At 62.2% G+C, this 53,013-nt stretch carries 67 protein-coding genes and 1 tRNA gene (2 of these 68 only partly in view); 49 read left to right on the forward strand and 19 right to left on the reverse strand.

The genetic code is table 11. The annotated features are described in order from the left end of the window. On the forward strand, nucleotides 1-213 hold the 3' end of the coding sequence (locus tag AKG11_RS03370) for a GGDEF domain-containing protein (RefSeq protein ID WP_050742928.1). Its footprint begins 924 nt before the window's first position; 213 of the gene's 1,137 nt are visible here — the last part of the coding sequence; the start codon falls outside the window, past its left edge; the stop codon is at nucleotides 211-213. 7 nt (nucleotides 214-220) lie between these two features. On the opposite strand, the gene AKG11_RS03375 is transcribed toward AKG11_RS03370, so the two are convergent. After that, the gene (locus tag AKG11_RS03375; protein WP_050742929.1) at nucleotides 221-724 is read right to left on the reverse strand and encodes a cupin domain-containing protein; all 504 of its coding nucleotides are present in this window, start codon (nucleotides 722-724) and stop codon (nucleotides 221-223) included. Between the two features lie 198 nt (nucleotides 725-922). On the opposite strand from AKG11_RS03375, the gene ribH reads away from it, so the two are divergent. The 4 genes from ribH (at nucleotide 923) to AKG11_RS03395 (ending at nucleotide 5,430) form a co-directional block, all read left to right on the forward strand. Then, on the forward strand, nucleotides 923-1,384 hold the full coding sequence (gene ribH / locus AKG11_RS03380; RefSeq protein ID WP_023513387.1) for a 6,7-dimethyl-8-ribityllumazine synthase: 462 nt from the start codon (nucleotides 923-925) through the stop codon (nucleotides 1,382-1,384). Beyond that, nucleotides 1,381-1,863: a transcription antitermination factor NusB gene (gene nusB / locus AKG11_RS03385; protein WP_023513388.1), complete on the forward strand. Its 483-nt coding sequence runs from the start codon at nucleotides 1,381-1,383 to the stop codon at nucleotides 1,861-1,863. Before ribH ends, nusB begins: the two co-directional genes overlap by 4 nt. Before the next feature lie 12 nt (nucleotides 1,864-1,875). Next, nucleotides 1,876-3,102, forward strand: coding sequence for an MFS transporter (locus tag AKG11_RS03390; protein WP_023513389.1), 1,227 nt, complete (start codon nucleotides 1,876-1,878; stop codon nucleotides 3,100-3,102). 192 nt (nucleotides 3,103-3,294) lie between these two features. After that, on the forward strand, nucleotides 3,295-5,430 hold the full coding sequence (locus tag AKG11_RS03395; protein ID WP_023513390.1) for a sodium-translocating pyrophosphatase: 2,136 nt from the start codon (nucleotides 3,295-3,297) through the stop codon (nucleotides 5,428-5,430). A gap of 85 nt (nucleotides 5,431-5,515) precedes the next feature. Here the strand turns inward: AKG11_RS03395 and AKG11_RS03400 are convergent, their stop codons facing one another. Next, the gene (locus tag AKG11_RS03400; protein WP_088016390.1) at nucleotides 5,516-5,995 is read right to left on the reverse strand and encodes an outer membrane protein assembly factor BamE; all 480 of its coding nucleotides are present in this window, start codon (nucleotides 5,993-5,995) and stop codon (nucleotides 5,516-5,518) included. A 153-nt stretch (nucleotides 5,996-6,148) separates the two neighbouring features. Here AKG11_RS03400 and AKG11_RS03405 point away from each other — a divergent pair, with 153 nt between their 5' ends. From AKG11_RS03405 to AKG11_RS03430, 6 genes are all read left to right on the forward strand, one after another. Beyond that, nucleotides 6,149-6,703: a ubiquinol-cytochrome C chaperone family protein gene (locus AKG11_RS03405; protein WP_023513392.1), complete on the forward strand. Its 555-nt coding sequence runs from the start codon at nucleotides 6,149-6,151 to the stop codon at nucleotides 6,701-6,703. A 21-nt stretch (nucleotides 6,704-6,724) separates the two neighbouring features. Continuing rightward, nucleotides 6,725-7,279 (forward strand): YceD family protein, encoded by a 555-nt coding sequence (locus AKG11_RS03410; RefSeq protein WP_050742931.1) that lies wholly within the window; start codon nucleotides 6,725-6,727, stop codon nucleotides 7,277-7,279. A 117-nt stretch (nucleotides 7,280-7,396) separates the two neighbouring features. After that, the gene (gene plsX, locus AKG11_RS03415; protein ID WP_023513394.1) at nucleotides 7,397-8,455 is read left to right on the forward strand and encodes a phosphate acyltransferase PlsX; all 1,059 of its coding nucleotides are present in this window, start codon (nucleotides 7,397-7,399) and stop codon (nucleotides 8,453-8,455) included. A 1-nt stretch (nucleotide 8,456) separates the two neighbouring features. Further along, on the forward strand, nucleotides 8,457-9,428 hold the full coding sequence (locus AKG11_RS03420; protein ID WP_050742932.1) for a beta-ketoacyl-ACP synthase III: 972 nt from the start codon (nucleotides 8,457-8,459) through the stop codon (nucleotides 9,426-9,428). Nucleotides 9,429-9,649: 221 nt separating this feature from the next. Beyond that, nucleotides 9,650-9,988: an integration host factor subunit alpha gene (locus tag AKG11_RS03425; RefSeq protein WP_023513396.1), complete on the forward strand. Its 339-nt coding sequence runs from the start codon at nucleotides 9,650-9,652 to the stop codon at nucleotides 9,986-9,988. Nucleotides 9,989-10,115: 127 nt separating this feature from the next. Next, nucleotides 10,116-10,646, forward strand: a complete 531-nt coding sequence (locus AKG11_RS03430) for a MerR family transcriptional regulator (protein ID WP_024270685.1) — start codon at nucleotides 10,116-10,118, stop codon at nucleotides 10,644-10,646. 263 nt (nucleotides 10,647-10,909) lie between these two features. Here the strand turns inward: AKG11_RS03430 and AKG11_RS03435 are convergent, their stop codons facing one another. From AKG11_RS03435 to AKG11_RS34370, 13 genes are all read right to left on the reverse strand, one after another. Next, nucleotides 10,910-11,128: a hypothetical protein gene (locus AKG11_RS03435; RefSeq protein WP_024270684.1), complete on the reverse strand. Its 219-nt coding sequence runs from the start codon at nucleotides 11,126-11,128 to the stop codon at nucleotides 10,910-10,912. A gap of 563 nt (nucleotides 11,129-11,691) precedes the next feature. Beyond that, on the reverse strand, nucleotides 11,692-12,813 hold the full coding sequence (locus AKG11_RS03440; protein ID WP_082342318.1) for a tyrosine-type recombinase/integrase: 1,122 nt from the start codon (nucleotides 12,811-12,813) through the stop codon (nucleotides 11,692-11,694). Between the two features lie 169 nt (nucleotides 12,814-12,982). Then, on the reverse strand, nucleotides 12,983-13,243 hold the full coding sequence (locus AKG11_RS03450) for a hypothetical protein (protein WP_050742935.1): 261 nt from the start codon (nucleotides 13,241-13,243) through the stop codon (nucleotides 12,983-12,985). Beyond that, entirely contained in the window at nucleotides 13,236-14,057 is an 822-nt protein-coding gene (locus AKG11_RS03455; RefSeq protein ID WP_050742936.1) for a hypothetical protein, read from the reverse strand. The genes AKG11_RS03450 and AKG11_RS03455 overlap by 8 nt, the downstream gene beginning before the upstream one ends. A 36-nt stretch (nucleotides 14,058-14,093) precedes the next feature. Next, nucleotides 14,094-14,336: a hypothetical protein gene (locus AKG11_RS03460; RefSeq protein WP_050742937.1), complete on the reverse strand. Its 243-nt coding sequence runs from the start codon at nucleotides 14,334-14,336 to the stop codon at nucleotides 14,094-14,096. Beyond that, complete coding sequence (locus AKG11_RS34360; RefSeq protein ID WP_156334052.1) at nucleotides 14,329-14,499, reverse strand: hypothetical protein; 171 nt, start codon at nucleotides 14,497-14,499, stop codon at nucleotides 14,329-14,331. The genes AKG11_RS03460 and AKG11_RS34360 overlap by 8 nt, the downstream gene beginning before the upstream one ends. Continuing rightward, on the reverse strand, nucleotides 14,496-14,828 hold the full coding sequence (locus AKG11_RS03465; RefSeq protein WP_050742938.1) for a hypothetical protein: 333 nt from the start codon (nucleotides 14,826-14,828) through the stop codon (nucleotides 14,496-14,498). Before AKG11_RS03465 ends, AKG11_RS34360 begins: the two co-directional genes overlap by 4 nt. Continuing rightward, nucleotides 14,828-15,034 carry a hypothetical protein gene (locus AKG11_RS03470; RefSeq protein ID WP_050742939.1) on the reverse strand — a complete coding sequence of 69 codons (207 nt, stop codon included), beginning with the start codon at nucleotides 15,032-15,034 and terminating at the stop codon, nucleotides 14,828-14,830. The genes AKG11_RS03465 and AKG11_RS03470 overlap by 1 nt, the downstream gene beginning before the upstream one ends. Before the next feature lie 63 nt (nucleotides 15,035-15,097). Then, complete coding sequence (locus AKG11_RS03475) at nucleotides 15,098-16,057, reverse strand: DUF2303 family protein (protein ID WP_050742940.1); 960 nt, start codon at nucleotides 16,055-16,057, stop codon at nucleotides 15,098-15,100. Nucleotides 16,058-16,086: 29 nt separating this feature from the next. Beyond that, a complete protein-coding gene (locus AKG11_RS03480) occupies nucleotides 16,087-16,449 on the reverse strand; it encodes a hypothetical protein (protein ID WP_050742941.1) in 363 nt (120 codons plus the stop codon). Between the two features lie 23 nt (nucleotides 16,450-16,472). After that, a complete protein-coding gene (locus tag AKG11_RS34365; protein ID WP_156334053.1) occupies nucleotides 16,473-16,616 on the reverse strand; it encodes a hypothetical protein in 144 nt (47 codons plus the stop codon). Nucleotides 16,617-16,618: 2 nt separating this feature from the next. Then, the gene (locus AKG11_RS35655) at nucleotides 16,619-16,750 is read right to left on the reverse strand and encodes a hypothetical protein (protein ID WP_256364415.1); all 132 of its coding nucleotides are present in this window, start codon (nucleotides 16,748-16,750) and stop codon (nucleotides 16,619-16,621) included. Nucleotides 16,751-16,755: 5 nt separating this feature from the next. Further along, entirely contained in the window at nucleotides 16,756-16,941 is a 186-nt protein-coding gene (locus AKG11_RS34370) for a hypothetical protein (protein WP_050742942.1), read from the reverse strand. Nucleotides 16,942-17,119: 178 nt separating this feature from the next. On the opposite strand from AKG11_RS34370, the gene AKG11_RS03490 reads away from it, so the two are divergent. Then, the gene (locus AKG11_RS03490) at nucleotides 17,120-17,866 is read left to right on the forward strand and encodes a 3'-5' exonuclease (RefSeq protein WP_050742943.1); all 747 of its coding nucleotides are present in this window, start codon (nucleotides 17,120-17,122) and stop codon (nucleotides 17,864-17,866) included. Between the two features lie 16 nt (nucleotides 17,867-17,882). Here the strand turns inward: AKG11_RS03490 and AKG11_RS03495 are convergent, their stop codons facing one another. Continuing rightward, nucleotides 17,883-18,224 (reverse strand): helix-turn-helix domain-containing protein, encoded by a 342-nt coding sequence (locus tag AKG11_RS03495; protein ID WP_050742944.1) that lies wholly within the window; start codon nucleotides 18,222-18,224, stop codon nucleotides 17,883-17,885. Nucleotides 18,225-18,319: 95 nt separating this feature from the next. On the opposite strand from AKG11_RS03495, the gene AKG11_RS03500 reads away from it, so the two are divergent. From AKG11_RS03500 to AKG11_RS03675, 35 genes are all read left to right on the forward strand, one after another. Beyond that, entirely contained in the window at nucleotides 18,320-18,547 is a 228-nt protein-coding gene (locus AKG11_RS03500; RefSeq protein ID WP_050742945.1) for a hypothetical protein, read from the forward strand. Between the two features lie 230 nt (nucleotides 18,548-18,777). Further along, entirely contained in the window at nucleotides 18,778-19,266 is a 489-nt protein-coding gene (locus tag AKG11_RS03505; protein WP_050742946.1) for a phage regulatory CII family protein, read from the forward strand. Continuing rightward, complete coding sequence (locus tag AKG11_RS03510; protein ID WP_050742947.1) at nucleotides 19,266-19,577, forward strand: hypothetical protein; 312 nt, start codon at nucleotides 19,266-19,268, stop codon at nucleotides 19,575-19,577. The genes AKG11_RS03505 and AKG11_RS03510 overlap by 1 nt, the downstream gene beginning before the upstream one ends. Then, entirely contained in the window at nucleotides 19,574-20,908 is a 1,335-nt protein-coding gene (locus tag AKG11_RS03515) for an SAM-dependent methyltransferase (RefSeq protein WP_050742948.1), read from the forward strand. The genes AKG11_RS03510 and AKG11_RS03515 overlap by 4 nt, the downstream gene beginning before the upstream one ends. Next, complete coding sequence (locus tag AKG11_RS03520) at nucleotides 20,905-21,669, forward strand: hypothetical protein (protein ID WP_050742949.1); 765 nt, start codon at nucleotides 20,905-20,907, stop codon at nucleotides 21,667-21,669. Before AKG11_RS03515 ends, AKG11_RS03520 begins: the two co-directional genes overlap by 4 nt. Continuing rightward, a complete protein-coding gene (locus AKG11_RS03525) occupies nucleotides 21,666-21,953 on the forward strand; it encodes a hypothetical protein (protein WP_050742950.1) in 288 nt (95 codons plus the stop codon). Before AKG11_RS03520 ends, AKG11_RS03525 begins: the two co-directional genes overlap by 4 nt. Further along, the gene (locus AKG11_RS03530; RefSeq protein WP_050742951.1) at nucleotides 21,950-23,233 is read left to right on the forward strand and encodes a hypothetical protein; all 1,284 of its coding nucleotides are present in this window, start codon (nucleotides 21,950-21,952) and stop codon (nucleotides 23,231-23,233) included. The genes AKG11_RS03525 and AKG11_RS03530 overlap by 4 nt, the downstream gene beginning before the upstream one ends. Then, on the forward strand, nucleotides 23,217-23,855 hold the full coding sequence (locus tag AKG11_RS03535; protein WP_082342320.1) for a transcription termination/antitermination protein NusG: 639 nt from the start codon (nucleotides 23,217-23,219) through the stop codon (nucleotides 23,853-23,855). The genes AKG11_RS03530 and AKG11_RS03535 overlap by 17 nt, the downstream gene beginning before the upstream one ends. A 715-nt stretch (nucleotides 23,856-24,570) precedes the next feature. Continuing rightward, nucleotides 24,571-25,176 (forward strand): phage terminase small subunit P27 family, encoded by a 606-nt coding sequence (locus tag AKG11_RS03540; RefSeq protein ID WP_050742953.1) that lies wholly within the window; start codon nucleotides 24,571-24,573, stop codon nucleotides 25,174-25,176. Further along, a complete protein-coding gene (locus AKG11_RS03545; RefSeq protein ID WP_082342321.1) occupies nucleotides 25,176-26,882 on the forward strand; it encodes a terminase large subunit in 1,707 nt (568 codons plus the stop codon). The genes AKG11_RS03540 and AKG11_RS03545 overlap by 1 nt, the downstream gene beginning before the upstream one ends. Before the next feature lie 9 nt (nucleotides 26,883-26,891). Further along, a complete protein-coding gene (locus AKG11_RS03550) occupies nucleotides 26,892-28,157 on the forward strand; it encodes a phage portal protein (protein ID WP_050742954.1) in 1,266 nt (421 codons plus the stop codon). Then, nucleotides 28,135-28,992 (forward strand): head maturation protease, ClpP-related, encoded by an 858-nt coding sequence (locus AKG11_RS03555; RefSeq protein ID WP_050742955.1) that lies wholly within the window; start codon nucleotides 28,135-28,137, stop codon nucleotides 28,990-28,992. The genes AKG11_RS03550 and AKG11_RS03555 overlap by 23 nt, the downstream gene beginning before the upstream one ends. 9 nt (nucleotides 28,993-29,001) lie before the next feature. Next, complete coding sequence (locus AKG11_RS03560) at nucleotides 29,002-30,423, forward strand: phage major capsid protein (RefSeq protein ID WP_088016391.1); 1,422 nt, start codon at nucleotides 29,002-29,004, stop codon at nucleotides 30,421-30,423. Nucleotides 30,424-30,487: 64 nt separating this feature from the next. Further along, nucleotides 30,488-30,949, forward strand: a complete 462-nt coding sequence (locus AKG11_RS03565) for a hypothetical protein (protein WP_050743159.1) — start codon at nucleotides 30,488-30,490, stop codon at nucleotides 30,947-30,949. Between the two features lie 56 nt (nucleotides 30,950-31,005). Further along, the gene (locus tag AKG11_RS03570) at nucleotides 31,006-31,296 is read left to right on the forward strand and encodes a hypothetical protein (protein WP_050742956.1); all 291 of its coding nucleotides are present in this window, start codon (nucleotides 31,006-31,008) and stop codon (nucleotides 31,294-31,296) included. 5 nt (nucleotides 31,297-31,301) lie between these two features. Continuing rightward, the gene (locus AKG11_RS03575) at nucleotides 31,302-31,925 is read left to right on the forward strand and encodes a head-tail connector protein (RefSeq protein WP_050742957.1); all 624 of its coding nucleotides are present in this window, start codon (nucleotides 31,302-31,304) and stop codon (nucleotides 31,923-31,925) included. Next, the gene (locus tag AKG11_RS03580; protein ID WP_050742958.1) at nucleotides 31,922-32,242 is read left to right on the forward strand and encodes a hypothetical protein; all 321 of its coding nucleotides are present in this window, start codon (nucleotides 31,922-31,924) and stop codon (nucleotides 32,240-32,242) included. The genes AKG11_RS03575 and AKG11_RS03580 overlap by 4 nt, the downstream gene beginning before the upstream one ends. Nucleotides 32,243-32,346: 104 nt before the next feature. Next, nucleotides 32,347-32,826, forward strand: a complete 480-nt coding sequence (locus tag AKG11_RS03585) for a hypothetical protein (RefSeq protein ID WP_050742959.1) — start codon at nucleotides 32,347-32,349, stop codon at nucleotides 32,824-32,826. Next, nucleotides 32,826-33,326: a hypothetical protein gene (locus AKG11_RS03590; protein ID WP_050742960.1), complete on the forward strand. Its 501-nt coding sequence runs from the start codon at nucleotides 32,826-32,828 to the stop codon at nucleotides 33,324-33,326. Before AKG11_RS03585 ends, AKG11_RS03590 begins: the two co-directional genes overlap by 1 nt. Nucleotides 33,327-33,399: 73 nt before the next feature. After that, nucleotides 33,400-34,599, forward strand: a complete 1,200-nt coding sequence (locus AKG11_RS03595) for a phage tail tube protein (protein WP_050742961.1) — start codon at nucleotides 33,400-33,402, stop codon at nucleotides 34,597-34,599. Next, nucleotides 34,599-34,922: a hypothetical protein gene (locus AKG11_RS03600; RefSeq protein ID WP_050742962.1), complete on the forward strand. Its 324-nt coding sequence runs from the start codon at nucleotides 34,599-34,601 to the stop codon at nucleotides 34,920-34,922. Before AKG11_RS03595 ends, AKG11_RS03600 begins: the two co-directional genes overlap by 1 nt. A gap of 99 nt (nucleotides 34,923-35,021) precedes the next feature. Then, nucleotides 35,022-35,471, forward strand: a complete 450-nt coding sequence (locus AKG11_RS03605; RefSeq protein WP_050742963.1) for a hypothetical protein — start codon at nucleotides 35,022-35,024, stop codon at nucleotides 35,469-35,471. A 383-nt stretch (nucleotides 35,472-35,854) separates the two neighbouring features. After that, nucleotides 35,855-41,017, forward strand: a complete 5,163-nt coding sequence (locus tag AKG11_RS03615; RefSeq protein ID WP_050742965.1) for a phage tail length tape measure family protein — start codon at nucleotides 35,855-35,857, stop codon at nucleotides 41,015-41,017. Nucleotides 41,018-41,019: 2 nt separating this feature from the next. After that, the gene (locus AKG11_RS03620; protein ID WP_050742966.1) at nucleotides 41,020-42,561 is read left to right on the forward strand and encodes a hypothetical protein; all 1,542 of its coding nucleotides are present in this window, start codon (nucleotides 41,020-41,022) and stop codon (nucleotides 42,559-42,561) included. A 1-nt stretch (nucleotide 42,562) separates the two neighbouring features. Beyond that, nucleotides 42,563-43,852, forward strand: a complete 1,290-nt coding sequence (locus tag AKG11_RS03625; protein WP_050742967.1) for a phage tail protein — start codon at nucleotides 42,563-42,565, stop codon at nucleotides 43,850-43,852. A 3-nt stretch (nucleotides 43,853-43,855) separates the two neighbouring features. After that, a complete protein-coding gene (locus AKG11_RS03630) occupies nucleotides 43,856-45,046 on the forward strand; it encodes a hypothetical protein (protein WP_050742968.1) in 1,191 nt (396 codons plus the stop codon). 17 nt (nucleotides 45,047-45,063) lie between these two features. Continuing rightward, nucleotides 45,064-45,504 (forward strand): hypothetical protein, encoded by a 441-nt coding sequence (locus AKG11_RS03635; RefSeq protein ID WP_050742969.1) that lies wholly within the window; start codon nucleotides 45,064-45,066, stop codon nucleotides 45,502-45,504. A 13-nt stretch (nucleotides 45,505-45,517) separates the two neighbouring features. Further along, on the forward strand, nucleotides 45,518-46,051 hold the full coding sequence (locus AKG11_RS03640; protein ID WP_050742970.1) for a hypothetical protein: 534 nt from the start codon (nucleotides 45,518-45,520) through the stop codon (nucleotides 46,049-46,051). Continuing rightward, a complete protein-coding gene (locus tag AKG11_RS34375; RefSeq protein WP_157255809.1) occupies nucleotides 46,051-46,698 on the forward strand; it encodes a hypothetical protein in 648 nt (215 codons plus the stop codon). The genes AKG11_RS03640 and AKG11_RS34375 overlap by 1 nt, the downstream gene beginning before the upstream one ends. 28 nt (nucleotides 46,699-46,726) lie before the next feature. Then, entirely contained in the window at nucleotides 46,727-47,335 is a 609-nt protein-coding gene (locus AKG11_RS03650) for a DUF4376 domain-containing protein (protein WP_050742972.1), read from the forward strand. Between the two features lie 139 nt (nucleotides 47,336-47,474). Then, nucleotides 47,475-47,783, forward strand: a complete 309-nt coding sequence (locus AKG11_RS03655; protein WP_050742973.1) for a hypothetical protein — start codon at nucleotides 47,475-47,477, stop codon at nucleotides 47,781-47,783. Nucleotides 47,784-47,858: 75 nt separating this feature from the next. Then, nucleotides 47,859-48,671, forward strand: a complete 813-nt coding sequence (locus tag AKG11_RS03660; protein ID WP_050742974.1) for a glycoside hydrolase family 108 protein — start codon at nucleotides 47,859-47,861, stop codon at nucleotides 48,669-48,671. Further along, the gene (locus AKG11_RS03665) at nucleotides 48,668-48,925 is read left to right on the forward strand and encodes a hypothetical protein (RefSeq protein ID WP_050742975.1); all 258 of its coding nucleotides are present in this window, start codon (nucleotides 48,668-48,670) and stop codon (nucleotides 48,923-48,925) included. Before AKG11_RS03660 ends, AKG11_RS03665 begins: the two co-directional genes overlap by 4 nt. Nucleotides 48,926-49,054: 129 nt before the next feature. Beyond that, nucleotides 49,055-49,396, forward strand: coding sequence for a DUF1515 family protein (locus AKG11_RS03670; protein WP_050742976.1), 342 nt, complete (start codon nucleotides 49,055-49,057; stop codon nucleotides 49,394-49,396). Nucleotides 49,397-49,700: 304 nt separating this feature from the next. Next, nucleotides 49,701-50,456: a KilA-N domain-containing protein gene (locus AKG11_RS03675; RefSeq protein ID WP_050742977.1), complete on the forward strand. Its 756-nt coding sequence runs from the start codon at nucleotides 49,701-49,703 to the stop codon at nucleotides 50,454-50,456. A gap of 69 nt (nucleotides 50,457-50,525) precedes the next feature. Here the strand turns inward: AKG11_RS03675 and AKG11_RS03680 are convergent, their stop codons facing one another. The 3 genes from AKG11_RS03680 to AKG11_RS03690 are packed head-to-tail and all read right to left on the reverse strand — an operon-like array spanning nucleotide 50,526 to nucleotide 52,059. After that, complete coding sequence (locus tag AKG11_RS03680; RefSeq protein WP_050742978.1) at nucleotides 50,526-50,870, reverse strand: hypothetical protein; 345 nt, start codon at nucleotides 50,868-50,870, stop codon at nucleotides 50,526-50,528. Nucleotides 50,871-50,873: 3 nt separating this feature from the next. After that, a complete protein-coding gene (locus AKG11_RS03685; protein ID WP_050742979.1) occupies nucleotides 50,874-51,116 on the reverse strand; it encodes a hypothetical protein in 243 nt (80 codons plus the stop codon). A 58-nt stretch (nucleotides 51,117-51,174) separates the two neighbouring features. Then, complete coding sequence (locus AKG11_RS03690) at nucleotides 51,175-52,059, reverse strand: tyrosine-type recombinase/integrase (RefSeq protein ID WP_050742980.1); 885 nt, start codon at nucleotides 52,057-52,059, stop codon at nucleotides 51,175-51,177. 316 nt (nucleotides 52,060-52,375) lie between these two features. Between AKG11_RS03690 and AKG11_RS03695 the strand changes: the two genes are divergently transcribed. Then, nucleotides 52,376-52,452, forward strand: a tRNA-Pro gene (locus AKG11_RS03695). A gap of 128 nt (nucleotides 52,453-52,580) precedes the next feature. Then, a protein-coding gene (locus tag AKG11_RS03700) for a hypothetical protein (protein ID WP_050742981.1) crosses the window boundary here: on the forward strand, nucleotides 52,581-53,013 show its 5' portion. The gene runs 11 nt beyond the window's last position; only the first 433 of its 444 coding nucleotides appear in the window; it begins with the start codon at nucleotides 52,581-52,583; the stop codon falls past the right edge of the window.

Raw genomic sequence — 53,013 nt, forward strand, 5'->3', positions numbered from 1 at the left:
GAACGCGCGCAGCGCATCGCCGAACGCGTCCGCGAAGATTTCGCTGCCAAACTCATCCCGATCGGGGGCCGGTCCATCACGTGCACCGTCAGTGCCGGCATCGCTCTTGCCGGAGAAAACGGCACGAGTTTCGATTCCCTCCTCAGCAATGCCGACGAGGCGCTCTACATGTCCAAGCGCAACGGCCGCAACCGTGTGTCGCTCGCCGCCTGAGGGGATGTCAGGCGCCGGGCTCGCCCTCCCAATAGTCGACGGTCTCGCCCGCGCGGCCGATGGTGCGGAACTCCGTCCGCCCGCCCGTGGCAAGGCGCGTCTTGGCGAGGAATTTTCCGGAATCCGGATATTCGCAGATCTCGGTCGCCGCCATGGACGAAATGGACAGGTATTTCAGCGGCACGGTGCCGGTGTTGAGGATCTGGTGCGCCGTCTCCGGTCCGCCGGCCGGCGCGCCCAGCACGTCGCCGGGACCAACGAGATGCCGTTCGCTGCCGTAGCGATAGGTGCCGTGGCCCTCCAGGATGACGAAGAGCTCGTCTTCGACATGGTGGCTGTGGAAGGGACAGCCGGACTTGCCGGGCGGGACCTCGCCATAGCCGATGCCGAGATCCTTCAGGCCGAGGCGGGCGCCGAAGGATGTGTCGCGGGATTCGTAGAGCGTTCCCTGCGTCCAGTGCTCCAGCGCCAGCCTCGCGAGATTGACGATCGGCGGTTTCTGGGCGTCCATTCGCATCTCCTTTATGACTCTTGACATATTGTTCGCACTTTGTTCCATTGTGTCAATCCCGTTCGGTCGAAGCGGCTCCCGCCGGGGCGCCGAAATCGACGCGGGGGGTGGAAAATGCTTGCCAAGCTTCGCCCGTCGTGGTTTGACCGCCGCCTCTGCCCGCTGATGCGTGGCCTGCCTCCAATGTTCAGGTGATTTATGGCCAACACCGATAATCCCCATCTCCTCATCGTCGAGGCGCGCTTCTACGACGACATGGCCGACGCGATGCTCGACGGCGCCAAGCATGCGCTCGATGCCGCGGGCGCAACCTACGACATCGTGACCGTCATGGGCGCGCTCGAAATTCCCGCCGCCATCTCCATGGCCCTCGACGGCATGGAAAATGCCGGCACCTGGTATGACGGCTTCGTCGCCCTCGGCATGGTCATCCGCGGCGAGACCTACCATTTCGATATCGTCGCCAACGAATCGAGCCGTGCGCTGATGGACCTTTCGGTCAGCGAAGGCTTGCCGATCGGCAACGGCATCCTGACCGTCGAGAACGATGCGCAGGGCTGGGCTCGCGCCCGCCGTTCGGAAGGCGACAAGGGCGGCTTTGCGGCCCGCGCGGCGCTCACCATGATTGATCTGAAGAAGAAACTGGGCGGCGAACAGTGACGACGGACAGGGATCAGCAGCCGGTGAAACCGGCCAACCAGCGCGGCGCGGCGCGCCTTGCCGCCGTTCAGGCGCTTTATCAGATGGATATCGGCGGCAGCGGTGTTCTCGAAGTCGTCGCCGAATACGAAGCGCATCGTCTCGGCCAGGAGGTCGACGGCGATACCTATCTCAAGGCGGATGCCTCCTGGTTCCGTTCCATCGTCTCGGGCGTCGTGCGCGACCAGCGCCTGCTCGACCCGATGATCGGCGCGGCGCTGCAGGACGACTGGGCCTTGTCCAGGGTCGATTCCACCGTGCGTGCCATCCTGCGTGCCGGTACCTTCGAGCTGAAGGAGCGCAGGGACGTGCCGGTCGCCGTGATCGTCACGGAATATGTCGAGATCGCCAAGGCGTTCTTCGAGGACGAGGAGCCGAAGCTGGTGAATGCGGTGCTTGACCGCATCGCCAAGCAGCTTCGGCCGGACACACGCAAGTAAACGGTAGGCGACATGAGCACGGGTACGGTCGAAGGTCTTGAACAGGAACTTTCGGCCGCGCGCCGCAATGTCTTCCTCCTGACGATTGCGCAGGCCCTGCTCGCCTCGGCCGGGCCGATCGTCTTCTCTGTCGGTGGCCTTGCCGGCTACAACCTGCTCGGCGCGGACAAGTCGCTCGCCACCGCGCCGCTGACCGGCTTCAATGTCGGCGTGGCGCTCGGCGCCGTGCTCGTCGCCATCGCGGCCCGCATGCTCGGTCGCACCTACGGCTTTATCGTCGGGGCGCTCATTGGCGCCGGGGGCGGCCTTCTGGCTGCCATTGCGCTGTTCCGCGGCGATTTCTGGCTCTTTGCCCTCGGCTTCGTGCTCGTCGGCATTTCCAGCGGCTTTGCCCAGAAGATCCGCTTTGCCGCGGCCGATGCCTCGCCGTCCTTCTACAAGCCGCGCGCCATTTCCTGGATCCTTGCTGGCGGCGTCATTTCCGCCGTGCTCGGCCCCCAGGTGGTCATCCTCACCAAGGACCTGTTCGAGCCGGTGCTGTTTGCCGGTGCCTTCGTGGCGCTCGCGCCGCTTTGCCTTGCCGCCATCGGGCTCTTCCTCTTCCTGCGTCTGCCTGACCACAAGGCGGCGGCTGTCGCGACGGGGGAGGCGGCGCGGCCGCTCCGCGAGATCGTGCTGACCCAGCGGTTCATGACGGGCATGATCTGCGGCATCTCCTCCTACGCCCTGATGACCTTCATGATGACCGGCGCGCCGCTGGCCATGGTCATCGGCTGCGGTTTCTCGCCGGAGATGGCGACGCTCGGCATCCAGTGGCACGTGCTCGCCATGTTCGCGCCGAGCTTCTTCACGGGCATGCTGATCCAGCGCTTCGGCACGGAAAGGGTCGTCGCTGCCGGTCTCCTCATCCTCATGGCCTGCGCCGCGGTCGCCCATGCCGGCATCGCGCTGTGGAATTTCTGGGGCGCGCTGATCCTGCTCGGCGTCGGCTGGAATTTCGGCTTCATCGGAGCAACCGCCATCGTCGCCTCCAGCTACAAGCCGCATGAGGCGGACAAGGTGCAGGGCTTCCACGACATCATCCTGTTCGGCACGGTGGCACTTGCCTCCTTCTCCTCGGGCAAGGTGTTCAACACCTATGGCTGGCAGGCGATCAACCTCCTGTTCTGGCCGATCACCGGGGTGAGCCTCGTTCTCGTTCTCCTCCTGCTTTTGCGCGGCCGCCGACCGGCTGCCTGAGCCCGCCCGCAGACCGACGTCGAAAAATCCAGCGCAGCGCACGGCTTGCCGCAGTGCGGCGGCTTGACGCAACCGATTCGCAAACGCACTCTGGCCCCGCGCCGGCCCCCGTCTTGTGAGGAGGCAAACGGGAGCGGGCGCGTATCGGCTGCGGGGAGAGGACCCCGCGGCCTCCAAGGAGGACAGAGCGAAATGACCATATTGTTGGGCGTTATCGCATGCGGGTTGCTTTCGGTGGTCTATGCCATCTGGGCGACACGGTCGGTGCTTGCCGCCGATCAGGGGAATGCCCGCATGCAGGAAATTGCAGGTTATATCCGGGAAGGGGCGCAGGCCTATCTCACCCGGCAGTACAAGACCATTGCCATCGTTGGGGTCGTCGTCTTCGTCGGCACCTGGCTACTGCTTTCCGCAACGGCTGCCATCGGGTTCCTGATCGGCGCCGTCCTGTCGGGTGCTGCCGGTTTTATCGGCATGTATGTGTCCGTCCGCGCCAATGTGCGCACGGCACAGGCCGCATCCGTCAGCCTGTCCTCCGGCCTCGACATCGCTTTCAAGTCGGGTGCGATCACCGGCATGCTTGTCGCCGGCCTCGCATTGCTCGGCGTCTCGATCTACTACTGGATTCTCACCGGCCTGCTCGGTCAGGAGCCGGCCTCGCGTGAGGTCATCGACGCGCTCGTCGCGCTCGGTTTCGGTGCCTCGCTGATTTCCATCTTTGCCCGCCTCGGCGGCGGCATCTTCACCAAGGGTGCGGATGTCGGCGGCGATCTTGTCGGCAAGGTGGAAGCCGGCATTCCTGAAGACGATCCGCGCAATCCGGCCACCATCGCCGACAATGTCGGCGACAATGTCGGCGACTGCGCCGGCATGGCCGCCGATCTCTTCGAGACCTATGCGGTGACCGTCGTCGCCACCATGGTGCTTGCGGCGATCTTCTTTGCCGGCACGCCGGTTCTCTCCAGCGTGATGATCTATCCGCTCGCGATCTGCGGCGCCTGCATCATCACTTCGATCGTCGGCGCGTTCTTCGTCAAGCTCGGCACGAACGGCTCCATCATGGGCGCCCTCTACAAGGGCCTTATCGTCACGGGCCTGCTGTCGATCGTCGGCCTCGCTGTCGCCACGTCGCTCACCATCGGCTGGGGCGTTGTCGGCACCGTCGCGGGCAGGGAGATCACCGGGACGAACCTGTTCATCTGCGGCCTGCTGGGGCTTGTGGTGACAGCGCTCATCGTGGTGATCACCGAGTATTACACCGGCACCAACAAGCGCCCGGTGAACTCCATCGCCCAGGCATCCGTCACCGGTCACGGCACCAACGTCATCCAGGGCCTTGCGGTCTCGCTGGAATCGACCGCGCTGCCGGCCATCGTCATCGTCGGCGGCATCATCGCGACCTACCAGCTTGCCGGCCTGTTCGGCACCGGTATCGCGGTCACCGCCATGCTCGGCATTGCCGGCATGATCGTGGCGCTTGACGCTTTCGGCCCGGTCACCGACAATGCCGGTGGCATCGCCGAGATGTCGCACCTGCCGCCGGAAGTGCGCAAGTCGACGGACGCGCTCGACGCGGTCGGCAACACGACCAAGGCCGTCACCAAGGGGTATGCGATCGGTTCGGCGGGCCTCGGCGCGCTGGTGCTCTTCGCCGCTTACTCGAACGACCTTGCCTATTTCGCGGCGAACGGGGACAAGTATCCCTATTTCGCCGGCATCGGCACGATCTCCTTCGACCTCTCAAACCCCTATGTCGTGGCCGGCCTCATCTTCGGCGGCCTCATCCCCTATCTCTTCGGCGGCATCGCCATGACGGCCGTCGGCCGTGCAGCGGGCTCCATCGTCGAGGAAGTACGCAAGCAGTTCCGCGACAAGCCGGGCATCATGGCGGGCACCGAGCGACCGGACTACGGGCGCGCGGTGGACATTCTTACCAAGGCGGCAATCCGCGAAATGGTCGTGCCCTCGCTGTTGCCGGTGCTGGCGCCGCTCGTCGTCTATTTCGGCGTGCTGCTCCTCTCCGGCTCCAAGGCCTCGGCCTTTGCGGCGCTCGGCGCCTCGCTGCTCGGCGTCATCGTCAACGGCCTCTTCGTGGCGATTTCCATGACGTCGGGTGGCGGCGCATGGGACAATGCCAAGAAGAGCTTTGAGGATGGCTTCGTCGACAAGGACGGCACGCGCCACCTGAAGGGATCGGAAGCGCACAAGGCCTCCGTCACCGGCGACACGGTCGGCGACCCCTACAAGGATACGGCAGGCCCGGCGGTCAATCCGGCGATCAAGATCACCAACATCGTGGCGCTCCTGCTGCTGGCCGTTCTCGCCTGACCGGCATCGCCGTTCATGCTGCAAAAAAAGAAACCGCGGGGAGCGATCCCCGCGGTTTCTTGATTCCCGGAAGGGCCGAAGCGTCTTACTTCGGGCCGCCGCCGCCAAAGATGTTCTGGATCGCAGCGCCCGGTGCACCGCCGGTGCCGCGCAGCAGCTGGCCGAGGAAGGTGAGCTCGACGCCGCCGGTCGGTGTGACGCGCGAGATCATGTCGAAGACGCGGCCGTCCTTCAGCGTATAGTGGGCAAGGCGCTCGACCACGCCTTCCTTGTCGAAATAGATGGCGAGCACGCTCTGCTCGACGACCTTCGGCTTCATGAAGGCGACGGGCCGGCTGCGCTTCTGCGAAACGTAGTAGAAGACCTCGTTGTCGAAGGTCGCGGTCGCGGAGGGTGAGCCGAGCGAGAGCATGACCTGTTCGCGCGAGGAGCCGACCGGGGCCAACGCCAGCGTCTCCTGGTCGACGACGTAGCCCTGGTGCAGCACTTCGCCGGGACCCTGGCAGCCTGCGAGAACGGACGAGGAAAGCGCGATGGCAATGGCGGCGTTACGCAACAGCTTCATGTTCAGAGCATCTCTCTTCAACAACATCCCCGGGACTGTGATGGCCGCGCAGCCATTGCAATTCATGCCTGCTTCGGTAAACCAGCTTCGACCGTCATGCAACATGACTTGCGACGGCTCCATGGTTTGAATCGGGCAAAACTAGGCTTTATGATGATTTTCGGCCTGTTCGGCAAAAAAAACGGCAACCGGCGTATCGTTGAAAAGCAGTACGCAACGCTGACAAAGGCGGCGCGCCATCCCTATCTCTATGAAGTGCTTGATGTTCCCGACACGGTTATGGGCCGTTTCGAGATGCTCTCGGCCATGCTGATCCTTTACTTCCGGCGCACCCGTGCAAGCGGCACGTCCGGCCAGGAGATCGCCCAGGAGATCGTCGATGCCTTCTTCGAGGATGTCGATCATTCGATTCGCGAGCTCGGAGTCGGCGATGTCGGCGTGCCCAAGCGCATGAAGAAGTTCGCCGGCATGTTCTACGGTCGGCTGGAGTCCTACGCCGGCGCGCTCGATTCCGACGATCATGACGGTCTTGCTGCTGCGCTACGGCGCAACATCCATCCGGAGGCGGGCGAGGGCGCGCCGTCGATGGCGGGGCTCGCCCTCTATCTCTTTGCGGCTGAAAGGGCGATGATGGCCGTCAGCGAGGACGATATCAGGGTCGGTGCGCTCGGCGTTGTGGAGCCGGGCCCGCAAGGACATGCCGCCTGAAGGCGGCCCAAAGGGAATAGAATGAAGACAGACGACGACACGCCGTTCTCCTACCTGGTCAAGGTGGGGCACATTTCCGCCAACCCGGTCGAGGTGACGATCAGCGCCAATGCCGAGGAGTGCGCCGGCCTTGCCGAGCTCTGGTCCGTGCTGGAGGTGAAGGCGCTTTCCGCCACCTTCCAGCTGCAGCGCTGGAAGCGCGACGGCGTGCGCCTCAAGGGCCGCGTCGTGGCGGATGTCGTGCAGGCCTGCGTCGTCACGCTCGACCCCGTCGAGGCGCATATCGACGAGCCGGTCGAGGTGGTCTTCGTGCCCGAGGGCTCGAAGCTGGCGCGGCTTCCGGTTGCAAGCGAGACCGGCGAAATGCTGCTTGATCCCGATGGGCCGGATGCTCCGGAAATCTTCACGGGCGATACGATCGATGCCGGCGTGGTCGCCGCCGAACATGTCGCGCTTGCCATCGATCCTTATCCGCGCAAGTCCGACGTGGACTTTTCCGGCCATATCGAGAGCACGGACAAGGATGACAAAAAACCGTCGCCTTTTGCCGTTCTGAAGGACTGGAAAAAAGACTGAACGGCTCCTGAGGCGCCTGATAATTCAGTTGTGCCCCCGGCGAAAAGCGGTATTTTGACCGAATTCCGCCGCGGCAGCCCTCTGTCCCTGGAAAACAAGAATTAAGGCAAGACACGCGTGGTCAGAATTTCCGTCGACGTCATGGGTGGCGATTTCGGCCCCAAGGTCGCTATCCCGGGCGCAGCCAAGGCTCTCGAGCGTCATCCCGAGATCCGTTTTGTGCTTTTCGGCAATGCCGCCGAATGTGAGCCCCTTCTGGCGCAGCATCCCAAGCTGAAGGCCGCCAGCACCTTCCACCATTGCGACGTCGCCGTTGCCATGGACGAGAAGCCAAGCCAGGCGCTGCGCCGTGGCCGCGGAAAGTCCTCCATGTGGCAGGCGATCGATGCCGTTGCCAAGAACGAGGCCGATGTTGCAGTCTCCGCTGGCAATACCGGCGCGCTGATGGCCATGTCGAAGTTCTGCCTGCGCATGATGGCCAATATCGAGCGCCCGGCGATCGCCGGCATCTGGCCGACCCTGAAGGGTGAGAGCATCGTTCTCGACATCGGCGCGACGATCGGCGCCGATGCGAACCAGCTTTTCGATTTCGCGCTGATGGGCGGCGCCATGGCGCGCGCGCTGTTCGGGATCGACAAGCCGACGCTGGGCCTGCTCAATGTCGGCGTCGAGGAGATCAAGGGACAGGAAGAGGTGAAGGCTGCCGGCCAACTCATCCGCGAGGCCAATTTCGACACGATTGACTATTACGGCTTCGTGGAAGGCGACGATATCGGTCGCGGCACGGTGGACGTGGTGGTCACGGAAGGTTTTGCCGGCAACATTGCGCTGAAGGCGGCCGAGGGCACGGCGCGGCAGATCGCCGAGTATCTGCGCGCGGCCATGTCGCGCACCTGGATGGCCAAACTCGGTTATATCCTCGCCAAGAGCGCCTTCGACCGGGTGCGCGAGAAGATGGACCCGCGCAAGGTGAATGGCGGCGTGTTCCTCGGTCTCAACGGCATCGTCATCAAGAGCCATGGCGGCACGGACGCCGAGGGCTTTGCCGCGGCTGTCGATGTCGGCTACGACATGGCCCGCAACGGCCTGAAGGACAAGATCGAAAAAGATTTGCAGAAGTATCATGCCGGCCGCCCCGTCGAAGGTGCCGCCCAGAGCATGAGCGACGAGGTATAGAATGATTCGTTCAGTGGTCCGCGGTTTCGGAACGGCGCTTCCGAAGCGGGTACTTACCAATGCCGAGCTGGAAAGCATGGTCGACACGTCCGATGACTGGATCGTGCAGCGCACCGGCATTCGCCAGCGCTACATCGCCGGCGAGGGCGAGACGACGGCGTCGCTCGGCGAAGGTGCCGCGCGTGCCGCTCTCGACAAGGCAGGCCTGACAGCGGCCGACATCGACCTCATCATCGTCGCCACCTCGACGCCGGACAACACGTTTCCCGCCACCGCCGTCAACATCCAGAACCGCCTCGGCATGCACCATGGCTTTGCCTTCGACGTGCAGGCCGTCTGTTCCGGCTTCGTCTATGCGGTGACGACCGCCGATGCCTATATCCGCGGCGGCCTTGCAAAACGCGTGCTTGTCATCGGTGCGGAGACCTTCTCGCGCATCCTCGACTGGACAGACCGCACGACCTGCGTGCTCTTCGGCGACGGCGCCGGCGCCATCGTGCTGGAGGCTGCGGAAGGGGCGGGCACCAACCAGGACCGCGGCGTCCTGACGACGCAGCTGCGCTCCGACGGCGCGCACCGTGAGAAGCTTTATGTCGATGGCGGCCCGTCCACCACGGGTACGGTCGGGCATCTGCGCATGGAGGGCCGCGAGGTCTTCAAGCATGCGGTCGGCATGATCACCGACGTGGTCATCTCGTCCTTCGACGCGACGGGCTTCACCGCCGAGGATATCGACTGGCTGGTGCCGCATCAGGCAAACAAGCGCATCATCGACGGTTCGGCCAAGAAACTCGGCATTCCCCTCGAAAAGGTCGTCGTCACCGTCGACCTGCACGGCAACACCTCTGCCGCCTCGATCCCGCTGGCACTGGCTGCAGCGGCGAGCGACGGACGAATCAAGGACGGCGACCTCGTGCTGCTGGAAGCCATGGGCGGCGGCTTTACCTGGGGTGCAGTGCTGCTGCGCTGGTAGCTGTTTCCAGCCGCCTTTCCCATGGAAGGGCGGCTTCCCGGCAAACGGACAGGGGCAATCTGCGGGCTTCGGCCTTCCTTTGTCGTGCCGAAGCGCCGGTTGGTGGCCGGGGAAACAGCCTCTCCCGCATCAGGGCGCAGGGCCGCTTGACCCGCGGGGGCAAGGACAATACTCTTCCGCCACGTAACCATAGGCTTTCAATGGGAAATCGGTGAGGAACGATGAGCGGCAAGACGGTGACACGCGCAGATTTGGCCGAATCGGTTTTCCGGAAGGTCGGCCTTTCCAGGACCGAATCCGCAGAGCTCGTCGAAACCGTGATCGACGAGATCTGCAATGCCATCGTGCGGGGCGAGAGCGTGAAACTCTCCTCCTTCGCGACCTTCCAGGTGCGCGACAAGAACGAGCGCATCGGCCGTAACCCGAAGACCGGCGAGGAAGTGCCGATCTCGCCGCGCCGGGTGATGACCTTCAAGGCATCCAACGTGCTCAAGCAGCGGGTGCTGAAGTCCCATCTCTCGCGCAAGGCGAAACAGAAGCCGGCTTCGCCCGCTTCCTGAGCGATTTTCTGCCGATTGCCGGCGGTTCGGCAATTTGAAACTTGAATATCGTCCGGCAACCCGCTGAAATGCATACGATTCGGCAACGCTTTCGTTTGCCGTGCCACGCGCTTTCATCGAGGGTAGAATGGACAAGAGTCCGGACGCGTTCCGCACCATCAGCGAGGTCGCCGACGATCTCGACCTGCCGCAGCATGTTTTGCGCTTCTGGGAGACGCGGTTCACGCAGATCAAGCCGATGAAGCGCGGCGGCGGGCGGCGCTACTATCGCCCCGAGGACGTTGATCTTCTCAAGGGCATCCGCCATCTCCTCTACGACCACGGCTACACGATCAAGGGCGTCCAGAAGCTCCTGAAGGTCAATGGCAACCGCTTCGTCGCCGCCATTGCCAGCGGGGACCTCGCGACCGTCGAGGCGCTCGCCGCGGCCAGCCACGAAGAGCCCACCCCGCCCAAGGCGGGCAATGACGAGGATCAGATCGTCGGCCGCGCCAAGGCACCGGCCAGCCGCCGCTTCTTCTCCTTCGTCGGCGGCGGGGACGATACGCCGGAAATCTCGATCGGCAAGACCAGCGTCGGCAAGGAAGACCGCGCGCTCCTGCAGGAAGCGCTTTACGATCTTCTGGAGTGCAAGCGCCTGCTCGATCAGGTGCGCTGAGCGCCGTTTCTCTACCGCGGGCCGTTGTAAGGTGGGGCGTTCCGCGTCCTGCTGCTGACAGCAGGCCTGTGTGCACCGAGGCATGCACGCAGCCGAGTCGTCGTCCTTGGAATCCGCTCCTTTCACGTCGGGTTTGTAGCGGCGCCCATAGCCGTATCGAAAGAGGCGTGGCGCGCGGGTATGCATCGGCTTGTCATTGCTACGGGCACGAACCGCGCAGCTCACACGCCTCAGCACCAGTCACTGATCGACGAGAGGCCGCATCAATCCCGCTGCTGCACGGGCTCCCAGCCGCGCACGAAGCCGCGGCCCATCGCCGAACGGGTCAGTGCGAGCTGGCGCCGGAGATGCGCGCAGTCGGCAAGCAGCGTCGCGATCGTCGCATGTGCATCGCCATCATGCCAGGCGAGGGCGGCGCATACGGCGTCATCCCCGCTTTCCGGCGGTTCCATTGGTGCTTCGTACTCGGGAAGCGGTCGCACGTCGGTATTCTCCTGTGGTGACACAGCAAGTCGGGGACTTTTGGGGTCGGGTGAAAGTTCTTCTGTTTGTTCCTATTATGTTCTCATGCGCTGCAGAGTCAAGCGCACAAACACGAGAGGCCGCAAAAGGAAAAGGCCCCGCACAGTGGCGGGGCAAACAAGCGTCACGCTTGGCTCTCAGTGACGCGGGGGAGTGCTCGCAAATGACAAGCGAGCAAGGGCACCATAAGACTTTCGTCTAATGTCGGGGAAGGTCTGATTCGGCGTTTCCGGTACGGTTGTGAAAAAAATTGCACTTTTCGGTGTTTAGGTCGGCGACAAGCCAACAGTGGGAAGGGCGCGGCTGATCGTCTTCGCGGGCCGCCGTCCCGGCATGGTCCGGGAATGCATGGCATTTTCCGCGGAGTTTTCTGACCGTGTGGTTCCTGCTGCGAGACATTTGTCCACTTTCGTCCCTGCCACCTATTTTTTGGCTTGCATCCAAGTGCCCGAGACTATAGGGGTTTCCGCGGTCCGGAATGTAGCGCAGCCCGGTAGCGCACTTGACTGGGGGAAGTTGTCCCTCATTCGGATTTTCTCCCTTTCGCCAATTGGTTAGCAGTGCCATCAGCGCCCTTCGTGGCGTTTTCCGTGGCGTTTTGTACCGCGACGGCATCCAGCGCATTTCGGATGTCGTCGTCGACCGCGTGCGCATATTTCGTCGTGGTGGCGATATCCTTATGGCCTAGCAGGTTTTGCACGACGCGCAGGTTCGAGGCGCGCAGCACGCGTGTCGCCGCCGTATGCCGTGTATCGTGAAACCGAAAGTTGCTGACGCCGGCTCTCGGGACTGCGCGGCGCATGGCCGTTTTCAGGCCAGCCTCGGTGAGGGGATATCGCTCTCCCTTGATCAGTTTCCGCGGCTTCAGCGTACGCTTCGCCACGTAGGTGAAGACTTTCGTCTCGTGATGATTGCGGTTCGACCAAAGCAGGTCGAAGACCGCCTGCGACATCGGGATCGTCCGCGTCTTATTGCCTTTGCCGGTCACGGTGAAACGCTTCGAGAAGAAATCCACGCGTGACCATTCAAGGCCCAGGATCTCCATTCGCCGGCACCCCGTAAGAAATGCAAACCGAACGGCATCGTCGTAGCCGCGCTCCAGCTCATCCATGATGGCTGCCTCTTCACCCACCGAGGCCTCGCGAACGCGCTCCTGATTCTCCTGGAGCAGGTGATCGCCCCATTTTATGCGCTGCACCTTCTGATCCCAAACGTCCGCCGCGCGCTTCAGAACGGCGCGAAGCGGCTGTGTAACGCTGCGATTGACCGTCGCTGCGGAAGGGGACTTACCGTTCTCGTCCGGCAGGCGTCGCCGTGTGATCACGCGCGCCACGTCCGCGCTCCGGATCGATGCGATATATGTGTTCTTGCCCAGGGCGCCTTCGAGCCACGCGAGGTTCTTCAGCGTGGTCTCGTCGTTGACGTGGTGCTGGCCGACCTCTTCCCAGTACTTGCCGATAGCGATGCCGACGGTCATTGGGCCCGCGGCCTGCTCGGCTAGCTTTTTGGCGATCTGGCGCTGTTGCTGCTCGAACTTTTCTGCTTCGCGCTTAGTTTTGCAGCCAGTATTTCCTGAATATCGAGCACCTTTAAGCCGGAAGTCGTAGCTGTACGTTTCGGAGTCGGCTCGCTTGTAGACAGGCATGTCGTGATCCGTCGCTGTGCTTTGAATGTCTCGATATCGATAGGGTCATAGCGCCGGGCAGGGCGGTCGGCCTTCCCGACATTGATGTATGGCAAGCTGCCATCTGCGCTCAGCGCGTGCAACTGCTTGGTCGAAATGCCAAGCTCGGCCGCAGCGTCAACGGGCTTCATCAGGGGCATGGTTCCCTCCCGTTCGTGCTTGGGGTGGGGTTCTCGACAATCGAGATGACGTACGGATCAAACGCGCCGCCGCCGGGGGTGCTGTCCGGTATTTTGACGGTAACCAGCGCTCGCTTACCGAACTCGCGAGCCTTCGCGTCATCTTCGCGGCTGGTGCCGTAGGCTCGGATGATCCGCCCGTCTGGATGACGAACGTCGATATTCCTGCACATGGTGATCCAGACCAGCGGACCGGTGAAGGTTTCAGCCATGGTCGGCGCCCTTTGTTGCTGGGGCGTCCACCATGCGGGCGATGTCATCGATCGCGTCCGCCGCGGTTCTGAGGCGCGTAGCTAGGGGCGTATAGCCGTGTGACCCGCATTCGCTGAGAACGCGTGCGGCGCGGCCAAGAGCGGCGTGGTGAATGCCCCAGCTCGCTAAACTGTCCGCGCCGAAAGCCGCCTCGAATTCAGCTATGCTCTCCGCCTTCTTTTCGAGATGGGCCGTGCGCCTCTTGGCGGCTTCCTCGATGTCACGCGAGCGGCTTTCACGGAACTTCTCGATTTCCTGATGGGCGGTGTCGCGTGCCTGGCGCGTGGCCTCATTCACCATGAGGCGCATCATATCGTCAGCGCGGCGCAGGAGCGCGGCAAGGAATGGCCGGGTGATGGGCTCCGGGTCGTTCTTGGCAGCTTCGCGGATCGTCTTCCACGACTTGCCGTCATACTCCCTAAGACCCCATGCCGGCGGCAGGTCTGAGAGATCGTCGACCACGCCGGGCGTTGTGTGGATATACCAACGGTCGCAGTAGCGAGCGATCGCCTCGGCTTTTTTCGGGTCTGCTGCTTCGCGTTTCCAGTCGGATCGGCTGACCTTGATCTCGACGCCATGAAGTTCGAGGCCGCGCGACGGCCACAGCGACATGATGACGGCGTCGGCATAGCGCTTCGCAGAGGCGCCGGTGACATTGGAGACTTCCCACATGATCGCATATTCTGGCTCGGTCCACCGCTTGGACATGCCGAGCCGGATATCTGACGATGTAAGACGAACCGGCTTTGCCGGCGGCGTGAGGAGGTCAGCCATCGGCGCGGTCCTTCGATTTTGTTTTGGAGCCAGGCATCATCGCGCAGCCTCCAGAAGCCCGGCCCGGCCGGCCTCGACCAGCGCGAAGATCTGCTCGCCGATGAGGCCGGCAACTTCGAGGGCTTCTTCGCGGGTCGGGGCGCCGTCGTTGATCGAGCAGGCCATGATGCTCACCATCGCGGGGAATGCGTCGGCGTATTCGCAGCCCTGCAGGACGGCCGACAGGGCGCGGGCGATATCGGCCTGGTGGTCGGTGAGGATCCGGTGCTTCTCAGGCATCGCGTTTTTCCTCGCGTACCAGCTTGATCTTTTTCACGAAGCTGCCGGGGCGGCCTTTGCGGGCGTCACGCTCGGCGATGAGGCTGTTTGCCGCGCTGATATCGACGCTGGTGCCGTCGTGGAAATGGACGCGGAAGATGGGCGTTGCGGCGGTATCGCTCATCGCGCAGCCTCCGCCAGCATGTTGCGCTGCATGGTCGTGCCGGGCAGCGTGATCGGGCGGAGATTGCTGCCGCCGGTCTTGTGCGAATAATTCTTCCAGACGACGATATAGCCGCGCGCGGTCGCCCGGCGCTGGAAATCATTGTCTCTCAGCCAGCCTTCACGTCGGGGTGCGACGAAATGATAGATATCGGCCTCGTCTTCACCGACTACCTTGCCGATCTCCGCCATGGGCGCGCCAGAGAGATAGAGTCGGCGGATGGTGGCCTCGGTGGCTGCGTCAATGCGGCCGGAAAGCGAAGGCCGGCCGGCCTGCTTGATAAAGCCCATCACAGTGCCTCCTGCGGCAGGAGGGCCGGGTGCAGCACGCCCATGCCATGGGCGGGATCCGCATCGGGCGTGGAGGCGAAAAAGGCATGGCCGGCTTCGGCGATGGCAAGCTCTGCAAGCTGCTCGATCGGCCGGTCGTACAGTTCCGATGCGGCGCGGTAGCGCGCTTCGGTCGCGGCGTCGAGCATGAGGGTAATCTGTGTCATGGTCGGATCTCGGCGAGGATGAGTGATAGGGGCGGCCGAAGCCGCCCCTCGTCGGTTCGTGGTTCAGGCGGACATTTCCGGGGCGCCCTGATAGGCCGGCAGTGCGGTCTCGCGCGCGGCGCGCTCCATGTCGGTCATCACCTGCTCGGTGACGTAAACGTCCGGGCGATACATCTGGAAAACCCAAGTGACGGAGCCCTCGCGAACGCGGTAGCGCAGGCGCACCGGCAGGCGAATGCTCTCGCCCATGAAGAACGGCGGAAGCTGGATGATAAAGAGCGAGGGCACGACGAGCTTGTCGCCCTTCATGTCGCGATGCTCTTCGGCCCAGGTGATTTCGCCCTCGCCGCTCTGGAGCGTGACGTTGCTGGCGACCTTCGTCGCGGCATGCACCTTGAGACCGATCGACAGGAGCTTCAGCTCGTTCGGATAGGCGACCTTGCCGCCAAGCTTCTCTTCCCAGTACGACACCTCGTCCTCGTGCGGGGAGGCAAGTTCGCTGATGTGGTCCTCGATGAACTCGGCAAAGGCGGCCTGGTTCATGGGCTGCTTGTCCTGCGCCACCCAGGCCCGCCACTCTTCGGAGAGAGGGAACTTGTAGTCAACGCGATGGCGGCCGAACTCGGCGACGCCGGCACGGGTCGCGACCGGCTCGTCCTTGCCTTCTGCCGGCGGCAGGTCATGAAGCTGGTGATAGTCGATCACAGCGGTGAGGCTCGGCGCCTTCCAGTCGGTGTTTGCGAAGATCACGGAATGGGTGATCTTGTGGCGGCTGGTCAGCTCGATGAAGCTTTCCAGCGTCGTTGCCTTGGCCGTGCCAGCCTTGCGTTCCGGCGCACTGCGCCATTCGTCGAACAGCGATTTCAGGCTGCCGGCGCGCCCTGCCTTCGGATCGAGGAGGACGGGAACCGAGGTCGGCACGCCGGGGCTGCCGCTCGGCGCGGTGATGTTGGTTACCTGCAACCCGGCATCGCGGGCAAGGTTGGCGACGGCGTCGATGGCGGATTCGGAAAGCTGATCCATGTCGTATGGTCTCCGTGGACAGAGTCAATTCAGGAGGGGCGGGTGAAGGGCTGGCGGGTGTGGTCGATCTCGCGAGGCCCACCGATCATGTCGAGCTGCTGCGGGTGCTCGGTGGAGATGTTGCCGTCGTCGGTCAGGAAGTAGACCGTCGAGCGGCGCGGCAGCTTCGGGAGCTTCACGGGGGGGATTTCCGCGTTGAACTCGATCATTTCGCCGGCCGCCGTCAGCTTGAGTTCCAGCTTGACGGTAGCGGAAAACTTGCGGTTCGGCTGTGCGGCGACGAGGTCGGCAAGCGCGCGCTGCGTTTCCTGCAGCGTCGTCGACAGTTCGTCGTTCAACTTGCCGCTTTCCAGCATGCCGAACAGCGTCTTGGCGTCGCGTATGATTTTCATGGGAGGCGTTCCTTCTCGGTTGCCTAGACGCCGAGCGCGAAGAAAGCGGCGGCGATTGCGAGGGTCAGCCAGGCGCCGACAAAGGCGTATGCCCATCGGCGTTGGCTCTGGCGTATGCGGCTGAGGTCGCGGCGCACGGGAACATGATCGCGGGGCGCCTGGTGCATCGTCATCCCCCGACCTGCACGCTGATCGCCAAGGCGGTGAGCGCGGGGATGCTCAGAAGCAGGGTCGCTTCGGCGGCGCGATCGACGATGCGCAGGAGCAGCGGACGGGGCGGGGGAATGACGATTTCGCGCATGGGTGTCAGGCCGCCTGCTTGTTCGCAGCGGCGTTCGCCTGCTCGGTGGCGGCGACGCCATAGGCCTTGAGTTCGGCGGTGGTCACACCGCGGCGGATCAGGCGTTCTTCGGTGCAGTCATCGCCGAGTTCGCGCATGATGTATGCGATTTCGCGGATGCGCATGCGTTCGGTGTGGTTGAAAATTCGCATCGTCGTTTCTCCGTTTCAGGGTGATCCGGAGTGGCGGGCCGCGTTGCGGCCGGACGGGGATGAGCCTATTTCGGCCCGCCGTTCCGGGGAACGGCAAAAAGGTTGCATAAGTTGCAACTGCTGTAAAGGAGAAAAGTTGCATGTCGTGCAACATTGTCCCGCCAGATGGCAGAATCGCATGCATCTGCACCTGCTCGCGCTGGTCTACCTGCCGCTTCAGGGGTTTGCAATTCCGCGTTGCCTGCGCTTAAGCTTGTGTCATCGCTGGAGGGGGATGGCGATGAGCGACAAGATTGTTTTCGCAGACGTGGAGACGACCGGGCTTAATAGCTCGGATCGGATCGTTTCTATCGGCCTGATCTCGGTGAGTGAGGCGGCTCTTAGGTCGGGCGGCTTCGGGGCTGATACCATTCATCTTGTGTTTGACCCGGGCAAAAAGAGTCATCCCAAGGCGGAGGCAGTGCACGGATATGACGATTGGATCCTTCGTCACCAGGGCGCCTTCTCTGCCTATGCAGATCAGGTTCGCCCGCTATTCGACGGGGCGAGAATGGCTGTGGCGCACAACGCATCATTTGATTCGCAGTTCATTCGCGCAGAGTTTGCTGCAGTCGGCATGCCGCTTTTGACGCCATTCTACTGTACGATGGAGGCCTTCAGGGCGCGACATATAGGCAGTGCGAGGTTGGATACGGTGCTCGCCCGCATAGATTGGCGGCTGGCCCGACAATCCTCAAGGCATAGTGCGCTTGCTGATGCATGGCATGCCATGCAGGTGTACAGCTGGCTTAATGGCTATCCGGTGCATCTTATGCCGGAGCAGATTGCGTCGCCGCCAACCAATTTGGTTGAGCCGCCTCAGCATCCCGGCTTCCCTCTGCCACGTCGAAAACGCAGGCCGATTTCCGACGGCGGAGGATCGTAGCTGTTGCGCTCTTGATTTAGTCGTCCGTGCCAGTCTTTTGGGTTTTGAAGAGAACCTTTAGCATTTCGATCGCTTGCTCTTTCTGCTCTTCCGTCTTGTTCCGGAAGAACCGGGCCAGCCAATCATCGTCCGGATGCCTAAAAAGCCCCTGAATGTCAGTATGAAAGATTTCGGCTAGGGTGGCCAGATATTCCGGCTTTGGCAGTACTCCAGCAAACCAGCGCGTCACCAGGCTCTTATCGGCGCCTGTTTCTCTCGCGATGTCCGCCCGAGTCATCTCTCTGCGCTCGGCCCATTCCACAATGTAGTGGATTCTTTGTGGAGTTTTGCCCTGATGAATGTGGGTTAAGTTGCTCATGATGCAACTCTAATCCAGAGGGTTGGAAAAGGCGTTATACCAGTGTGCCACCCAGGCGCTTGCCAATAGTTGCAACTTATGCAACCTTTGGCGCCATGAAAACCAACTCGCCCATCGAAAAGTATCGTCGAGACCACGACCGAATGTCTCTTGAGGAGTTCGGCGCGCTGTTTGATCCGCCGGTGAACAAATCGACCGTCTTGCGGTGGGAGCGCTTTGGCGTGCCGCTTGATCGTGTTCGCTCCGTCGAGGAGCGCACCGGCATTCGCCGTGACCTTCTGAGGCCGGATGCATTCGGGCAGTATGCAGAGGCCGCCGAATGACCGTTTCCTGTGGTCCCTCCCAGCGTGTGATGTCCGGCCGATTGGATGACGGTCGGCTCGTCTGCGCCATCTGGTGCCGGTGTTTCGCTTCGTGCGCTCCGGCACCTTTTCTCTTCTCGCCTGCATGTGGCCCTCCTGTGATCTGACGGGCCGACCATAGGCGCGGCCGGGCCGCGCTTCAGTGAATCCTTTTCCGAATTTGTTTCCTTGCCAACCTGCGGGGTGTTTTCGTGCGCCTTATCTCCATCGAGAATGTTCTGAACCTGAAGGGCGCCGCCGATGCCAGTTTCCGGCTGGGTGGCGGTGTCACCTCCTTCGCACTCCTCACCCGCGTCGTGGTCTCGACGCTCGTCAAGTACTCGACGCGCGGCGAGCGCCGTGAGGACGGCGAGCACGAGCACGACAAGACGCTGATCCCCGTTGATGTGGCCGTGGAGGCGGACATGCGCGCGGGATCGCCGATCATCACCGGCGAGATGGCGCGGCAGCTCGGCTTCCGGCTGGAGCCGATCGACGGCGAGGCGGCCGGCCGGCGGTTGACGGAGGCGGATGCGCACCATGTGCTTGCCGCGACCATGGACGTGTCGCGCGCGATCCTGGAGGCCAAGGCCGACGGCAAGGTCGATTTCCGCGAATGGGAGACCATCGAGAAGGAGGTGCGCGAGGCGATCCGCGCCCTCGAATCCGTCCTCAAGAGCCGCAAGGCGGAGGGCGTGTGATGGTGATGAGCAAGTTTGCCGAGCGGGCACGCCACCACAAATCCATTGCCGGGCAGATCGTGCCGCGGCCGTGGCCTTGCCCGGTCAAGGACAGCCTCTTTTCCAACGTCTCCTGCGCCGCACGCGCCGTGGTCCGGCGGGCGCATCTTGGCGCGGACAAGACGGTCTTCGTCGACGGTGTCGAGCTGGAGGCGGCGGCGGCCGAAGCCGAAAACGCGGGCTATCTCGCGCCGCTCGGCGGCGCCGAGGGCGTCTACTACATCACGGCGCGGGGCGAGGCCTGGCTAGCGGCAAGAGCGAGGGTCGAATGATGGGAGCGCCAAAACTATCGCCGCAACAGGCCGCCGTCGTTCATGCCGCCGTCACCGGCGGCTCTTTCCGTTCCAGCCCTGGCGGAGAGCGGCAGCGCTGCATTGCGCTGAATAGCAAGGGCCTGCTGCAGCGCGATGGGAAGGATGCGGATCTCTGGTATCCGACGGACGTGGCGCGTGCCGCGACGATGGGGGTGGCGGGCGCCGCGCCGGGGGCGCTGACCGAGCGCGCCGCGCACGATCCTGAGCTTGTCTCAATGCTGCAGACGGCCCTTGGCCTCTTTGAAGAGGGCGATTTCCAGAAGGCGCGCGTCATTGCCGACGCCGCCTATGGCCTTGCTGATGCAGAGGCCCGCTTCGCCGCGAAGTACGAGGCGACCAGGCATCTCGTGCCGAAGCTGCGGCAGATGCAGGGCGATGCGCTGTACATGGAAACGCAGTGCAAGATTCACGTAGCCGTCGCCTATGATGCCGCGCAGGCGGCGGGCGAAGCGGCGACGCGTGGCCGCCCGAAAAATGTTCCAGACGGGAACGTTTTTACGGCCGAAGAGGCGGGCCTCAGCCGCAAGGAAATCCACGAGGCCAGAAAGCTCGCGGCTGCCGAAGCTTCCGACCCCGGCATTGCCCGGCGCGCAATCGATGCGCGCATTGCGCAGGGTCTTGCACCGACGCGTGCAAGCCTGCGCCACGCAATCGGGACGCGCACGGCCACCAAGCAGGAGCGCGGCGACAATCTGTACGAGACGCCGCCGGAAGCGATGCATGTTCTGCTCGCGCTGGAGCGGTTTTCGGCGACGGTTTGGGAGCCGGCGTGCGGGCGCGGGGCGATCAGCCGCCTGCTGGAGGATGCCGGCTATGCCGTCGTGCTTTCCGATCTCAATGACTACAGCACGGCGGACGCGAACGGCGAGCTGCAGGCGGTCATCGATTTCCGCGATACCAAGCCGGGCGAGGGCGAGTGCCACGACATCGTATCGAACCCGCCCTACGGCGACACGATGAACGCGTTCATCGCCCATGCCTTGCGGGTGCACAAGCCTCGCAAGATGGCGCTGCTGCTCAACATCAACGCCTATTTCGGTTTCGAGGACGCAGACCGGAACTTCATCATGAAGGCCTGCCCGCCGGCGCGGATCATCGCCCATGCGCATCGCCTGCCGATGATGCACCGCGATGGATGGGACGGGCCGAAGGCATCGAGCCAGATGAACACGGCGTGGTTCATTTGGGAGCGGCAGGCGGACGGCGGATATGGTTCGCAGACCATCCTCGACCGTGTCGATTTCGCGGACTTCGTGCCGGCCGCCGCGCCGGAAAGCGAGGCGGCATGAGCGTCGGCCGCATCTTCAACGAAGAGGTGATCGCCATAGGCGACACGGGGGGGCGCGCCCTGGCGATGAAAATCGTCTGCGCCGAATGCGGCGGTGTCGCCTATTTCCCGCATCAGACCGGCAAGACCCGGAAGCCGCCGATCGCGGCGCAACAGAGTTTTCAGAACAAGGGCTGGGTGGTTGGCAAGGGTCCGCGCAAGGACTTCTGCCCGTTTCATGCCGCGCCCGCATCTCGGAAAGGACGGGCCGCCATGGCTGTCAACGGAAAGACCATCGAACTTGCGGCCAACCCGCCGGTGCGCGCGGAGCCGCCGCGTGAGCCGAGTGTCGAGGATCGGCGCATCATCAACCTGAAGCTCATGGAGGTCTATACCGATGGCGGATACGTCTCGCCGTGGACGGACCAGCGCGTCGCCGATGACCTCAATGTGCCGCGCGCCTGGGTGAGCGCGGTGCGGGAATTTTCCTTCGGGCCAGAGGGGTCGAACCCGTTGTTCGACGAGTTCCTTGCTGCGTCTTCCGCTTTCTTGGCGGACAATCGAGCACTCGCCACCCTGCGCGTGGAGTTTCTCAAGACCTCGGCCGAAATTGAAGAGCGCCTTAAGGTCGTTCAGGAAGAGTTCCTCGGCCATGTCCGCGCGGCCTGCCGGCGAGTTTCCGAAAGTTCCAGCGACATCCGACGGCGCGGCGATGATCTGGACGGCAAGGCGCGCGATATCTCCACGCTTGCCAAGCGTGTCGAGAAGGAGATCGGCCGATGAGCAACCTCGTTCCGATCATCGAGGAGCTGGCCAATGCCCGTAGCGATGCCGAGCGAGCGCTCTGGCTGCTGCAGTGCCCGCCGGGCTATCTCGGCAAGTATGAGATGACGATCCGCAACCGTCTGATGTCAGTCGGCTTCACGGCCGGGCTCGGCGCCCTGGAGACGGAACGGCTGGTGATCTGGATGCCGCGCAAGGCCGACGGCAGCCTGAGCGACAAGGCGGCCGAATTGCTTGCGCAGTCGCGCAAGATCCTCATGGAGATCGCGGAGGGCGCGCCGTGAGTGATGCGCGTTTCTCCATCATTCCTGCCTGGATCGTGACGGATTCGCGCCTCAAGGGACGGGACCTTCAAGTGTTGTGCCTGCTCGGCCGCTACACGAACCGCAAGCATGGCTGGTGCCGCCGCAGTCAGGTCAAGATGGCGGAGGAGCTTTCCATCGCCCGTTCGACCGTGCAGGCCAGCATTGATCGTCTTGTTGATATCGGTGGCGTGGAGCGCCGCGCGGTTGTCAGCGAGAGCGGCCGCGACAGCGCGCATTGGTATCGCGTCATCTACGATCGCGAGGTTTCCAGCGATGCATTTGCCGCATGGGACGCGGCCGATGAAGAGGAATTCGGTCCTATGGATGGCGCCGAAACCGGCGTTACCCCCTGCCGGTATACCGGCACCCCTGCCGGTATACCGGCACCCCCTGCCGACTCTGAGCCGGCACCCCCTGCCGGTCCTGGGTCGGCACCTATTAACGACTCTACCTTAACGACTGATGCTCTTCCGAGAGAAAGAGCGCGCGAGCGCGGTGAAGGGGATGAGGAAGAAAATCACAAGGCTGTCCTTCGCCGCTTCCGGGCATGGTGGTCATCGATGCCGGCCTACAAGCTGGACACCGAGGCCGACGTTTGGGCTGAATGGCTGGCGCTTAGCCCGGACCAGCGCAGGGCTTGCGAGCAGAAGACGCCGGCGTGGCTAGAGGCGTGGAGGCAGTCGAAGCGATCCACTCCCAAGGCGTCAAAGAACTACCTGAAGGAGCGCCTCTGGGAGCGTTGCGGCGACGCCGACGCGGTGAAATACGCAGGCGGCGCGGCCCCTGCGGCCGAGCCGAGCAATCCGCTCTCCAAGGCGTGGATGGGGCTTGTCTTCTGGACGCTTCTCGGCCCGGAGAAGCTGGTGCCCCAGGCGAAGGGGATGCTGGCAAGCATTATGGCGCGGGATGACGAGGTGGGGCGGAGGGAGCGCATCCAGTATCGGCAGCGTCACGCTTGGCCTGACCTAGCGGGTCCGGAGGGGCTCTTCGAGCGTCCGCGGCGGATTGTCGTGTCGGCGGATGTGACGGCGTTCTCGGAACGGTTTCATAGCTACCGGCTTCTCCCGGATCCTGAGCCGGAGGTGGCGGTCTGGTGCGCGGTGTTTGAGCAAATGGGCTGGCCGTGGCCTAGGACTGGGGGCGCCGGGTGGCTCTGCCTGCCGCGTCTCGACAGTCCGGATGAGGATGCCGCCTGGCGGGTGATCGACGGCTTGCGCGAAAAGATGAGAGGGATGCGGGGCGATGAACATGCAGCATAGATCACTGTCCGGAGTATTCTTGGATGCGCTTGGCGATGTTCGGTATGACGACCGTTTCCGCGACATCGCGGAGGATAACCTTCGGGCGGCCACTCTTCGGGCTAGGAGCGATTCGCGCTGGTTCGTTCTGCGTGTGGCCTATGGGCGGGAAACGTCTGTGGAAAAGTCGCTGGTGGCCATAGGCATCGAGGCGATGGTTCCGGTGCGCAAGGGGCCGGAGTATCGGCGGCGCGGGCGCATCATTCCCCCGTCGCTCCTGCCTGTCATGACGGGCTATGTGTTGGTGCGCTGCCTCCATTCCCATGAGGCTATGCTGGGCCTGAAGGCGGTTGAGCATGTCGTCGATGTGCTCGGCACCTGCGAACGTCCGCATATGATTCCAAACGATGAAGCGGTCGGATTCATGGAGCGCGCGCTTGCTGGTGATTTCGATTGGGGCAAGCCCGCGGGGTTCTTCAAGGCCGGGATGAAGGTGCGTTTTCAGTCCGGCCCATTCGCACGCATGAAGGGCATCATTATCTCCTGCCGTGAGGATGGCAAAGGCGATGCGGTCATTGAGGTGGATATGTTTGGCAGCAGGTTGCCCGTTCTCGCGCCGCTTGCATTTCTCGAAAAGGTGTGACAGCAATTGCCGCACTGGATGAGCTGATGATCCTGCAGTGAGCCTCTGAGAACGCCTAGCACGCGGGGAGCAATCCCGAGGTCGGTACACCGGTCAGCCCCATACCCTGACAGCCTCTAGCGAGGCACCGACTCAGGGCCAGTGCGCAAGCTATGTCTGCATGTGGTAAGGGCGGCCTTCGGGTCGCCTTTTGCTTTGGGGCTGTAGGTATGAGGAAGCCGGCGTCATTTCGTCCATCCTCCAGGCCTACGGCGTTGGAGCGAGATCGTCAGTACGATCGGGACCGTGATCGCCAGCCTTGGCGCAAGTGGTACAAGACTTATCGGTGGCAGCAGGAGCGAAAGACGTTCCTCGCCCTTCCTGACAACCAGTTTTGTGTCCGCTGTCGAGCGGCCGGCCTGCTCAATCCGGGCATCTATCGGAAGGATGGATCGCTCGAAGACAATCCTCGTCGCATGCACCTCGTCGTGAACCACAAGCGGCGGCACCATGGGGACGAGGCGCTCTTCTGGGACTGGTCGAACTGGGAGCCCTTGTGCCCCGACCATCATGACAGCGACGTCCAGGCCGAAGAGAAGGCCGCGCGCCGGCCCCGATAGGGGGGGGCGGGTCGAAAGTCCAGAGGGGTGAGGGGCTCGACCGGCTGGTGTGAACGCGTGTGTCGCCGCGAAATTGGCTGAATTATTTTTTTCCCGAGCCTTAGGAGGGCGGAACGATGCGTGGTCGCAAGCCCGATGGTGCGGAGCTTCAGGCAGAAAAGGGCGCGCCCGGAAAGCGCATGTCGCAGAAGGAAACGCAGGCGGTTCGCGCCAAGCGCGAGCAGCCGATTTCCGCCGGCAACGTTCATCCGCCGAAGTGGCTGAAGAAAAGTCGGGTCGCAACCCAGATCTGGAACGAGATCGCTCCGAAGCTCCAGAAGATGAACCTTCTGAGCGATCTGGATGGGTTCCCGCTCGCCAGATATTGCCGATATGCGGCGGAATGGAACGCTGCCGAAGAGGCCGTACGCCGCGAAGGAACTTGGTTCGAGGCGATCGACACCAACGGAAACGCCACGAAAAAGCGGCATCCGGCCTTCCAGGCGATGCAGGATCTGGAAAAGATCATGCGTGAAATCGAGGCAACGTTCGGGATGCGCCCGGATGCTCGATACAAGATTCTCCGCGACCAGGCTGCGGCGGCTGGCCTGTTGCCTCTCTTCGGTGGCGCGCAGGTAGGGGAAGAAACCCAGCAGACCGATGAGCCGACCGCCAGCAGCGAGACAGACGCAGTGAGTTTGCTTCATGCGTTCAATTCGGTTCCTCCGGCCGGTCATGCCTGATGACGACTGAGCCGGCGTGGCTGGCTGAGGCCGCTGACAAGCATGGTTGGGCCTGGGCGCGGATTGCGTGGCAGCGTGCCGCAAAGGTTCCTGGCGCGTGGTTCGACGACAAAAAGGCGCAAGCTGCCGTCGCGTTGTTCCCGCGGATATTCCGGCTGACGGAGGACCGCTTCGCTGGCAAGCCTTTCCGACTGGCGTTGTGGCAGGAAATCATCGTGCGGCTGCTCGTTGGTTGGAAGGCGCCGATCGAGGTAACGGACGAGCAGACCGGGAAGCCAATCTCAGTGCAGGTCAGGGTGTTCCGGCGCCTCATGCTGTGGGTGCCGCGCAAGAACGGCAAGTCCGAGTTTCTGGCGGCTCTGGCCCTGCTGTTCTTCGTGGTCGATGGTGTCATTGGTGGTCAGGGCTTTGTGTTCGCCCGCGACGAAAACCAGGCCAAGATTGCCTTCAACAAGATGAAGGCGATGATCACCTATTCGCCTGCACTCGGCGAGACGCAGCTCTACAAGAAGTCGTTCTATCTGCCGAAGATCCGCTCGGTTTTCGAACTGCTGTCAGGGAAGCCGGAAGGCAAGCATGGGAGGTCGCCGACCGTTATTGTCGGCGACGAGATGCACGAATGGGAGACGGCGGACCTCGCGACCTTCCTGCGGCAAGGCACTGGCACCCGACTTGAGCCAATCGAGCTCTACGCCTCGACGGCAGGATTGAAATCGAACAAGACCGGGTACGGCCTTTGGGAGGAATCCCGCTCCATTCTTGAGGGAAGGATAGACAAGCCCTCAACACTGGTTGTTATTTTCGCGCTCGAACCGGACGATGACTGGGCGGATGAGGCCAATTGGCCGAAGGCTAATCCCTCCCTCGGCGTTTCCCCCACGGTTCAATTCCTTCGCGAGGAGGTGGCCACCGCCAAGGACAATCCACGCGCTGAGCAGAACTTTCGCTGCTATCACGCTAACCAGTGGATTGATGCTGTCACGCGTTGGCTGAGCATGAAGCGTTGGGACGCCTGCTCGGCCGATGCTGGGGCATGGAGGGGTTGGCGTGATGGTGATGATCTTGAGCGGCGTTCCTGCTTCGCAGCGTTCGACGTCTCCTCTAACCAGGACATCACCGCACGCGTGTTGGCCTTCCCGCCCGACGAGAACGTTGATCGATGGATACTCTCTTGTCGCTTCTGGGTCCCAAAAGAGGTTGCCGACAGGCGTACCCGGCAGGATCGCGTGTCCTACCAACAGTGGATTGAGATGGGTGCGCTTGAGGAAACGCCGGGCGACTACGTCGACCAGAGCTTTGTGCAACGTGCGCTGGAACAGGACCTGGAGCGTCACGACGTCCATCTGATTGGCTACGATCCGTGGAATGCCACCAAGCTGGTGACGGACTTGCAGAAAGAAGGCGTGGACGAGGATCGGTTCCTCGTGATGCGGCAAGGTATTCCGACGCTCGGCGAGCCGACGAAGTTGTTTGAGCGTCTGGTAATGTCCGGCAAGCTCGATCATGGCGGCCATCCCGTCCTTCGATGGATGGCAGGTAACGTCGCTATTCGCTTCGACGAAAACCTGAACTACGCGCCGACGAAGAAAAAGAGCGCCGAGAAAATCGACGGCATTGTCGCAAGCGTGATGGGTGTCGGTCTTTCGTTGGCCGGTGATGACGGCGGCCCCTCTGTTTATCAGAGCCGTGGCGCGCTTCTGCTTTAGGGGAAATTGATGGCCTGGTGGAATCGCCTGTTCAGCGGCCGGCCCGATGCCGACAATGCGCCATCGGCCGCCGTGCGTGATGGCGGCGTACTCATCGAGACGGCGGAGCAGCTACGGGACGCGCTCGCTGGTGGCGTCGATACAGCCAGCGGCGAGCCGGTCAATGCCAACAGCGCCATGAAGACCGCCGCCGTTTATGCATGCGTGCGAATTATCAGTGGCGCGGTTGCAACGCTGCCATTGGATGTAAAGCGTCGCGTCGACAACAAGACGCGGGTTGATGCGTCTGATACCGATCTTTGGCGCGTCATTCGCCGCCGGCCGAACCGATGGCAAAAACCCGCTCAGTTCCGGCGGATGATGCAGGCGCATGTTCTTTTGCGTGGCAACGCCTATGCCATGATCGTCCGCACCGTCTCTGGTGACGTCCAGGCGCTTGTTCCGCTGCATCCCGATCGCGTGCAGCCGAAGCAGCGTGACGACTTGGCGATGGAGTATGCTTACACCCGCAAGGACGGGCGTGTCGTCACGCTGAAACAGGAGCAGGTGTTCCATCTGTTTGGGCTCTCGCTTGACGGGATAACCGGCGTGACACCGATCACCTATGCCCGGGAGACAATCGGCACGTCGCTGGCGATGGAAAGGCATGGCGGCAAAACGTTCCGGAACAGCGCAATTGTCGGTCAGGTTCTGATCCATCCCAAGAAACTCGGCCCAGATGGCCGAGAAAACCTTCGCCAAAGTCTGCAAGAGTATCGGGCGGGCGGCGAGAGCGAAGGCAAGGATCTCGTCCTCGAAGAGGACATGAAGATCGAGAAGCTGGCGCTGACCGCAGTTGATGCGCAGTGGATCGAGGCCCGCAGGTTTACGCGCACGGATATTTTCATGTTCTTCGGTCTCCCGCCGCACATGGCCGGCGATACCGAAAAGTCGACCAGTTGGGGCACCGGCATTGAGGGGCAGCGGCAGGGGTTCGTTGACTTCACCCTCGAAGACCACCTGGTCATGTGGGAGGAGGGCGTAACCGTCGATCTCACCCCGGAAGACAGCGACCTGTACGCGAAATTCAACAGATCCGCCTTCGTCCGCGCCGACACCAAGACGCGCTGGGAAGCATACATGAAGGGGCGGCAAATGAAGGTCCTCTCTGCGAACGACGTTCGCGAGAAGGAGGATATGGACCCCATCGAAGGTGGGGATGTCTACGAAAATCCGCTGATCACCGTCGACCAGCCTGAAGGGGACGAAAACAATGAGCCTTCGAACGCTGCCTGAGGCGAAGAATTTTACGCGCCCGCAGAATTTTCAGTGGGACGCACCGTCCGATGTGCTCGCGCAGTGGGCAGCAAAGCCGCTGGCGGCGGTTGATGGGGCGGAGAACACGATCACGATCTTCGATGTCATCGGCGAAGACTGGTGGAGCGGCGGCGGTTTCACCGCAAAGCGCTGCTCCGCGGCACTGCGCGCGATCGGCAACAAGGACGTCGTCGTCCAGGTCAATTCTCCCGGTGGAGATATGTTCGAGGGGATCGCCATCTACAACATGTTGCGCCAGCACCCCGCCAAGGTGACGGTTCATGTTATGGGATGGGCGGCGTCGGCGGCGTCGATCCTCGCAATGGCCGGCGACGAAATCGTCATGGGCCTTGGCACCTTCATGATGGTGCACAACGCATGGGGTGTTGTCATCGGCAATCGCCATGACATGCGGACATCCGCAGACCTGTTTGACGGCTTCGATTCCGCAATTGCTGACATCTATGAAGCGCGAACCCTGGGCGACCGCAAGTCCATCGAAAAGCTGATGGATGCTGAAACATTCATGGGGCCGAGCGAGGCCGTGAAAAATGGCTTTGCCGACCGTATTGATGACGGTCTCATTGCCGCCGAGGCTTCTGCGAACGAAGGTGACCGCGCGATCTTCGCGCGCCGACAGACCGAAGCGGCGCTAGCGCGCGCCGGTTACTCCAGATCAGCCCGTGCGGAGTTGATTTCCGAACTGGGACCGACATTGCCGGCTGCGCGTGATGCAGGCCGGGCCAGAGCCGAGCGCGATGCAGGCTCAAACGTTGCTGCTATCCGGCAGCTTATCGAAACGCTCAAGACCTGAGGGCAAATCATGAAAATCGGACTTTTCCTGGCGGTGCTCGGCGCCGTCGCGCTCTCCTGCGCGCTCATCATCTCCCCCGTCGCTCATCCGGCGGATGTTTCCGACATCTTTGCGATGTGGCCGGACACGAAAACGGCGATCGCCATGACCATCATGCCGGCGCTCAACTATCGCGCCCGCGGTATCATTGGCGTTCGTGCCGATGGCTCGGGTGTGACACAGATCCTCAATGAGCTGAAATCCACCTTCGAGCAGTTCAAGGCGGCTCGCGAAGATGAAATCAAGGGCATCAACGCCAGGTTTGCCGATGTCGTCACAACCGAAAAGGTTGACCGCATCAACAAGGATATCGAAGCGCTCAACAGGGCGGTGAACGATGCGAACCAGTTGATCGCCGCCGCGGCGGTGGGCGGTGCGGGCGGCATCAACCACGATCCTGATGTGGTCGAGCACGCAACGGCCTTCAACAAGTGGTTCCGCAAGGGTGTCGACAACGGTCTTTCGGACCTGGAAGTCAAGGCGAAGCTGACGACCCAGTCGGACCCCGACGGCGGCTACATGGTGCCGAGCGAGACCGAGGCGACCATCGATCGCATTCTCGGCACGGTGTCGGCAATCCGCGGTCTCGCCCGTGTCGTGCAAATCTCGACGAGTGAGTACAAGAAGCTCGTCAACGTCGGCGGCGCTACTTCCGGATGGGTCGGCGAAGAAGACGATCGCCCGGAGACGGCGACCCCCAAGCTTCGCGAGATCATCATCAATACCGGTGAAATCTACGCGCAGCCCGGCGCCACGCAGACGACGCTGGACGACGCCCGCATCGACATGGCGGCCTGGCTCGGTGAGGAGATCTCCATCGAATTTGCCGAGCAGGAAAGCCGCGCATTTGTTGCCGGCAACGGCAAGAAAAAACCGCGCGGTATCCTCTCTTACGACATGGTCGCGAATGACAGTTGGGCGTGGGGCAAGCTGGGCTATGTTGCTTCCGGCGACGCCACGGCGTTCCCGGCGACGAGCCAGACGTTCAATCCGACAGACGTTCTGATCGACCTCTACTATGCGCTGAAGGCCGGCTACCGTCAGAATGGCTCGTTCCTCATGTCGGACAAGGTCATGGCCACCGTCCGCAAGTGGAAGGATGCCGACGGCAATTACATCTGGAATCCGCCCACCGCTGCCGGCGAAGTCGCAACGGTTCTCCAGAAGCCGGTCTATACCGACGACAACATGCCGGCTGTCGCTGCCAATGCCCTCCCCATCGCGTTCGGTGACTTCCGGCGCGCATACATGATCGCCGATCGTATCGGCATTCGTGTGCTCCGTGACCCCTTCACCTCCAAGCCGAACGTGCTGTTCTACACGACGAAGCGCGTCGGCGGCGGCATCGTCAACTTCGAGGCGCTGAAGCTCCTCAAGATTGCGACGAGCTGACACGCAGGCATTGCGGGGCGCTCGTCGCCCCGTTCCTCCCCTTTCAAGAACAAGGACCATGTCCATGAAGGATCTTCACTCCAAGATCTCGGCTATGCCGATCATCATGGCCGCCCTGTCGGCCGACAATACCCCCTCCGCTCTTGACCTTAAGGGCTACGACTCTGCCGAAATCTTGCTGGGCGTCGGCATTGGTGGTGTCACCTTCACCGGTACCGACAAGATCGAATTCAAGTTGACCCATGCCGATGACAAGGCTGACGGCTCAGCCCCGGATGCCGGCGACTTCAGTGCCGTGGCGCTGAAGGACGTTCTCGGCGTTGAGAGCGTTGGCAGTGGCGGAATCATCAAGGCCTTGACGGCCGCGCATCCCGCGGCCGCGGCGTACCGCGTGGGATACAAGGGGGGGAAACGCTGGCTGAAGCTTCTGGCGGATTTCAGCGGGACGCACGGTTCTGCGACCCCGCTTGGCGTTTTCCTGCTGCGCGGCAACGGCTTCGACAATCCGCAGGCAAACCAGGCCTGACGCATCTCGGGCAGGCGGCATTCCGCCTGCTGTACCCTTTCCAATCAGAGGATCATATGATGCAAGCGAAGGTTCTCCAGCCCTTTCCGGGCGTTCCCGACGGGCAGATCTATCCGAAAAACTTCGCCGAGGGTGATGTCTTGGATGGTGCCCTGGCACAGGTGGCCGTTGACGCGGGCCTCGCTGAGATCGTATCGGACGAAGCCAATGACGCCGTGCCCGCCGACGTGGATGCAATGTCGGTGGAGCAGCTCAAAGCGCACGCATCCGACAAGGGCGTTGATCTCGCCGGTGCGACCAAGAAGGCCGATATCATCGCAGCTATCGTTGCGGCGGAGGCAAAGTAAGCGCTATGGCGATCCGCGTCATTGTTCCACCGGGGCCGATCATTACACCGGCTGACATTCCGGGCGACCATGAGCCAGATGATGCTGTGGTCAAGGCGCGGATCGCCGCTGTCACTCACGCGATTGATGGGCCTGCCGGCCTGGTAGGACGGTCGTTCGGTCCGCAAACCTTGGAACTGGCTGCTCCTGCGTTTCGCAGGATGATGCGGCTGACGTTCGGCCCGATCATCAAGATCGATCAGGTATCGTTCCTGGACGGAAGTGATGCAGAGCAGATCGTTGACCCTGCGGCTTATCGGCTTGCAGAGAACTACGCCTATTTCGGCGAAGGATTGCCTTCGCGGACCGCGTGCGCGCCGGATGCCGTCCGTATCCGGTATCGTGCAGGCTATGATGGCGTGGCCGTTTCAGGCGGTGGAACGGGAGAGGTGCCGGCGAACGTCAAACTGGCGATCATCATGGAGGTTCAATACCTCCAGAGTGTTTTGGCTACAGGGGATTTCTTCGTCCGGAGCGAGGAAGTCGAAGGGGTTGGTGTCACGACCTATACAGTGTCTGAGGCCGCTGAACGCGTGATCTCCGCTCGCAGGGGTGCGCTTCTTCAGAATTTGATGGTGCCGGCGCTATGAGGCCTGATCGCGCCATCGCAATGCTCGATCGGCAACTTGCCTCACATGGCTCGAAGGTCGTGTTCGCACGGCAGGGGGCCCCTCAACATGAGGCGCGTGCGTTTGTGCGAGGATACACCTCTGAAGAGTTGGTTGGACTGATCGAGCAGGCAGACCGTAAGCTTGTTGTATCGCCGACTAGCCTTGCTGGGTTCATGCCGAAGAAAAAGGATCGGGTGACCGCCAGCGGGAAATCCGGGACTGTCGAGGACGTTGATCCAGTTGAAATCGATGGTGTCGTCGTGCGGTTCAATATCCGGGTGAGGCTCGCCGCCTGATGGCCCGGAACTCTACTCAGGCCTTCCACATCGCGGCGCGAGCGACGGTCGAGGCAACACGTCAAGCACTGATCGACACAGCGAAGCGTGAGCATTCCCGGGTCATGAAGACCGACCCGCAGCCGGCGCGCTTCACAAGGACCGTCGATGGCGTCACCGGTGCGCGGGAGGAGGCCGTCAAGGTCAATGGCCGGATCGTCTATCGATATCCGCGCCTAGAGGAAATCGTGCGCGCGGCGATGGAGTTGCTATTTGATCTTTCGCCCGTCCTGTCCGGCGAATACCGGCTCGGCCACACCATCCTTGTCGGCGGCGGCGCGGTCAGCGACCTGTCGGCCTGGGATGGTACGGGGGAGGTGGTTATCACCAATGTGCTTCCCTATTCGCGCAAGATCGAGTCCGGCAGGATGAAGATGCGCGTGCCCGGCACGGACCATGTCTATGAGCAGGCCCAGTTCCTACTTCGCCAGCGCTTCGGCAACCAGGCGCGCATCAAGTTCACATATCGCAGCTCAGTTCCGGGCAGGGCTGGAAACAAGTCGGCCAATCGGTTCCCTGCGCTCGAAATCGAGGCAAACCGCTGATGGGCAGCTATTCCGGCGGAAAGGCCGCCATCAGGCAGCGCCTCGTCGACAATTGGACGGCGACGCGGATTGCCTTTCAGAATGAGGCCCCGGCCGAACCGTGGCCGCCGACTTTGACCACGCCGGACGCTCCCGATGTACCGGCGCCTGCGCCGTGGGTGTTTCTGGAGATCACGACCATGCCGGGCGGCGGGATGCGTGGTGCGGGTACGCCGGGGCAACAGGTTTGGGTGACGTATGGCTTCATCCTGGTGCACGTTTTCGTGCCGACCGATACCGGCGATGCCATCGCCAGCGAGTTCGCCGAGACGATCGGCGAAATCTTCCGGGGCAAGAAGTTTTACGACGACCGCAATGATGGCTGCTACGTCCGCACATGGGCGCCTCGTGTCGACGAGGGCGGCCCGGCTGTCTCCGCATCCGATATCGAATGGGCCAACAATGGCTCATGGCACCGCGTCACGATGAGCTGCCCGTTTGAATACTGGCACCTCGGCTGATCTTCCGGCCTCGACCGGATCGCCGTTTCCCCGCCCTTCGGCAAGGCGTCACCATACCGTGGAGAAATGAAAGATGGCGTATCAAACCGCTCGCCAGGTCGAGGTTTCGTACAAGCTTCAGACCGTCAAGGGCACTCCGCCGTCCAACTCGGGCGCGAAAGCATTCCGCATCAACGACGGTGGCCTCAACCTCACGAAGGACCCGATCAACTCGAACGAAAACCGCCGCGACGGCATGACGACGCGCGGCCGCCATGGATCGCGCAGCGTCACCGGCAACTATACCGGCGATCTGTCGGTCGGCACGTTTGACGAGCTGGTCGAGGCTCTGTTCTGGGGAACGTTCGACGCGGCACTGACGATCGACGAGGGGACGGCCGGCCTGTCGAGCGCCACGCTCGCCGTCGGTGCGAATACGATCACCGCGTCCGCGGGTTCGTGGATTGCCTCCGGCCTGCGTGTCGGTGATGTTATCCGGCCCACGTCCGGCCTTGTCGCCGGTAACCTCAACCGCAACCTTCGCATCATCGGCCTGACGGCTACGGTGATCACGGTTGCGGAAGACCTCACCGTCGAGGCCGGCCCGATCGCGGCATACACCTTCGTGCGCCCGAAGAAGGTGATGCAGGGCAATACGCGGCGCGCGTTCTGCTTCGAGGAGCGTGAGATCGACATCGACGGTTCCGAAATCTTCGAATGGTGCCGGGTCGGATCCATGGCGCTCGAAATGCAGCCGAACGGCATGGCCACCGTCAATTTCGGCATCGTCGGCCGCAACATGGAGGTGCAGGAGGGTGTGGAAAGCCCGTACTTCACCGATCCGGCCTACACGACGAGCACCGGCCTGACCGCCGTCGAGGCGAAGATCATGCTCGGCTCCGAAGAGGTCGTCGATCTGACCGCCCTGTCGCTGAATTTTGACCGCCGTGCGTCCGGAACGCCTGTCGTCGGCTCCGTCCTGACGCCCGACGTGTTCGACAACAATATGACGGTCGCCGGCTCGATCACCGGGCTGCGGCAGGATTTCAACAAGACCAAGGCGTTCCTGGAAGAAGACGACCTCAGCCTGCATCTGCTCTTCGCCGAGAACGCGGCGGAACCGGCGAACTTCATCTCGGTCGTCATTCCGTACCTGTCCCTGTCAACCTCTTCGAAGTCGGCGATCGGACAGGACGGGCCGCGGACGCAGTCGCTCGATCTGATGATCGGCGTGGATCCCCGCGGCGGCGCCTATGAGCCGTGCATGGCGATCTGGCAGACGAGTGCTGCGTGATGGCCCCGCGCGCGAAAATGGAAGTAACCACCACCGGCGAGGCGCTGCGAGCATCCGAAGCAGCGATGGAGCCGCTGCCGGAAGCTGATGGGCCGGAAAAGACCGGCTCGGTTTTCTATGCGAAGAGCGGCGGTCTTGGTCCGTATGTTGAAGGCTCGTCCGTGCTGTCCACGGACGGCGTAGTCCTCTGGCAGGCGGGTGTCCTGCGAAGCGCGATCGAAGCCGCTCGCGCTGAAGGCTACGTCGTCCAGATGCCGTTTCGGATCGAGGATCTTGACCGCATCTCCGTCTCGGCGACAGCGAAGACCATCCCGACCACCTAGCCGCCCGACCAGCGGACCAGCTCGCGCAAGCGAGGTCACTGTGACGCGGCCTGCGCGTGTCGGCGTGCAGGCCGCACCCTTCCGACAGAGGATATGGAAATGAAGAACGACGCAGCAGTCGAGAGTTTCTCGTTCGCCGATTTCGAAGAAGCTGAAACCGGCAACATGACGGTCGCCGTCCATGGCCGCCCGACGAACTGGGTGTGGACCTTCGCGGGCCCGGGCCATGACAAGACCATCGAGCAGTCCAACCGGCTTGCCAAGGAGCGGCTTCACCAGGAGCGGCAGATCGAGCAGCAGCGCGTCAACGGGAAAAAGGTGAAGCTGCCGGAAGAGGCGGTCGACGATATCCGCAGCCGCAATGTGCGCATGGTGGTGGATCGTATCGTCGGGTGGTCGCCCGTCAAGATCGACGGTGAGGACTATGCGTTTACGCCGGACAACGCATACAAGCTGCTGATCAATCCGAAGCGTGCCGGCCTCCTCACGCAGGCGATGGAGTTCCTTGCCGCCGAGAGTTCTTTTACGCCGCGCTCTGCGACGAGCTGATCGAGCACGCGGAGCGTGAATTCGAGTTGGCCGCCCGCGACAAGGATGGCCACTCCCTCCGGGAGACCCTTCAAGGGCTCCTGGAGCGGGCACGAAGCGGCGGGAAGCGGGCTGAACTTGAAGAGCAGCTGTGGGTCCCTCCTCGTCCGGAAGCCCTCGATTATCTCTGGTCGATCTATTTTCGGATACGTCGCCGATGCTCCTCGACCGGCCTGGGGCCGGCGCGGATAACCTGGCCCGACATCGACGCATTCGTTCGCAATTCCGGTGTGCGGATGGCCCCCTGGGAAATCCGCTTGATCGAAGATTTGGATGACGCCTGGCTCAGTTCGCAGTCGTCCTGATGTTGCGCGCTGTCATCCTAACCTGAAGGAAGCCGTCCCTTGTCGCAAGTTGTCACGGAACTGGTCATCGACGGATCTGGCGCTCTTCGCGTGCTCGACCAGTACGAGCGCGGGATGGACAATGCTGCCCGGTCGACGCAGCAGACGACTGGCGCTGTCTCTGCCTTCAGTACTGCCATGGGCAAGTTCGCGGCCATGCAGGAGAAGGGTCTTGCGATCACCACTCAGAAGGTCGAGCGCATTTCGCGGGAGCAGAAGGCCTGGGAAAATTTGCAGTCCTCCGTCAACAGGGCAACCGGTCTTGAGATCAAGCTGCGCCGTGAAGCGCAACAGGCGGCCGTCGTCGCGGCAAATGCCGTGGTGCTTGGATACGAGACGCAGGAAAATGCACTGCGAAATCTTGTCGCTCTGGAGGCAAAGCACGCGGCGCAACTCGCGGATGTGAGGAACGTTGGGCGGACGGCTGTGGCCTCGACAAACGAGATGGCGCAGGCATCAAGGCGACTTGCCGCCGCAAACGACAATGCGCAGTTCGCGACGGCGAACCTCGCTGCACAATTTCAGGATATTGCGGTCACGTCCGCCATGGGGATGTCGCCGCTCCAGATCGCGCTGCAGCAGGGCACCCAGATTTCTGCTGTGCTCGGCCCGATGGGTGCTGCCGGCGCGGTTCGGTCGCTCGGCGGTGCCTTCCTCTCCATCATCAATCCCGTCTCTCTCGTAACGATCGGCCTCGTTGCGGCTGCGGCTGCTGCCGTGCAGTACTTCATGGCTGCCGACGACGGGGCTGTTCAGATCGAGGAACAGCTGCGGAAGCAAGAGGATCTCATCCGAGCGGTGGCTTCGAGATGGGCTGATGCCGCTCCGGCGCTAAAGGCCTATGCGGATGAGCTTGATCGGGCCCGCGAGTCCCAGGAGCGATATGCCGCCGTCTCGGCGGCGGCCGAGATGAAAATCAAGGGCCTCAAAGCAGAGATGGAGGGGCTTCTCGGCGCGATCGGGCGGATGGACACCGACTATAGTCTGTCGAATGCGATCAATTCGGCTGATGTCGAGCAAGTCCGCGCGTTCCGGGAAAGCATGCTTGGCGTGAAAGACGCCATCGACGAGGGCAGGGATCCAACATTCAAATTGAACGATGCCATCGGCGCCCTGTCCGCAATCTTTCAGGACAATGCCGCGCCGGCCGTGAAGGAGCTCCTGGATAACCTTACCGACGTGGCCGATAAAATGCGCGAGGTTGCGAATGAGGCTAAGTCCCTTACCTCGCTGCCAAGCCTGTCGCCGCTCTGGTCCGAGAGTGGACGCTTCCTTTCTGAACAGGAGTTCTTGCCTCGCGTGCCCGGCACGCCATCCCGCCGGCCGTTGATCGAGCTTGAAGGCCTGCCAGGTGCGGAGAAGCAGGAAAAGCAACTCCAGAAGCTGAGGGAAGGCTACCGAGATCTTATCCTCAGTGCCAATCAGCGCATTGACCAGATGCGGCTTGAACTGGAGCTTTCCGGCACGAGCGGGGCGGCGGCGGATGCGCTGCGCTTTGAGCAGGACCTGCTTGCGCAGACGATGGAAAAGCTCGGCAAGATCACACCGGACCAGCGCCGCGAGATCCATGGCCTAGCACAGGAATATGGACAGCTTGCTCAGGCTCTGGAAGAGGCACGGGTAAAATCTGACCTGCTTTTCGAGCGGGAGCAGATGGCCCGCAGCCCGGTCGATCAGCGCGTCGCCTCCCAGATGCGCAACCTCTATGGTGACGAATACAAGTCGCACATGGACGACGCCATCGCAGACCAGATCCGTCTGAACGACCAGTGGCGCACGGCACAGGATGAATTGCAGGAGGTCGGCGATATCGGCGCGAATGCGCTCGGCGGCCTCTTGGATATTCTCTATGAATCCGGCGATGCGACTGAGCAGTTGATGAAGCTGTTTGCCAATATCGGCAAGCAGTTCGCGCAGATGGGTCTCGATCGCATGATCGGGAACCTGAAGGCCGGGAAATCCATCTTCGATCTTTCCAGTTTCGGTGGCCGTTCTGCTGCCGATACCAAGGCGTCGGCCATTGCGATCGGTCGGGAGATCGGTGGCGCCGTCGCGCCGACCGTGACGACCGGGTTCAAGTCGGGCCTCGACGTATGGGCGGCAGGAATCCGTAAGATCGAAAGCGGCTCCTATGCCGGAAATTACGGCGCAGTCGGCCCCGTGACGAGCCGCGGCGACCGTGCCTATGGCGCCTATCAGGTCATGGGCGCGAATATCTCGACATGGACCAAGGAAGTTCTGGGGCAGTCGCTCTCGATCAAGGAATTCCTCGCGGATCAGTCGGCGCAGGACAAGATTTTCTATGCCAAGTTCAGCCAGTCCGCCGACAAATTCGGCTCGATGGCCGATGCTACGTCCGTGTGGTTTTCCGGGCGTCCGATCTCGCGCGCGGGCAACGCCAGCGATGGTTACAACACCGTCCCGCAGTATGTGGGCAAGGTGCAGTCGGCGGTGGATGCCTATCCGGGCAGCCTTCGTCAGGGTGTTTCCGACGGCGTTGTCGATGCAAATCGCCGGGTGCAGCAGAATGCCACTATGCAGGGCATGGATTCGCCCGGCGCGACAGGGCAGATGGGGAAGCTGGAGGCCTTGCTTGGTCTCGGCGGCGCTGCGTTCGGTGCCTTTGCCGGCGGTTACCAGTCCGGGAATCCGCTTATGGGCGGCCTCTCCGGTGCTATGTCAGGTTTTGGTGCGGCTCCGGCACTCTCTGCGCTTGGTCTCGGCTCGGCGGCCGGGCCGATTGGCATCATCGGCGGTGCGGTCCTTGGCATCCTTGGCGGTATCTTCGGCAGGAGCCGTCAGAAGCGGAAGGAAAAAGAGCAGGCGAGGGCAGAGCTTGAATCGCAGCGGGGCGCGATCCAGTCCCTGATTGACGCGGCCATGGGCACCCCATCCGGGGAATCCGAAAGCGCCTGGCGCCAGATGAGCGACGAAATCGCCAAGGCGCGCAAGCTCGCTTCGAAGGCCGGCGATAGCGCCTTGGTGAAGGAACTCGATCTCGCTTCCGAGACGTTTTTTAACTTCCTGGTCGACGACTGGCGGCGCGGGCTCGATGGCGTGATGAAAGCCATGGAGAGCGGCCACGGCATGGATGGTGCCTTTGTCCGGGCGCAGAAGGCCATCAGTGATCTGTCGGACACGCTCGTCGGCTTTGTGAAGGATGCGGAATGGTTCGCCGAGACGGGCGGCGACTACGAGAAGGCCAAGCTGACGAAGAAGGAGGCTGACAACTCCACCGGGACCAGTGCCTTCAAGCTCGGGCAGGATGACGATCGTAAGCGCTACTATGACCCGATCTCGCAGGACTATCGCACGGCGGTCACGCGCTATGCGGACGAGCTGAAGAAGCTCGGCATTGAGGCGTTCACGATGACCGGGCCGAGGAATGAGCAGTACGAGGTTGCCGCGTTCTCTTCCGTCGACGCCCTGATGAAGAAGATGACCGACCTCGGCGTCGTCTTCGACGATCTCGGTAACATCCTGACGGCCGATCAGATCAAGGAGCGCCTGGAGCGCGAGAAGGAACTGCAGCGTGCCATCGAGGGCGCCCAGAAGGCGGCGCAGGAAATGGCGCTGCGCCAGTTGACCGGTGCGGAGGAGTTTACCCAGATCGAGACGGCCATCCAGACGCTGGAAGGCACGGCGGCCGGGCTCCAGACCACACTCGAAAAGCTCGGCATGACGGCCGATGAGGCTGCGGATGCGATTGCGAAGGGTCTATCCGAGGCCCTGAAAAAGCTGCGCGACGACTATGTGAAGGACCTCACGCGCTCGATCAACGAGCTTTCGGGCGCCGGCTACATCAATGATGTGATGGACGCCATGAAGCTCTATGAGGAACGCCTCAAGGACAGTAAGGCGCTGGGCATCGACACGTCCATGGCCTTCACGGAACTGACGTTGTCGCTCCGGGAAATCTCGCGTGAGGCCGGTCTTTCCGGCGACGACCTGAAATACCTTGCCAAGCTGTTCCCGGATCTCGCCAAGGTCTTCAAGGGGATTTCGCCCTCCGGCGGTATCGCCGAGGCACAGGCGGCGGTTGATCGTGCCAAGGCGGACCTGCGTGCAGCCTATGACGAGGAGGCGCGCGCAATCGAGGGCACGATCAGCCGCCTCAAGAGCTTCATCAGCAGCATCGAGAAATTCAAGGTTTCCCTGAAACTCGACGACCAGCTTTCCCCGCTGTCACCGTTCGACAAGTTCGCGGAGGCGCAGAAGCGTTTCCAGGAAGTGTCGCAGAAGGCGCTTGCCGGCGATGAGACGGCGATGGGCGAGCTGGAGGATGTGTCGCGGCAGTACCTGGAGGAGGCGCGGGCCTATTATGCCTCCAGCGAGCAGTATTTTGCGATCTTCACCCAGGTGGAGGCCATTCTCGATCAGGCGCTTTCGTCGGCCAAGGGGCAGCTGTCCACGTCCGAGCAGCAGCTCGTGACGCTGAAGGATCAGGTGTCCAAGCTGATCGACATCAACGATAGCGTGATGTCGGTGGCGGATGCCATCGCCGCCCTGCAGTCGTCGATCGACAAGCTCGATGGTCTCGGCGGCTCCAGCGAGGAGTTCGATCCGACGAAGCACTGGTCGAAGTCGGTGAAGGATTTTTACGGTCAGCTCCAGGCCTACAAGAAAGAGACCGGCAGCAGTGTTGCACCGGCCGAGATCGCCAGCGTCTGGAGCGCCTTCGCGTCGGCCGGTTCTGGCAAGGAATATGACATGCTCGCCCGGGCATACACCGAGATTCTGAAGAGCCTGATGCCGAAGTCCGGCATGCAGTTCGGCGGGATTGTGGGTGCTTATGCCGACGGCGGGATTGTCGGGAACGGCATCTATGATCGGGACAGCGTCCTCGCGCGCTATGCCGGCGGTGGAAACATCGCGCTGGCCGGCGGTGAGCAGATCATCCGTGCTACTTCCGTCACGGCGACGACGCGTCCATTCCTCGATCACGTCAACCGGACTGGCACTGTGCCGAGCAATGACAACTCTGCCGTCGCGGCCGAACTTCGGGCGCTCCGGGCTGAGGTCGCGGCGCTGCGGGCCGAGCGGAAGGAAGGCGACAAGGTCGTTGCCGCGGGGGCGCAGCATGTTGCCAGCGCCGTCGAAAGTGGCACTCGGGCGACCGAGGATGTCGGCCGGAAGGTCAACCAGCAAAGCCTGAGAAGGTAAGCATGAACGCCCCCGAATATCTCATCGAAATCGCGGCCTGGGTCGGCGATGCCGATAAGGTGTTGCGTGTCGCCACCTGCGGCTACAACACCGGCCCCGGCGACAATCCGCCGAACGCGCACTATCTCGACGTGGTGGCGGACCCCGGCAGCTTCGTGCGCCACCTGTTCGGGCCGGCGCGCACGACCGGGCGATCCGAGGTCAGCTATGGTGAGATCCAGCTTTCGAACGCCAACGGCGAGCTTGATGGCTGGATCGACTATGGCTTTGACGGACGCACCGTGGTGGTCAAGCGGCTGTCGTCGCGCCGGGCGCCGTATTCCAGCGCAATCACGGTTCTTCGCGGCACGGTCGAACGGTTGGATGCCGATAATGCCTGGCTTGGTTTTCGGCTGCGCTTCTACGATCGCCGCCGGTCCATCGACAAGCCGATACAGGAGAATGTCTATGCCGGCACGACGATCTCGGCCGGACCAACCGCCGAGGGCAATCTCGACCTGAAAGACAGCGTCAAACCGCTGTGCTTCGGGCATTGCCTCAATGTGCCGCCGGCCCTCGCGAATGCCTTTGACCTGATCTACCAGGTGCACGACGGAGCGGTGTCGTCGATCGCGGTCTATGACGGCGGCGTGCCGCTCACGCTCGGCGTCAACCATGCCAATATTGCCGCGTTGCAGGCGGCAACGATCCGGCCGGGACGGTTTGATACCTGTCTTGCCCTCGGTCTCTTCCGGCTTGGCGGCTCGCCGGCCTTTGTCGTAACGGCCGATGTATTGGAGGGGGCGACCGCTGCGGCGCGCTATCCGGGCGCCGTCGTGCGTCGGATGCTGGCGAAGATGGGCCTGACCGGCTCCGGCAATGTCAACGTCGCGAGCTTCAATACGCTGGACGCCTCGGCGCAGATGGAAGCCGGGATCTGGCTCGACACGCAGACGGCCGGGCTTGCCGCCATGGGGGATGTGCTGGCGTCGGTCGGCGGGTGGATCATTCCGGGTGCAGACGGTGCTTTTGAGGCTGGGCGTTTGCTGGCGCCCGGCGTGCCTGTCGGCAACATCAACGATGACGACATGCTGAAGGACAGCCTAGGCATCATCACGTCGACGGACACGGACGGCGGCCTGCCGGCGTGGCGCGTCGTTCTCGAATATGCCCGCAACTGGCAGGTTCAGGACGATGCCCAGCTCGGCGGCTGCGTCGAGATGGCGCGGCGGGCGTTTCTCGCAGCCGAGATGCGCGAGGAAAAGATCGAGGACGCAGCGGTGCGCGTCAAGCATCTGCTTGCGCCTGAAATGCGGGTTTCCACCCTCATCGTCGACCAGGAGGCGGCAGAGGCAGAGGCGGCTCGCTGGCTGGATCTCTACAGCGTGCGGCGGGACATCCTGTCTTTCTCGATGCCCCACGCGGATGCGGACGCCTTCCAGCTCGGGAAGACGGTGAAGATCGTCCTGCCGCGATGGGGATACGAGGCGGGCCGCAACATGGTGGTGATCGGCCGAGAGGAAACCTTGCGCGATTACACCGTCACCCTGACGGTTTGGGGCTGAGATGGCCGATAGCGGGATCACCGTTTCCGGGCTGACGGCCACCGGCGGCGTCGGGCAGATTGCGCTTGGCTGGTCGGTGACCGAAGCAAGCTGCTTGCCCTATCTGCGCCTCGACAAGGTGGAGATCTGGGAGGCGACGGCCAACAATCGGGATTCGGCGGTCAAGGTTGCCGAGATCTTCGGGGCGCAATATGTGCGCGGCGGGCTCGGCAAGTCGGTCTCCCGGCGCTACTGGATCCGGGCGCGCGATGCTTCGGGCAATCTCGGGGAGTGGTTCCCGGAAAGCCCGACGGCCGGCATTCTCGGCACGACGACCAGCACGACACCGAGTGCGAACGTCCTTTCGGATGTCAGCGCCAACGCAGGCAGCATCACAGCGGGCAGTATCACCGGCGTGATCATCACCGGCTCATTCATCCGCACGGCTGCCTCTGGCGCTCGTGTCGAGATGAATAGCGACCAGAATGCGTTGCTTGTCTACCAAAGCGGATCGGTCGCCACCGCGCAAATTCGCGCCATCGCAGACAATACGGTCGCATCGTTCTACGGCAACTATGGCCCCGCGCCGGTCATGAACGTTCAGAATGACGGCAACGGTCCTGCCGCCCGTCTAGCCGGGCGCGGTTTGAACCCGGCCGTCCTCGATGTCGACAACCTCGGCACGGGGTCCGGCCGGGATGGCGCGCGCATCCGCAACTCGGGCAATTCCAGCGGCGGCGTTGCCTTCATCGGCCGAGCCTCGGCGAATGGCGGTTACGCATTCTATGCTCAGAACGGGGGATATGGTCCCTTTACCGGGCAGCACGACGCCATGATCCGGCCGGATGTCGCATTGGTGGAGGGTGACATCGTTGTTGATCTTCGCGTGCTGCTACGCAGAGGCATCGACGACACGCTCACCGAAGTGGAGGTTGCCAATCATCGCGCGCAGAAGGGCGCTCTTGGCGTTGTCTCCCGCCGTGTTGCGCAGGATCGAAAGCTCGGCGGTTATTTCGCCGTCCTTCCACGAGATGACGATCTCGGCCTTCCGACGCTGATGGAGCGGCTCATCTGCCACAAGTACGACCGGCTGGTCGTGAACTCGGTAGGCGAGGGCCAGATCAACGTTTGCGGCCGGGGCGGCGACATCGCCGCCGGCGACCTGCTGATCACGTCGTCGATGCGCGGCAAGGCTGAGCGGCAAGGCGACGAGATCGTCTATTCCTTCACCGTCGCCAAGGCACGCGAGGACGTGACCTTTACCCATCCGGACGAGGTTCGCCTTGTCGCATGCACATATCATTGCGGGTGAGCGATGTCTGACGCTGTCTTTCTCTTTCGTCCATCCTCCGACAAGGCGCTTCTCAGCGGCGGGAGCTGGATTGCCGACGGCGATGTCGCCCTCCGCAACGTCCAGAACGACAGATACTCGAGCATCGCGCGGTCGGCCACGCTGCTTGCAGCGGATGCCCGTATCCGCGTCGACATGCGGCGAGCCGTGGATGTTCGCGGGTTTGCCCTCGCGCTGCCGAATGCGACGACGACCTGCCGAGTGCGTGTTTCCGCCTATGCGGGTGGCGACTATAGCGCACCGCTGTTCCAAACTGAATGGCGCGATGGCGGCGAGGCCGGCGATACATGGCGAGACGACGAGCGGGCGCCGATCCTGTCGGCGGCGTTCGATCAGCCGGTGACGGCGCGCTATTGGCTGGTGGAGATTGACGATCCGCTCAATCCAGCCGGATCGATCGAGGTTTCCCGGCTGTTTCTGGCTGAGGGCCTGTCTCCTTCGTTCAACTATTCCTATGGCGCGACACTCTCGTTTCGGAACAACACGCTCTCCTCCAGCACGCTATCCGGTAAATCGGTGCAATGGCGGCGCATCAGCCCGCGCCAGTGGCAGTGTGCGTTCGAGTACCTACCGGACCCGGAAGCGTTCGGCTCGGTCTATGACTTCCTGCGCTACGTCGGCTTCGACCGTGAGGTCTTCATTATCCCGGAGCAGGGTGACCGCACGAATGCACAGGCGCGGCGGTTCTTCGCGACCGTCACGCAGCTGGACGCGCTTTCCCAGGCGGTGGTCGGGCGTTCCAATTTCGGTTTCGGTGTTGAAGAGCGGGTAGCGTCTGCAGCCGTGGTCGAAGATGCGGTCGTGGTGCCGACCGTCACCTTCCAGTTTGCAGCCTTCGCGCCGGACATCATCGCAGGCTCGGCCATAGACATTCCGTCCTGCACCTTCACCGTCACCACATTCGCGCCTGATGTGGTGACCGGGGCCGCGATCGACGTGCCGGCGACCACGTTCCAGTTCGCCACCTATCTGCCGGTGCTGGGTAACCCGACCGAGATCGACGTTCCGGTCGTCGAGTTCACATTCACGGATTTCGCGCCCGACATCATCACCGGGGCGGCCATCGATGTTCCGTCCTGCGACTTTGCTTTCGCTCTCTATCCGCCGCAGCCGATGGGCGCATTCGGCTCCGGCTTCAATGCCGGTTTCTCCTGATCGGAAAGGATCATCCCATGGCAGTTACCACCCAGCCCTACAATCACACGGCGACGCTCATCAACGGCGGCAACATCAATCTCGCCACGCTCAAGGTGATGCTTCTGAGCGACGGCGCAAGCTTCACGGCCGCCAACACGGAATTGACGCAGGTCACCAATGCCGGAGCCTTCGAGGTCTCGGGCAATGGCTGGACGGCGGGCGGGAGAGCGATTGCCAATGCGACTGTCACAACCGTCGAAACCAGCGGCTCGATGCTGGATGCCGACGACATCGAGGTGACCGCCACTGGCGGCCCGATCGGGCCCGCTTATGGCGCGGTGGTCTACGATGACAGCGATCCCGATGACGCGCCGCTGTTCTTCATCAACTTCGATGGGCCGAAGTCCTCAGACGACGGCATTCCCTTCGTGATCCGCTGGTCGTCGAACGGCATCTGGCGCGTCCTGAAGGTTTGATGGAGGGATCGACATGGCTGTACGTACGCGCACGCAGCTCAAGGACGACGCGGCGGCCGCGCTGCCCGACAACGTTTCCGGCGAGATTTCACCGGCGGATGTTCGCGGGCGCGTAGAGGATCTCGCTGACAGCGCCTTCCTGGCCGGCGACACCGCCTCTGATGCGAATATTCGAGGCGCCGCGGCGGGGAAGGTTCTCACGTCCGGCAATGTGTGGAGCGCTGCTGCCGCCCTCGATCTCGGAAACCTGACCGGCACGGTATTGCTCGACTTCGCGACGTTCCTCGGTCTCGTTTCCGGCATTGCAACAGGCAACATTACGCTCGGCGCGACCAGCAACGTCAAGCCGGGCCAGACGGTTGTGCTCGACATCAAGCAGGATGCGACGGGCGGCCGGACGCTTGCCCTTAATGCCACCTACTGGTTGGCCCCAGAGGGGGCGGTCCCAGCATGGGATACCACGGCGAACGCTCGCAATGTCCTTGTCGGGACTGCGCTGGGCGATGGCAAGGTATTGCTGGCCCTTGCCGGAAAGAAGGTGTCGTGATGCTTCCGGGATTGGTTGCGGCTGCGCTCATGGGCGGGAAGTCGGCTGTGACCCCAACCATTGACTACCTCCAGCAGACCGCTGGGGATAGCGCTGCCAGCCAAACACTGACGGGCGTCAACATTGGGGCCGCCCACGCAAAACGCATCGTCGCCGTCGCGATTTACCTCCGAAACTCGGGAGGCGCCCGCACTGTCTCCTCGTGCACGATCGGCGGCGTGGCGGCGACAGTTGTCAACTCGCCCGGCCCAGATTTGTCTATGGCGATTGCTTATGCGGCGGTTCCGACGGGGACAACTGCGGATATCGCGATCACCGCAAGTGGCACTCTGTTGGCTAAGAGGATTGCGACATATCGTATCATCGCGAATAGCCCGACACCATCTGACAGTTTGACCACAGTCAGCACGTCTCCGTCCCTGAGTTTATCGAACTCCGCTGTCGGCATGTTCGCCGTCAATAATGCGGCGGCGGCAAACGGCAATTCTCTGTCGTCGTCTTCCAATATCACCATCGACATGAGCCGCACCGATACCAGCTCCAACCGAGTTTCTGAGGCTGGCCGGGTAAATTCTATCGGTTCGGCCTTCAGTATGGCGTCTAGCGGCGGGCAGAGTCTTTCTCTCATCGGTGTCGGATGGGCCTGACATCGGCTAAAATTTCATCGAGGACATCATGACGCTTTATCGCGAAGCGCCTGGGCCGTTTCCGGTCTGGGCGGGAGAACCCATTGATGGCGTGCTTTATCAGCGCGAGATCGAGCAGCTTTGGTCCGCTGCCGATCTGGAGGCTGTCGGCCTCTGGCGCGACGACATGATCGCTGCGGCGGTCCCTGTTCCTGATGGCAAGCAAGTCAACTCGACGAACGTCCAGCGTGTGGAGGGCGTGGTGCGTTACGTCAACACGGTGGTGGATATCCCGCGCCCGACCGAAGACCAGGTGGATGCTGAGCGTGATCGCCGCATCTCCGGCGGTTTTGTCTTCGGCGGCGTAACCTATCAGTCGCGGCCCGAGGATCGCGAAAACATCACCGGGGCGTCTCTGGCCGCACTTGCCGCCATGACGAATGGCGCGCAGCCAGGCAATCTGCGCTGGCACGGCGGCGACAGCGATTTCATGTGGATCGCGGCCGACAACTCCACCCACCCCATGGACGCGCAGACGGTCTTCGCATTCGGACAGACCGCGATGGCACATAAGCAAGGCATGATCTTTGCCGCTCGCGCCCTCAAGGACGCCGACCCGATCCCGCTCGACTACACCGACGACGCGTACTGGCCGTAGGCTTTCCGAAGGACACCACCATGAAAACCCGAACTTTCGCGGCGGCCTTGTGCTGCCTGCTTCTAACCGGCTGCGCCTCCCGCGAGGATCGCCAGTGGCGCGACCTTCAAACCATCCTCGAATATCAAGAGGCCCGCTGATGCTCGACGAGTTCAAAATCGATATCTCCAATCTCGGCCACGCTGCTGAGGCCCTTCTATTCGCTCTGGTGCTGATGGTGGTCTTCGGGCTGTTCGGCGTGCCAACGGCGACGGGCTTCCTCTATGGCGCCATCCTCATGCTCGCCGTCTATATCGGCCGCGAGAAGCGGGACTGCGAAACCGGGCTCAAGCTAAAGGCCGGCTCCCCTATGGCCTGGCTGCTCATGTGGCGGCGCTGGAAGAACGTTCTGGATCTTGCCGGGCCGTTCGTCGTGTTTCTGATCTCTCTGGGCGTCTCCGCCCGATAGCTCCCTCCCGTCGCATCCGTGCGCGACGGCACCTAGCCGCTTAGGCGGCGCTTTTTATTCCCAAAGGACAAACACATGGATCGCAATTTCGCGAAAGCGCTCTCGCTCGTCCTCAAACATGAAGGCGGGTGGGCCGATCACCCGAAAGACCCCGGCGGCGCCACCATGAAAGGCGTCACGTTGGCCAATTTCCGCCGATATGTGAAACCTAACGCGACGAAGGACGACCTTCGAAAGATCACCGATCAGCAGCTCGCCACCGTCTACCGGCGCTTCTACTGGGATGCCGTGGCTGGGGCCGAACTGCCCGATGGCATCGACTTCGCCGTCTTCGACTTCGCCGTGAACAGTGGGCCGGCGCGCGCGGCGCAGTATCTCCAGAAGGTTGTAGGTGTCGCACAAGATGGCAAGATCGGCCCGGCGACGATCAAGGCCACGAAGGCCGCTCTCCCGGCCACCGTCATCCACCGCCTTTGCGACGAGCGCCTTGCGTTCATGCAGCGCATCACCAGCAAGGGCAAGCGCCTTTGGGACACCTTCGGCAAGGGGTGGTCGAACCGGGTCCGTGACGTGCGCATCGAAGCTCTCGCCATGTCCGGCCGCCCGACGCCCGAGAACCCGTCCATAATCGAAAAGCGGGTCGAGGTTGAAAAGCCGGTCGTTCCCGTCGCTGTGGACAAGGCAGTCAAGAAGCAGACGAACGGCGGGAGCTGGCTCATTGGCGCTGGTGGCGTGGCGGGAACTGCCATGACCGGAGCTTTCGGTGCGAACTGGGAAACCATCGTGGCCGTCGGCGGCGTCGCCCTTGTCGCCCTTCTCCTGCTCTTCATCATGCGCCGGCAGATCATCGCGGCCGTGAAGGAGATCCGCGGCGAGGTCGAGCAATGATCCCGCTCATCACCGGCCTGAAGCTGGCGGCCGGCGCGATCCTCGGCGGCGTGATCGTCTACGCCTATGTGCAGGCCTTCACACTGCCGGCAGCCCGTGAGGCCGAAAGACAGGCCATCCGCGCCGAAACCCTTGAGCGTGCCATCGACCTCTACCAGCAAAGGAGCCGCACCAATGCGGACGTTCAGAAAATGGATGACGCTGCTGTCTGCGCTGAGCTTGGCGGGGTGTTCCGCGACGGCGTCTGTGGTTGACGGCTCGGGCTTCGAAACCCTCAAGCCTTCCTCCGCGACAAGAGCCTTCATTGTCGCCAACGACCGCCCCTTTGCCGATCAGGTCGTCAGCCATAACCGCACATGCAATGCACAGCCAGGATGCCGTAAATGAGCCCACCTGAGATTGACGCCGCCGTCCATCAGCAGCTCGGCGCACTAGACGCGAAGATGGATCGTGTCCTTGCGGATCAGGACCAGGCGCGCGCCGATCGGAAGCAGCAGTATTCAAAGGCGGAAAACCTCGAGCGCCGGATGGACGATCTGGACAGGAAGTTCGAGGGGGTCGCGGTACAGCTTGCCGAAGTGAAGACGACCACGAAGGAGATTGATCGCTGGAAGGAGCGGTTCGTCGGCATGCGGATGCTGATCGTCTTCGTGGCCGCCGCATTTGGGGCAACACTCGCCACGGCCGGGAAATGGATTCTCATAAAGTTCGGGTGGGTGTCCTAATCCCGGAGCTTCGGAGCTTCGGAGCCAAGCGAGGGAAAATGAGAGATAGGTAAATAAAACGTTGCCGCGTGCCTTGAATAAGGCAAATCAACCACCGATATGATCCAAGATTTGCATCCGCAGATCAAAAACAGAGCGGCCCGGAAGGTGTTAGCGCACCGACCGGGCCTGAAGTACCAACCTTGCGGCAGGCTATGTGATCACATGATGTCCATGTATTCATTAATTTTAGGATGTCAAGAGTTGCCGGCCTTCGCATAACGACATAACGAAAGGTTTATGTCTTATGCCGGAAATGAAAGTAATGCTTTTTAAATCGAGGAAGATCCGGGTCGACGAGAGCGGTCTCGTGTGCTTGAGCGACATTCATAGTGCAGCCGGCTTCTCGAAAAATCAGACGCCTTCCGACTACATGGCTTTGCCATCTTCGCAGAAGGAGGTGGTTGCCTTGGTGGGGAAAAAGACCGGAAAATCCGGTCTATTCGGGAAAACGGAGATCAAATCCGTTTGGTACAGCAAAAAGGGACCCGGTGGCGGTGTCTGGGCTGACGAGAATATTGCCCTCGGCTATGCCGCTTATCTTTCGCCAACGCTTGCCGTCGAAATCCGCGACGTCTTCCTTCGCTTTAAGAAGGGCGACGAATCCCTTGTTGATGAGATCCGGGAGAACGGGGCGAAGCGTGACGCGGTTCGGGAACAGCATCGCCAAATCGGGAAGAAGGTCCGCAAAGATTATACCGATACCCTAAAATCCCACGGGGTAACTAAGTGGTATGAATATGCCCACTGCACGAACGAGACTTATAAACACCTCTTGGGTGGCACCGCAAAGGAACTCCGGATATCCCGCAAGCTAGCCCCAAAGGCCAACGTGCGCGACCACATGTCTCTTGCTGAGATCGCCTATACGATGGCCTCCGAGGCTTTGGCTGTGGAGCGCATTGAAGATCAGAATGCCAACGGGTATGCCGAGTGCAAGACCGAAACTCGGATTGCTGCCACCACCATACGGGGTGCTATCGAGCATGATCGTCGGAATCGGCAGCAGCGTTTGGTCTGAGCCCGATCTCGAATAGTGCGGAGTCTATCGCCCCTCTGTCCCTTCGGGGATGGAGGGGCTTTTTTGCGTTCAGCCCCTCAGCCAGAGCGGCAATCCGTCCTCATCCAGCGGGCCTATACGCTGGGCGACCATTGCCGGCCGCACCCCGCTGCGCGCCAGCCCCTCGTCATACCAGTCTTCGACTGCCTTCGCGGCTTCCCACGTCTCGACCGTCCTGCCGCTGTGTGGCATTGGCCGCTGAAACCCTGGCCAGCCCGAACATCCTCCCGACCACAAGAACGTGCCCTTCTTCATGCTTGTCCGGTCTCGTGATACGCGGCCGATATAGAGGCCATCGTGGAAGGCGGACCAGTCTTCCGTCTCCTCGCCGGGCCAGGTGAGGACCCATTGGTATTTCCGCTGCCACTCCGCCACTGTCTATTCCATGTCCGGAAGATCGCCGCTTTGGAATAGGATTGTCGGCGGGCCGTAGTCGCCAAGGGCGATATCCGCGTCGCGGCTCCAGGCTATGACTCCCGCATATTCCCCTGCCATTGTGCGTGCAATCCGCATGGCTTTTTCCTCGGTTTCGATCTGTCGCGGTTCGAATGCGGGCAGCAGGTCGCCGTCGTCGGTCTTCGAATAGGCGGCGAGGACAATCAATTTTCCAGTTTGTGCCATCTAATCCTCCATCGGTGACCCCGTAAAATAAACCAGAACGGAGTGAGAACAAGAGGGCTTAAATATCGGCGTCGAACTGATACCGTCCGAACTGATCGGCGACGATGCGGACCGCATTTTCGGGCGCATGGACATAGGTCTCCAGAAAGACGGCCGAGCTCCTCCAGCCGCCCACTTCCATCGTCGTCCTGATATCCAGCCCCATCTCTATCGCGCTTGTCGCGAAGGTGTGCCGCCCGCAGGCATGGCTCGACTTGTAGCTGATCTCGGCCCGCTTGCAGACCGCGGCTATCCGGGTGTTGACGGATTGGCGGCTGCTATAGCCAAAAACCCGCTCATCGGGCCCGGCTGCACCGCGCAGGGCGGCAATCCTGTCGGCAACCTCGCCTGTCAGCCCGCGGCTGGAGTTTGTATCCGTCTTTGTTTTTCTCAGAAGGACGGTTCGGCGTGCTGTGTCGACATCGCGCCAGCGAACGTTGATGGCCTCCGTCACGCGCGCGCCGCAGGTTGCCATGAAGAGAACCAGGGCGGCGAGATTGTCGAGGCCGTCTTTGCGGCATTGGCGGGAAAATGCGTGGAGCCATGCCTTCTGGGCCGGCACCTTTCTTTTTGGGCGCTCCTCCTTGAACCGCCTTATGCGGATGTATCCGCACCATCCTCGATCATAGCCGTGTCGCATGACCGCCAGTGCCGGCGCCATGGCCTGACGGTTGCGGGTCGCGTTCTTCTGGTCCGGATAGAGCGCCAGGGCCATTTCGGTGATGTCGAATGGCACGATGTCGGTCAGCGGCCGGTCGCCAAAATACTCGACCACGCGAGGCAGATGCCGCCCGCTGCCGCCATTCTCGACGAAGCTCTCCGCTGCCTCCCGGAATGTCTTGCTGGCCCTCAGGTGTATGATGCCATAGTGGCCGTCGTGCTGCCGGCGGAAGGGCGCATCCATAATGGCCTCCTTGATCGAAATTCAACGAACGGTAGAAATTTGAGTTTTACATTTTGCCGGCAAGCCTTTGATATTGCGTCCGGCAGAATTTCAGAGTTTTACAGCCAAGCCCTTGTTCAGGCGGCCTAACCAGTAGCTTCCCAAGCGGACAGTTCGCCGGAAAATTGCACGGAACACAGGCGGAACATCCGTGGCGTTTTCCGTGTGAATTTCGGTCCGCGAAACTCCCACCGGGAGACTTTTTTCCACTTTTGTTCCTTTTGCAGTTTTTTGGGCTTGCATCCAAAACGTTGAGACTATAGGGGTTTCCGCGGTCCGGAATGTAGCGCAGCCCGGTAGCGCACTTGACTGGGGGTCAAGGGGTCGTGGGTTCGAATCCCGCCATTCCGACCATTCGAACCTAAGTATATCAAATACTTACAAGGCCGCCTTCGGGCGGCCTTTCGCGTTCGTGAAACTTTCCGTGGGAAAATAAGCAAATAATAAGCTGCCGCCAAAATGCTCATCGCGATATCGGCACCATGGCCGAGATCGCCGAGAACCTTCACCGCCGCGAGATCACGGCTCTGGAGCGCAGCGAGCTTCTCGCGAAGTGGGTAAAGCTGACCGAGGAGAAGCGACAGGTCCAATCGGCAGGCAACGAGCACTCGAAACCTGCGCAACTTGCGCCGGTATCCAAAGGAGGGCGCGGTAAGGCAAGCGGCATCCGCCAGGCGGCGCGGGAGATCGGCGTACCACGCGACAGTATAGCGCGCGCCGTAAAGGTTGCCGGATTGTCCGACGAGGCGAAAGAGGCGGCCAAAGAGGCTGGCCTCGCTGACAACCAGTCGGCTTTGCTGGCCGGCAACGAGATACGCAAGCTAAATTGCAAAAGTCGCGACCGCGAATTCTCCATCTGCGGTGAGCCGCACGCCGCGCGCCTGATCCACCTCGATCGCGCCGGCATCCAAGCAG

Source organism: Shinella sp. SUS2, assembly GCF_001262505.1.
Classification (GTDB): Bacteria; Pseudomonadota; Alphaproteobacteria; order Rhizobiales; family Rhizobiaceae; genus Shinella.

What these genes read in the sequence shown, in the direction of transcription:
- AKG11_RS03575 (WP_050742957.1), top strand. Translation starts at nt 31,302, where the DNA reads ATGGCGATCCGCGTCATTGTTCCACCGGGGCCGATCATTACACCGGCT.
- AKG11_RS03425 (WP_023513396.1), top strand. Translation starts at nt 9,650, where the DNA reads ATGAGCGGCAAGACGGTGACACGCGCAGATTTGGCCGAATCGGTTTTC.
- AKG11_RS34365 (WP_156334053.1), bottom strand. Translation starts at nt 16,616, where the DNA reads ATGCACCAGGCGCCCCGCGATCATGTTCCCGTGCGCCGCGACCTCAGC.
- AKG11_RS03655 (WP_050742973.1), top strand. Translation starts at nt 47,475, where the DNA reads ATGCTCGACGAGTTCAAAATCGATATCTCCAATCTCGGCCACGCTGCT.
- AKG11_RS03420 (WP_050742932.1), top strand. Translation starts at nt 8,457, where the DNA reads ATGATTCGTTCAGTGGTCCGCGGTTTCGGAACGGCGCTTCCGAAGCGG.
- AKG11_RS34370 (WP_050742942.1), bottom strand. Translation starts at nt 16,941, where the DNA reads ATGCGAATTTTCAACCACACCGAACGCATGCGCATCCGCGAAATCGCA.
- AKG11_RS03650 (WP_050742972.1), top strand. Translation starts at nt 46,727, where the DNA reads ATGACGCTTTATCGCGAAGCGCCTGGGCCGTTTCCGGTCTGGGCGGGA.
- AKG11_RS03510 (WP_050742947.1), top strand. Translation starts at nt 19,266, where the DNA reads ATGGTGATGAGCAAGTTTGCCGAGCGGGCACGCCACCACAAATCCATT.
- AKG11_RS03550 (WP_050742954.1), top strand. Translation starts at nt 26,892, where the DNA reads ATGGCCTGGTGGAATCGCCTGTTCAGCGGCCGGCCCGATGCCGACAAT.
- AKG11_RS03400 (WP_088016390.1), bottom strand. Translation starts at nt 5,995, where the DNA reads ATGAAGCTGTTGCGTAACGCCGCCATTGCCATCGCGCTTTCCTCGTCC.
- AKG11_RS03595 (WP_050742961.1), top strand. Translation starts at nt 33,400, where the DNA reads ATGGCGTATCAAACCGCTCGCCAGGTCGAGGTTTCGTACAAGCTTCAG.
- AKG11_RS03660 (WP_050742974.1), top strand. Translation starts at nt 47,859, where the DNA reads ATGGATCGCAATTTCGCGAAAGCGCTCTCGCTCGTCCTCAAACATGAA.
- AKG11_RS03405 (WP_023513392.1), top strand. Translation starts at nt 6,149, where the DNA reads ATGATTTTCGGCCTGTTCGGCAAAAAAAACGGCAACCGGCGTATCGTT.
- AKG11_RS03545 (WP_082342321.1), top strand. Translation starts at nt 25,176, where the DNA reads ATGACGACTGAGCCGGCGTGGCTGGCTGAGGCCGCTGACAAGCATGGT.
- AKG11_RS34360 (WP_156334052.1), bottom strand. Translation starts at nt 14,499, where the DNA reads ATGAGCGATACCGCCGCAACGCCCATCTTCCGCGTCCATTTCCACGAC.
- AKG11_RS34375 (WP_157255809.1), top strand. Translation starts at nt 46,051, where the DNA reads ATGCTTCCGGGATTGGTTGCGGCTGCGCTCATGGGCGGGAAGTCGGCT.
- AKG11_RS03565 (WP_050743159.1), top strand. Translation starts at nt 30,488, where the DNA reads ATGAAGGATCTTCACTCCAAGATCTCGGCTATGCCGATCATCATGGCC.
- AKG11_RS03440 (WP_082342318.1), bottom strand. Translation starts at nt 12,813, where the DNA reads ATGCCTGTCTACAAGCGAGCCGACTCCGAAACGTACAGCTACGACTTC.
- AKG11_RS03570 (WP_050742956.1), top strand. Translation starts at nt 31,006, where the DNA reads ATGATGCAAGCGAAGGTTCTCCAGCCCTTTCCGGGCGTTCCCGACGGG.
- AKG11_RS03600 (WP_050742962.1), top strand. Translation starts at nt 34,599, where the DNA reads ATGGCCCCGCGCGCGAAAATGGAAGTAACCACCACCGGCGAGGCGCTG.
- AKG11_RS03670 (WP_050742976.1), top strand. Translation starts at nt 49,055, where the DNA reads ATGAGCCCACCTGAGATTGACGCCGCCGTCCATCAGCAGCTCGGCGCA.
- AKG11_RS03605 (WP_050742963.1), top strand. Translation starts at nt 35,022, where the DNA reads ATGAAGAACGACGCAGCAGTCGAGAGTTTCTCGTTCGCCGATTTCGAA.
- AKG11_RS03665 (WP_050742975.1), top strand. Translation starts at nt 48,668, where the DNA reads ATGATCCCGCTCATCACCGGCCTGAAGCTGGCGGCCGGCGCGATCCTC.
- AKG11_RS35655 (WP_256364415.1), bottom strand. Translation starts at nt 16,750, where the DNA reads ATGCGCGAAATCGTCATTCCCCCGCCCCGTCCGCTGCTCCTGCGCATC.
- AKG11_RS03640 (WP_050742970.1), top strand. Translation starts at nt 45,518, where the DNA reads ATGGCTGTACGTACGCGCACGCAGCTCAAGGACGACGCGGCGGCCGCG.
- ribH (WP_023513387.1), top strand. Translation starts at nt 923, where the DNA reads ATGGCCAACACCGATAATCCCCATCTCCTCATCGTCGAGGCGCGCTTC.
- AKG11_RS03690 (WP_050742980.1), bottom strand. Translation starts at nt 52,059, where the DNA reads ATGGATGCGCCCTTCCGCCGGCAGCACGACGGCCACTATGGCATCATA.
- AKG11_RS03470 (WP_050742939.1), bottom strand. Translation starts at nt 15,034, where the DNA reads ATGACACAGATTACCCTCATGCTCGACGCCGCGACCGAAGCGCGCTAC.
- AKG11_RS03525 (WP_050742950.1), top strand. Translation starts at nt 21,666, where the DNA reads ATGAGCAACCTCGTTCCGATCATCGAGGAGCTGGCCAATGCCCGTAGC.
- AKG11_RS03625 (WP_050742967.1), top strand. Translation starts at nt 42,563, where the DNA reads ATGGCCGATAGCGGGATCACCGTTTCCGGGCTGACGGCCACCGGCGGC.
- AKG11_RS03450 (WP_050742935.1), bottom strand. Translation starts at nt 13,243, where the DNA reads ATGGCTGAAACCTTCACCGGTCCGCTGGTCTGGATCACCATGTGCAGG.
- AKG11_RS03630 (WP_050742968.1), top strand. Translation starts at nt 43,856, where the DNA reads ATGTCTGACGCTGTCTTTCTCTTTCGTCCATCCTCCGACAAGGCGCTT.
- AKG11_RS03375 (WP_050742929.1), bottom strand. Translation starts at nt 724, where the DNA reads ATGGACGCCCAGAAACCGCCGATCGTCAATCTCGCGAGGCTGGCGCTG.
- AKG11_RS03580 (WP_050742958.1), top strand. Translation starts at nt 31,922, where the DNA reads ATGAGGCCTGATCGCGCCATCGCAATGCTCGATCGGCAACTTGCCTCA.
- AKG11_RS03560 (WP_088016391.1), top strand. Translation starts at nt 29,002, where the DNA reads ATGAAAATCGGACTTTTCCTGGCGGTGCTCGGCGCCGTCGCGCTCTCC.
- AKG11_RS03675 (WP_050742977.1), top strand. Translation starts at nt 49,701, where the DNA reads ATGCTTTTTAAATCGAGGAAGATCCGGGTCGACGAGAGCGGTCTCGTG.
- AKG11_RS03460 (WP_050742937.1), bottom strand. Translation starts at nt 14,336, where the DNA reads ATGCCTGAGAAGCACCGGATCCTCACCGACCACCAGGCCGATATCGCC.
- AKG11_RS03540 (WP_050742953.1), top strand. Translation starts at nt 24,571, where the DNA reads ATGCGTGGTCGCAAGCCCGATGGTGCGGAGCTTCAGGCAGAAAAGGGC.
- AKG11_RS03685 (WP_050742979.1), bottom strand. Translation starts at nt 51,116, where the DNA reads ATGGCACAAACTGGAAAATTGATTGTCCTCGCCGCCTATTCGAAGACC.
- AKG11_RS03410 (WP_050742931.1), top strand. Translation starts at nt 6,725, where the DNA reads ATGAAGACAGACGACGACACGCCGTTCTCCTACCTGGTCAAGGTGGGG.
- AKG11_RS03555 (WP_050742955.1), top strand. Translation starts at nt 28,135, where the DNA reads ATGAGCCTTCGAACGCTGCCTGAGGCGAAGAATTTTACGCGCCCGCAG.
- AKG11_RS03395 (WP_023513390.1), top strand. Translation starts at nt 3,295, where the DNA reads ATGACCATATTGTTGGGCGTTATCGCATGCGGGTTGCTTTCGGTGGTC.
- AKG11_RS03495 (WP_050742944.1), bottom strand. Translation starts at nt 18,224, where the DNA reads ATGAGCAACTTAACCCACATTCATCAGGGCAAAACTCCACAAAGAATC.
- AKG11_RS03585 (WP_050742959.1), top strand. Translation starts at nt 32,347, where the DNA reads ATGAAGACCGACCCGCAGCCGGCGCGCTTCACAAGGACCGTCGATGGC.
- AKG11_RS03515 (WP_050742948.1), top strand. Translation starts at nt 19,574, where the DNA reads ATGATGGGAGCGCCAAAACTATCGCCGCAACAGGCCGCCGTCGTTCAT.
- AKG11_RS03635 (WP_050742969.1), top strand. Translation starts at nt 45,064, where the DNA reads ATGGCAGTTACCACCCAGCCCTACAATCACACGGCGACGCTCATCAAC.
- AKG11_RS03480 (WP_050742941.1), bottom strand. Translation starts at nt 16,449, where the DNA reads ATGAAAATCATACGCGACGCCAAGACGCTGTTCGGCATGCTGGAAAGC.
- AKG11_RS03590 (WP_050742960.1), top strand. Translation starts at nt 32,826, where the DNA reads ATGGGCAGCTATTCCGGCGGAAAGGCCGCCATCAGGCAGCGCCTCGTC.
- AKG11_RS03500 (WP_050742945.1), top strand. Translation starts at nt 18,320, where the DNA reads ATGAAAACCAACTCGCCCATCGAAAAGTATCGTCGAGACCACGACCGA.
- AKG11_RS03465 (WP_050742938.1), bottom strand. Translation starts at nt 14,828, where the DNA reads ATGGGCTTTATCAAGCAGGCCGGCCGGCCTTCGCTTTCCGGCCGCATT.
- AKG11_RS03535 (WP_082342320.1), top strand. Translation starts at nt 23,217, where the DNA reads ATGAACATGCAGCATAGATCACTGTCCGGAGTATTCTTGGATGCGCTT.
- AKG11_RS03490 (WP_050742943.1), top strand. Translation starts at nt 17,120, where the DNA reads ATGCATCTGCACCTGCTCGCGCTGGTCTACCTGCCGCTTCAGGGGTTT.
- AKG11_RS03520 (WP_050742949.1), top strand. Translation starts at nt 20,905, where the DNA reads ATGAGCGTCGGCCGCATCTTCAACGAAGAGGTGATCGCCATAGGCGAC.
- AKG11_RS03475 (WP_050742940.1), bottom strand. Translation starts at nt 16,057, where the DNA reads ATGGATCAGCTTTCCGAATCCGCCATCGACGCCGTCGCCAACCTTGCC.
- AKG11_RS03455 (WP_050742936.1), bottom strand. Translation starts at nt 14,057, where the DNA reads ATGGCTGACCTCCTCACGCCGCCGGCAAAGCCGGTTCGTCTTACATCG.
- AKG11_RS03620 (WP_050742966.1), top strand. Translation starts at nt 41,020, where the DNA reads ATGAACGCCCCCGAATATCTCATCGAAATCGCGGCCTGGGTCGGCGAT.
- AKG11_RS03430 (WP_024270685.1), top strand. Translation starts at nt 10,116, where the DNA reads ATGGACAAGAGTCCGGACGCGTTCCGCACCATCAGCGAGGTCGCCGAC.
- AKG11_RS03390 (WP_023513389.1), top strand. Translation starts at nt 1,876, where the DNA reads ATGAGCACGGGTACGGTCGAAGGTCTTGAACAGGAACTTTCGGCCGCG.